Origin of the sequence: Croceitalea dokdonensis DOKDO 023, from assembly GCF_001306415.1 — a bacterium.
GTDB classification, from domain to species: domain Bacteria; phylum Bacteroidota; class Bacteroidia; order Flavobacteriales; family Flavobacteriaceae; genus Croceitalea; species Croceitalea dokdonensis.
This window is the reverse complement of record NZ_LDJX01000007.1, coordinates 173015-221607: the sequence shown is the minus strand read 5'-3', so window position 1 is coordinate 221607 and position 48593 is coordinate 173015. Positions and strand designations below refer to the sequence as shown.

The following is a 48593-nucleotide window of genomic DNA, read 5'->3' as shown; positions in this document are numbered from 1 at the left end:
ATGATGCTTCTCTTGCCCATTGGCTGGCCAAGGACGACTACCTGAACAAGCGTAATTTAGATAAAATAGGGACACATTCCCTACTGCGGTTCTATGTCTATAAATCACTTTTGAAAAACTGGTCACCAGAGCAAATTTCAGGCAGAATCAAAATCGATTATCCCAACGACCCAGTGATGACCATATCCCACGAGGCCATTTACTCCCACATCTATTCCCATCCACAGGCCAGCCTTAACAAAAAGCTCATAAAGCTGCTGCCCTACCAAAAATCCAGGCGTAGAAAACCCAGACCCAGGCGTAAGAAAGGTTCCAAGATCAAAGACCAAATAAATATATCACAAAGACCCGAACATATTGAAAACAGACAGGAAATCGGACATTGGGAAGGTGACCTGGTCATAGGCAAGGGCCAAAAATCCGCCATTGGAACCATCGTGGAGCGAAAGTCCAGATATACCCTTATCATCGGCCTTGAAAACAGAAAGACCAAATCCGTGACCAGAGCCTTTGCCAAAGAACTGAACCGTTTTGACAGTCAACTGAAAAAGACAATGACCTACGACAACGGTACCGAAATGGCCGACCACAAATGGCTGTCGGAATCAACCAAAATGGACATCTATTTTGCCAATCCCTACGCGTCTTGGGAACGTGGCACCAACGAAAACACCAATGGGCTCATCAGACGTTTCCTGCCCAAGAAGACCGACTTTGGGAACATGAACGAAAAACAGCTCAAAACCATTGAACAAAAACTGAACAACAGGCCAAGAAAGGTGTTGGGGTACAGAACACCATTGGAGGTCATTGCCCAAAACACCACATAATTTTTTCTTTCCGAAAAGCCTTCAAAAAAACTAGGCTCTTTGGAAAGAAAAAATTAAATTGAACCATAATCAATTAGCAACGTTTGTTGCGTTAAGGCCTTGAATGCACCATCATACGAATTAGTCCTCGACCAAAAAAAGTCAAAATATGACGTAGGACTTTCTCAAAAATTTTATTGGACTGGTATCGCTGGAATTGGAATTCTTCTAATTGTCATTAAAATATTTGAAAGCTATGACATAAACATTGGGGATACCGAATTGTTCAATTATGTGATGATTGGACTTTTTATCTCTGTAGGAATTGGTTGGTTATATGGTCTATTTGCATACAACGGCGAAAATAGAATAATACGTGGATTTATAACATTTGATGAAAATGAAATCACAATAAATCACTCAAAAAAGTTTCAAGTTGCTGATATGACAAATATTGAATTTAATGTCTACGACTTTAAGGGTCGAGGAATAAATTTTCATTCAGATGGCGATGCCAATAGAAGTTATGGAGGAAATAATTTCATCTCATTTGATTATCAAGACAAAAGACATAAATTTCAATTTGTAGCGGACTCCAAAAAGCATAAAGATTTGCTAACTAAAGAGTTAATGGACAAAATACGGAGCAATGCGCGAAAAAAATACTAATGCCAACAAAGCCTAAACGTAATGCGGACTTTTGGGCAAAATCGAAAGGTCTGTGTATATTTATGAAGTCGCTAAATCTTATGGATTTAGCTTTGAAACAAAAAAGAAAAAGCAAAACAATAAGCTTTAGCTTCGTGCGTAGACGGAAACGAAAGGTTTCCTTGCCTCCGCACTACGCTTAGCCGAGTCGTTGTAGCACATATGAGAGAAACATTTTCCATAATATTAATACTTTTATTTTTTAAAATAAGTCTCGGTCAAGAAATGACTCATTTTACTAAAGAGAATTCGGAATTAACCGATGATAAAATTTGGGGGATTGCTGTTGACGATGACGGTAATAAATGGATTGGGACTGGCGAATCTGGCTTAATTAAATTTGACGGAACAAATTGGACTACGTACGACAAAAGCAATTCAGAAGTTAAAGGTAGTTTCATTTCACCAATCTTTGTTGACTCGAACAATAACGTTTGGGTTTCGTATTCAAAACCAAATGGTTTAGTCAAATTTGATGGCCAAACTTGGAAAAGCTTTTCGAGTTATGAAACAAAATTATCTGACAACTCTGTAATAGCTATTACAGAAGACGAAAATGGAATTCTATATTTTGGAGGCACAAGCGGATTAACTTCATTTGATGGTGAAAATTGGAAAAAGATTTATCTGCCAAAAAAGTTGACTATCAGAGCAATCGCTGTTAAAAATTCCGAATTAATCTATATTGGTCATAACAACGGGCTTTTAATTTTTAAAGACAACGATTGGGAGTCGTTAAATGATGAAAACTCGGAATTACAAAATTATGTTCGGTCATTAAAATTTGATGTTAACGGCGATTTAATAATTGGTTACGGTGGAAACAAAACGGGAGGATTGTCAATATTGAGTAATGACAAATGGACTCATATGAATAAGGAAAACTCTGAATTATCTGATAATTTGGTTAGAGATATCGAAATTGATAATTTCGGTCTTTTGTGGCTTGCAACTAACAATGGTTTGAATATAGTTACGAACGATAATATTATTCCTTTTTATTTCAGAGAGCGTGGTAATGCAATTTTAGATATTGCAATTGAAGACAAGGTTTATTGGATTGCGACGCACTTCGGACTATTCAAAATCTTAAGGTAATACGTGCTACAACAAAACCTATAAACAATACGGGCTTCGGGCTTAAACGAAAGGTTTGTGTATTTTTATGATGTCCGCAAAATCTTTGGGATTTTGCTTTAAACAAGGAAAAGAAAAAACAAAACAAAAAGATTTTGCTATGTGCGTGGCGGAAAGCAAACGCTAGTTTACTCCCGTACTGTTCATAGCTAAACCGTTAACGGTGATAAGCACCAAATAAAACAGAGCTTCTTCGCGGCCTTCCCTTTTTTGCTTTTTTACGTGTTAGTTGGACAAGCGGTGCGCAAGGGGCACGTTTATCAGAAAAGCAAAAAATCCACGGTACTTGTTTGTTAGGCCGGTCAGGTTCGCTTGGTTCGGGCCTGGACGGTAGGGCAGCTTTCGGGGCCTTCCCTTTTGCCGCCTGTACGGAATCGGTGCGCAATCCGTTCGCAGGTCGACCTTTGGGCCGTCACTCCCTATCTTGGCAGGTTTAAGGGCGTTTATCCTGGGCCCGTCCGCAATGGCCTGTCGCCGGGTGGAAAATGCGGCAAAAACCACGGGAGACAAATCTGTGGCACGTCCGTTGGGCAATGGGCAGGGCGTGCTTACCACCGCTAACAAAACCTAAATGTAATGCGGGCAAGGGTGTTCTTTCCAAAGGTTTGCGTATTTTTAGTTGGTGGCAAAAGCGTTGTGCTTTTGTCCGAGAAAAAATAAGACAAAAAACAAGGCTTTTGCCAAGGGACCTTGCGCCATGGGAACCGCTTGCCCAACACCGCACTACCTTTAGCTCGGGCGTTGTACACAATATAACCCAACAGAATGAACAGAAAAATAATCACACTTTTACTTTTAGCAATATTCACAAATTTTGGATATTCTCAATCAGACAAAATCAATATCAAAACCGAACATTTGACAGAGGCGAATTATCTGAAAATGGATGATTTTTATTTAACTCATTACTTATACATTGATTTGTTTTTAAGAGAAAACTTATTTCCTGAAGCAAGTCCTGAAGATGTTTCATCAGTTCTAAAAGCATTGAAAAAATATGTTTCTGTAGAAAATAAATTAGACATCGAAATTGAAAAACCAGGGAAAAGAAATTACTTGATTCGATTTACCATATTAAAGAAAGATGACGGAACTGAACTTTTGATTGCTTTCACAAATTGGACTGTAAAGAAAAAAGCTTTTGAAAAAGAAATCAAAATGGAAAATGATTCTTACACCAGATGGTATTTTCTAAATGGAAACAAAATGACTTACCGAAAAGATATGTCTGACCAAAACGATTACTCAACTATGAATAAATCTGACTTGGCTAATGCTTACTTATTCGATGAACTATCTGAAAACGATTCCGAGATAGGAAGTACAATAAAGGAATACCTAAACCAAGGTGATATAACTATTTCAGATAAAATCATGGCGAATTTGATTCTTTTAAAATATCAAATATTTAAAAAGGAGAATGATAATGTGACCAAACAAGCTGAATACTTGGCTGAATTATTTGAACAAAATAAATCTGAAACAAATTTAAGAGGTTTGCAAGCAGCATTTAATGCGACAAAATTTCAAATAGAATTAAGTAAATAAATACTGTGTACAACAATGGCTATAAGTAATTGCTTGTTCTCGCCTACTTCTGAAAATCCTCGCGGATTTTCAGTTCGGTGCGTACTTGCAAAGTTAAGTACTAACCCACGCAACTACTCATAGCCGGAGCCGTTACCATACATTTTGAAAAATTTAATTACTCATACCCTATTTTCGCTTCTGTTTATTGTTCCAATCATTATGAGCGGACAAAAGTTGCTTGAAAATCAAATTCTAGGAACTTGGGAGCATGAAAAGCCTAAAAAGGACCCTGAACTTTTGCTAAATACAAATGGGATAGCGGACTCAACTGTTACAGAAATAAGTTTTTATCTCTTTCAAAAAGATGGGGTTTTAGATATCAAAGAATCTTACGGACAATTCAAGACAAACTATTCGATTACGGACTCAACCCTAAATTTGGGAACACGGAATTATAAAATACTTGAATTGAGTGAAAATAGAATGACTATCGAAGAATTTGGGGATTTAGTAATTTTCAAGAAGACACTAAATTTCAAACGAACAGAAACTCAAATTCAACCAATTCCAGGAGAAGAAAAAATATCTGAATTTTTCAAAAATGGCAAACCCAAAGTTTTGGGCCTCAAGGAAAATGGATTGAAAAATGGTATTTGGACTGAATGGTTTGAAAATGGCCAAATTAAGAGCATTTCGTATTACAACAATGAAGCACCATTAATGACAATGGAATTTGATAAAAATGGAGTTTTGCTTTCAAAACAATGGTACGACCTAAATTCAAATTCCTATCGAACTGAATAAAAAAAACGTATGGTAACAAAGTGTATAATTAATTGCGGTCGGATTCCTTAAACGGAATCCTTTGCAATCAATTATCTTTATTCACAGGCGGACATTTTCCGTTGGAAAAGTCCGCAACTAATCATACACGAACCGTTCAGGCCGATTGCCAGAGGACATATCGCTCCGCCATGAAATCGGACACCCGAGAGAACAGTCCCCCTTTACAATGGTGCGGTGCATTCCGTCAAAACACGAAACACAACCAAAAGGATTTCACGCTCCCACGATATTCAATCGGCCTGAACGGCCCCTGAGTAAAACGCCCCAAATACACAAAGCCAGGGAAAGGGGAAACACCATATGAAGAGCCCAACCGGCATGAACACGGTATAAAGCGAACGGGGCGTTTTAAAAGCTCAACGCGTGGCGGCTAAATCCCGAAATTCAAGTATATTTATAAACAACACAACCGGCCGACAAGAAGCGGACAAGAGCCAAAACGCCCCGCCCGCTTTATACAGGGGCCGTTACCACACGTTTGCAAAAAAATAAATAACCAACATAATGAAAGACTTTATCAACTTAAAAAATCTCAAAATGGCATCCGGATTCGCAACTGGATTTCTTCTTTATGATTACTTTGTTCATGGCGAACTAAATTGGATTGCGGCTATAGTAACGGCAATTATATTGGCAGCATTAATGCCTCTTTTTTATAAAAATAAAAAGTAGCGAATAGAATACGTAATCTGAACGCAAATGGACTTGACTCAAACGCAACTGTTATCTTGATGGACTTTTTAGCTAGTTTGTGCAGATGGACTTCACTCGAACTTAATCGTTGCGCAGTTGGAATTTATAGCTAGTTTGCGAAAGCAGAATTCACTCAAACGGAACTGTTGGGGATGGACTTCCAACTCGGGCAGAATACAAAAAAAAGCAAGCGGAAACTGCATACTCGGACGGAAAAAACGTGTGGTAACAAAGCCTAAACGTAATGCGGATTTTAGGGCGAAACCGAAAGGTCTGTGTATATTTATAATGTAGCTAAATCTTTGGGATTTAGCTTTGGACAAAAAAAAGCAAAACCAAAAGCTTCAGCTTCGTGCGCAGACGGAAACGAAAAGTTTCCTTGCCTCCGCACTACGCTTAGCCCAACCGTTGTAAACAATATGAAAAACTGTATTTATTTAATCTTAATTATTACTTGCTTTAACTGCAAAGCACAGGAAAAAAAGTGTCTGGATTATAAAACAGGAAACTTTAATTATGTCTTAGAAAACAGACCGGAATTGATAATAAGGACGGACTCAACACAAATTGAAATAAACCCTATAACTAAAGTAGAGGCTTATTCATCGATTGAATGGAAATCTGATTGTGAATATGTAATGACTTATACTAAAATCCTAAATTATCCCGAAGATGCCAGTCATATGATCGGACAAGCCATAAACGTAGAAATAATAAGTACGGACTCGAAAGGCTATAAAGTTCACGCAACAAGTCCTAGGATTGATAATATTTTGGAATTTGTAAAAGCGGAAAAATAATACTGTTTACAACAAAACCTATAAACAATACGGGCTTAGTTTTTAAACGCTAAGGTCTGCGTATATTTATAATGTCGCGAAATCTTTGGGATTTCGCTTTGACACAAAAAAAGAAACAAAACCAAAAGATTTCGCTACGGGCATGGCGGAAAGCAAACGCTAGTTTGCCTCCGTACTGTTCATAGCTAAACCGTTACCAACTATTTTTTTGAAAATTAAGTCAAAAATCAAACCAACGACAATGAAGAATATTTTTCTGCTAATTTTATTTACTAGCACTTTTACCTTTTCACAGAACAATTTAATAAGTATTGACACAGTCATAAATGTCGACAATACAACCAAAGACGTGCTCTACGATAGGGTGCACAACTTTCTTACGACGGGAGTTAAAAACCAGAAACAAAAGGAGTATTTATTTAAAGAAGAAAACAAGGAAAAAGGCGTAATTAAAGTAGCTGGAGAATTTCCTAACGAAACAAAAGTTTTCTCTGGTTCGAACTTAGTTGGCCAAAATGTTTCTTACGAATATGAAGTGTACTTCAAGGACAACAAAATTAGACTAATAATTGAAAGTTATAATCATCCCTATTTTGGAACAGCGATAGATGAATTGCCATATCCTGAAGGTAGCAAACCAAGTATGACAAGTAAAAAATGGTACGCAAAGGTTTACAAAGAATTTATCGGCAATGTTTATTCTGTTCAGAAAAATATCATTTCCAATACTCATCTTGCAGTTGTAGTAAAAGATAAATCAGAAGAGGAGTGGTAAAATAAAAACTCTAGACTTTTAACTCTTACGGAGTAAAAGCGCAGATGGATTTCTTACTCAAACGCAACTGTTGTGTTAATGGACTTTTCACTCGCTCGGAGTAAAAGGACTTACTCAGACGAAGAAAAACAGTTGGTAACAATGCCTAAACGTAATGCGGACTTTAGGGTTTAATCGAAAGGTCTGTGTATATTTATGAAGTCGCTAAATCTTATGGATTTAGCTTTGGAAAAGAAAAAATAAAACTAAACAATAAGCTTTAGCGTAGTGCGCAGACGGAAACGAAAGGTTTCCTTGTCTCCGCACTACGCTTAGCCGAACCGTTGTAACACATTACCGACCGACCGAAAAATGGACTATAAATGGGAGAAATAATAGCGGAAATCTTTGTGAAATGGATTCTTGGTGGAATCTGGGTCGGACTGAATATGATTTATGATTGGATTAAAGGATTGATTTTCGGAATCCCGAAAAATCAGGTTGAACGGAAACGAATAGAGAAAAAATGGCTCTATAAAAAAGTTAGCCCGAAAGCAAAACTTAAAATCGGAATAGAAACTGGAACTATCGGAACTGTTATGGAGATTATTGACAGCAAAACTGCTTTCGTGGAATTTTATGACCAAAAAGGAGAATTCATTGAAATTGGTGGTGAATTAGCATTTAAGGTGGAATTGAAAAATATAAAACTGAAAAAATAACGTGTTACAACAATGTATAACCGCAATTACGGCGGATTCGACTACGTCCGAATCCACTCGGAATTGCTAAAGTCTGTGCTAAACCGAAAATTAACGCATATTAACCCGTAACTGACGGTTATACTAACCGTTATCTTTAATGCTGACCAAAATATAAAAGTTTCTATATAATTCAACTTTTTTATTTATATTTGTCTTATAAATGGGCACATAAACAGAATGGAAAAAAGGTTTGAAGTCGTTTTTCTTGAGCAGGCTATTGACTTTATGTCAAAGGTCGACAAGAAAGCAAAAGCAAAGATTTACTATAATCTGGACAAGGCAAAACTTGGACTTGACCCAAAATTGTTCAAGAAACTGACGGACGACATTTGGGAATTCAGGACAAAATACGCAGGACTTCAATACCGACTTTTCGCATTCTGGGATAGGACGGGCAAAACCGAAACGCTTGTGATTTTAACGCACGGAATGGTTAAAAAAACGGACAAGGTTCCAAAAGCTGAAATCGAGAAAGCAAAACAGATTCGAACGGAATATTTCGAGCAATAAAAACAAAGGTTATGGCAACAAAAAAGAAAAAGATGAAAATGATGACCCTTGACCAAATGAAGGACAAGGACATCGGGAAAATTGGAACAGCGGATAGGGACAAGTATGAATTCGATTTGCGAATGGAGGTCTTGGGCGAAATGATTAAGTCCGTGCGAAAAGAACGGAAATTGACCCAAGAACAACTTGGTGAATTGATTGGAGTTCAAAAGTCACAGATTTCTAAACTGGAGCGAAGCGCAAAAAACGTAACGATTGAAACTATTTTAAAAGTGTTTAACGCACTAAAGGCGAATATAAAGTTCAGTGTACAAATGAATGACTCGGAATTCAAGGTTGCGTAAAAAGCACTAAAGATAACAATGGCTATAGCAAATAGGGCGGTAAGTGCTGAAACGATTAGCTTGGGCGTGTTTGCGAAGTCCGCCAAATCTTTTGATTTGGCTTTTAGAATAGATAAAATAAAAACAAAATGCAAAAGCTTTGGCTACGGGTTTGGCGGAAAGATAAGTGCTTATCATCTGCCCTACTTGCCATAGCCGTGACCGTTAGCCATAATTTAAGAAATGACGACAGAATATAAAACTGAAATAGTAAAAACTAAAGAATTCAATAAAATCTTTATGATTGTATTCGGAATTCTATATTTGATTTCGACATTCTATATCTTTCTTTATGACAAAGAAAATCTAAACGTTTATTTTAAATATTTAGCACTTGCAATTTACACATCAGGAATTTATTTTCTGTTTGGTCAATCTTTTATCAAACCGAAAAAAATCGGAAATATTAAAATTTCAACAGAAAAAATTGAATTTGACATAAATGGTTTGAATAACAGTATTCCGCTGAATGAACTCGAAAATGTATATCTTAAATATATGGATTACGGAAGTTGGACAACTCACTCTGTATTTGGAAACAAAAACTATTTGAAATTAACAGAAAAATCTGGAAAAAAATATGATTTTGAAATTCTAATAAGAAACAGAAATTCTAAAAATGACTTAAAAAGAATTTTAAATAGTGAAGAATATTATGAGAAGTTTGATTTTATGAAAGGTGGAAATTCTAGAACTGAATTTTAAAAAACTATGGCTAACACCGTGTATAATTAATTGCTTTGGCAAGTGCTTATTTGGAAAATTCCTTCGGAATTTTCTCGCGTTCGTTTTTGTTTACTAAATTAGTTGCATAAACACGCAACTAACCATACACAAAACCGTTACCAGCAATATGAAAAAAACTCTGCGAGTTCAATAACTTAACGCAACAAATCCAATTTTTAGATTTGTTGTATGAAGACAAAAAAGCACAAACGGTTGTCACTTGAGGAGCGTGTCATTATCCAGACACTTTTGGAAGAGAAAAAGACCAAATCCTTTATAGCAAAAAAGCTCGGTCGTTCACGTTCCACCATCACCAGGGAGGTCAACAAATGGGTAAGCTTACCTTAATTTGTAATGTTACGTTCTAGATATCATTCGTTGGCATCAATAATAATATCCGCGATTGAACCAAATGGCCAACTTAAACTGCGCCGGTCAAAAATGGCGAGGCCATCATTGGAAACACCACTATTACCATTATCCCACCATACACTAGCAAAACCACGCTCGGCAGCTTTTTCCGCATAAAAGGCGGCATGCTCCAACCTGTCTTCTATGTTGTTTTGGTTGCCAGAACTCCATTCTCCCAATACAACTGCAATCCCATTATCAGTAAATTCAGTTTTGATTCGGTCCATTTCTGCTTCCAATTGCGCCTTATCATCATCTGAACCCCAGGTCGTATCCGTTCCTCCAAGGGTAAATGGAAATGGAAAATACGAATGAAGTGAGACCATGGTGTTCTCATCATTGTTAGGAATGACCAAAGCATCCATGGCAACTGGCAAGGTGCTAGCGGCATAGGTTGATATCATTATTTTTCGTGTACTGTTATTCCCTCCCGTGGCCCGTATGGCATCCAAGCTTACTTGATGGTATTGATTCACTACATCCCTGCCTTCGGCAGTACCACCTGTCCACTCTTGAGGGGTGTTTTCATGGCGGGATTCGTTCAATGTTTCAAAAATGACATAATCGCTATAGTTTTTAAATCTATTGGCAATTTGCGTCCATAATTTTGAAAGCCTATCCTTTACAGCATCTGCTTGGGAGGTGGTTGGGATTATCCATGGGTCATCATGGTGCACGTTCAAAATGATATACATATTGTTGGCCCTTCCGTAGTTAACCACTTCCTCAACCCGGTCCAACCATTCGCTTTCAACGATATAATCTGGTGCAGGACCTTGGTGAAAACGCCAGGTTACGGGAACGCGCAACGTTTTAAAACCTCGGTTGGCAACTTCATCAATCATTGCTTGGGTGGTAGCAGGATTTCCCCAGAGTGTTTCGTCTGGACCTTCTACATCCAAACTGTTCCCCAAGTTCCAACCCGTTTTCATGTCGGCAACAATTTCGGTCGGGGACAGACCTCGCATTACCCCATTGTCAACGTCACTCGCCGAACCGTTATTTGAACCCTGGTTATCATTACTGCCAGCGTTGGTATCATCAGTAGGTTCCTCTGAAATTTCATCTCTTGGAACTACACTGACCTGAACCTCATCAGAACTGCAGGATAAAAGGAACAATGCTAAAAAAATGATAGGCATACCATACTTCATAAGTACAACTTTTTAACAAAGATAACTTTAGAATAAACAGTTTAAAATAGGAAATGATCTAAAAGGTAAAACAAATGTTGCATGGAGCACCGATTAAATACCCAGTGCTTTTCAACATCAATTAAATATCCATTTCACCTAATCTGTCCTATGTAATTGAAAATCTCCCTTTATCAGAGGGGCATCTGTGCTAAAATCTAAATAACCGCTGCCACTTTTTCCATTTTTAAATTCAAATTGATAAGAGCCTATGTTCAGATTACTTCCTCCACCAATGTAAATGTCCCTGAGCTTTGTATTTCCTTGAAAAGTGATAATGGCGAAATGGCCTTGAAATTCAATATCGTGTTCTTTTAACGAAAGTGTGCCATTTTCAAAAGGTATCAATAGATACTGTACCAAAATTTCATTACCAATCTTACTTGTCACTTTTACTCCTTGAAACATGCTATTTTGTTCCAACTTTTCTACTGATAGTACCGAGCCATTATTTGGTGATACTGCGTAGGGTTCATAAATGGCCACAAAGGGTTTTGTCTTTGCTTCGCCTTTTTGGCGTACGACCAGTGTCGGAGTTGGCAGCGTATCATAAGGCTCGGGCGCCTCAAAGGTTTTAGGGGCCATAACCTTGGTATAGCTCCTGCCGTCAAAACCTGGCATAAAAACCTTCATGTACCGATTTTTATTTGCGAACCGTTCTGCCTTAAAAAGAATTTCAACATCCTTGGAATAGGTTTTTGAAGTTTCAACCTCCTTAAAAAAATGCCAACCGGGATTACGGTATTTTCTATTTCTAACCCACTCCGCATTGGCATTGGCCATAAATCGATTAGGTTCTGGGTGTAAATCCAGGTCTCCATTTAAAAAATTAACCGAATCCCCCAAATTATGGTATAGGTAGTCGTGGAATTCGTTTGGCAGTTTGGATTTAGAACGAAAAATATCCAAATAATAGCCTGTAGTAGGTGATGTTCTCACCAATGCCAGTGTACGTTCTTGTTCCGCTTCGGCCTTGGTACCGCCACCATCATAAAAGGTTGTTGTGGAAAACGAATGATTTTCTGATAATGCAGCCTGTTTGGGCATGGGCTCCATGACCTTTAAGGCAACGGTATCCATACCCAAGTTTACCCATTCACCTTCACCTTGTGAGGCTCCGTTAACGATTACTGTATTGTGCGCAGCAAAAATTCTGGAATAATTTTCATGGATGTCCTTGGCATATTTACCCCTGCCATTGTCCACACCCAGAACCATACCTTCCCCGTATAGCTCAATGTTCATTCCTGACGCATGCCCGTGAACCATAGAGGCACCGCCAACAACGCCCATGAGTCCGTCTTCCGCCCTTTTTGTGGTACTTAAATTACGTTGCAGAAAAATACCAGCGTGCGGCTGTTCATCCGTTCTGGGCAAATCAAGAAAAGTTTCCCTTTCCTCAAAATCATCATGGAACCACATCAATGCTTCCAAGCCGTTTCTTTGATATTCTCCCTTTGCCATGGCACTCCCCAATAAGGTGCTGAACTGCTGTTCCAATTTGGGTATGCTGTCCATCTTTCCAAGTCTATAGGCCAATTCGTAGGCACGGTAGGGTGTGTGATACTTTCTATGCCCATCTCCCCAGAGGGTAAGTTCTCCGTTGGGATTTACCAAATAATCCAACCGTTGGATGGCCCATGGAATATTGGGATAGGTCCTCCCCAGCTGTAAAGCCGGGTCATACTTGGTCAATAAGAACATGAGCTTAGTGGAACGTTCGGCCACATCATTGGTGTATTGAGAGGATTCTGGCCAAATATCACCCTCATTTTTATAATATTTCGCCACCTTGGCCAATGCATCTTGATTAGGGGTATTCTTTGTCAAATAATACTCCAAATACATGTTTCGCTCATCCACATCTTCCAAGGCCAGTGCATTATAGACCAGACAATTGGATTCAAGAACGGGGTGATTGGAATTGATCATACCATTATCCACAACCAATTGTGCATAGGTTCTAAAAACCTCTTGTGCCTTTTCCATGGGAAAATCAACATCAGACTTACGTGCGGTGTCATAAGGTTTTCCGCCCTCAGCGATAAAAGGGGCAATAAAATCATATACAATTGGATACTTTTCACCAATAAGCCTAGCTTCCCTTAAAATATCATCAGGACAAAGCCAACCGCCACGAGGCCTCCAATCCGAGGGCTCCAATTGCACAATACCCATTACGGCCGTATACAGGATATCAGTGGCGTATTGGGCATAGGCTTCATCCTTGGTTATATAATACAGAAACCCTGCCTCTTTGGCGGATTGTAAGTAGTCTGATAATTTATAAAGGTTTGCCATCTCTTCGTCAGTGGCATTATCCAAATTTTCATGTTTGCCCTTTTCACCCGTGGTCGTGTAGGTAAATGGGGGCAATTTGCCTTCAATTTCCTTAGCCCAGTCCAAGGGTATTCCTCTTAGAAAAGTGTTTTTTGAATCTTCGTATAATTGAACTTGGGCATCCACATTTTGCTTTATTTCATCATAGGTGGTTTTGGCCCATGCCTTTTCTTCTATTTTATCCAAAATCTTTGGGCGTTCTTCAGCTTTTACCCAAATAAAAGGTCGCGCTCCATGTTCTGCATTACAGCCTAAAAACAACAAGTATAGGAATGCAACTAGAATTGATTTTGTGTATTGCATGACTATGATTTTATGGATTGAACCAGCACAATCCAGTCTTTGTTGGATTCGTTAGGTGGGGTACCCAAATTCACCATACCATCTGCCTTTACTTTATATAAGGAACCCTTTAAAAGGTCACCGCCATTTCTGGGGTCATACCATTGAATGGAGTACGATGCTCCGGAACTTCCTATATCCAAGGAAGTAGTTTCAGTTTCCATTGGAAGATACACCACATATACGTTGTTCTCCTTAGCAAAGCAAAACCCTTTATTTTCTCCCAAAAGTTCGTTCGCGGGTGTCATTTCCCAAAACGGGATTTGTTTAAAAAAGTGAAGCGCATGCCTGTTTTGGTCCCAAAATAAATCCCTACTTCTAAAATCCTCACAGGTTAAATCAGAGTTGGGACTGGCATAGCCAAAGTACCATTCTACCCCAAAAGCCCCGGCCATTAGGGAACCCCAAAGTGCGTTGCCCCGGGCCTCATTATGTTCGGCATCCTCATCATCTGGCAAGAGGGCAATATTGGCCTTACCGGGTTCATCCACGGAAAGCGCCCATTTTTTACCGGTAGCATTCGATTTTTCTCGCCATTTTAATACCCTAGGATTCACATCCACAAAATCAGGGGCGCTCAATTGCAACGATGCTCCCGTAAGTGGAGACTGGTCACCAATAAAATCTTCGTAACGGTCATCTTTATTGGGAAAGGTGTGCATCACTAAATGATGATGATAAGGGTCCAATTTTGATACATAACGCGCAACTTTAAGCACCTCTTCCTTGGGTTGGTTATTTTCTTCCCCTAAATTCCAGTTCATGGATAAATGGTGACCAAAGCGGGCTATCAATTCCCGGTAGTATAATTTACCCTCGGTTCCAAAGACCCCTTTATCCATTAAGTGGTCCGTTTCCGTTTCGTTGGTTTTCAAATGCAGGAACATGCCTTTGGTCTCGGCATACTCAAAAATTCGTTCCCATTGGTCCAATTTAGACACATCCAATCGCGTCTTATGGAAAAAGTTTTCCCAAGCCTCAATGTTCTCTTTGTCACTGGCATAGGACTCATATTCTTTAACCGGTCTTTTTAAGAGGTAAGGAAAAATATTCCTATCATCCCCATCTATATTAAAGGTCAGAAACGAGAATACGTTCAATTCTTCTGAGGCTAGATAGTTAATGGCTCCCAGTAAATTTTTTCCTTTATGCCCTTTCCAAACAAAAGGTTGTGCATCTTTGGTAAAATCTTGGGCATGGGGTTGCCATTCTTTACGCAGGTCCAAAGCGTTGGTTGCCGCATCAAAATCTGCATATCCCAATAAATTCTCGGGAGCGTCTACGCCCAGTTTAATAAAATAGTTTTTGGTTTCCTCAAATTGTAAATAGGATTCCCCTATATAGTTTAGGCGTCCTTTAGCTCGGTTATCGATACCCGTTTTATCAGTATCGCCTATTTGAAAAGTGCCTTTGTACCCGTCCATAAAGCCTGCGGATTCCGCATCATCAAATTTATGGGAAACCGCAACGTTCTTCCCTTTTTTAAAGGATACGGAATAAGCCCAATCACCAATGGTATCAGGAGTAAATCTAACTTGCCAAATGTTTCCAGAAGAGGCACTGGTTTCTGCAGCATTGCCATCAGCGGCGTAAAACCCCGGTACTACATATTTTTTATTTCCATTGACAAAGGTCACATCCAATCTGTATTCCAAAAACGGATTGATGGAGTCGAGTTCATTGGTCAACGGGCCTTCAAAATTTAAGGTGATACGATGCCACTTCTTTAGTTCTCCGTCAATGGTGGGAGCTACTTGCTTTTGACATGACAGTGCAGATAGGGCAAGAACAATGACGCACAATCCCATGATAGCTGTATTCATTCTGTTCATTGCCCTATGTTTTTTGTGTCCTCTCCTGAACTAGAAAGAATTGATTTTTAATTGAATGGTATGTTTTCCCGGGTCTAACCTAATATATTCAAAAGCGGATGGCACTTTTTTGCCGTTATGGATAAAGTCTTTTCCATTTAAATCATTCAATGAGAACTCGGCCACCATATTCCCTGGAATTTCAATTTCGTAGGTCTGTAAACGTGGTCCATTATAGGTATACGCACCTTTAATAGTACCCCTTACGGTTGGCACTTCAATGCTGCTATTTCTTAAACTGCTCATTTGCGGTTTAATGGTAGCAATACCAAATCCAGGTGTTTTGGGCTTTATTCCCCACAGCCCTCTAGGAATAACATTTGCCGGTGCTGCTCCCCAGGCATGGTTCCAATCCAAATTCACTTTATACTCATAATCCCAAGCCTCTAAACTAATGGTGGAGCCTACACGAATCATGTTGTACCAACTTCTTTTGGCTTGACTTGTCAGTAGTTCCAGTGCATAATCTGCTTCACCTGCATTGTACAGTCCATCCATTAAGAATTGTGCGCCATAGACACTACAAGCCATTCCTCTAGATTTTACATAATTGACAACCGATTCATAGTGCTCCTCAGGAACCAGACCAAACGCCAAAGGCATCATATTGGCATGTAAGGAAGCGTGGTCAGTGCCAATGCCATCGATATAAACGCCGCGTTCTTTATCGAACATTTGTTCGTTCACCGCTTTTTTGGCTTTGGCGGCCCTTAGCTCAAAATCTAAAACCTCATCTGTCTTTCCCAAAACTTTGGCAAACTCGGCCATGATTTTCATGTTTTCATAGAAGAAAGCATTGATGACCGTGCTATAGGGCTTAAACACAAAACCATCACGTTCTCCCTTTGTTTTGCTTCCAGCAAAATTCTTTGGAGGCCAATCCACGATATCGGTCAACGGCTTTTTATACCCGTCAGGAAAACCTAGTTTACGCATAAATTCTGCATCTACCTTGGTTGAGGTTATTAATCCATCTTCATTGGATAATTCAAAAAGTGTTTTATGTTTTAACGGCTCGTAATAGCGTTCTATCAATTCGGTATTGCCCGTGTACATATAATCGGCATAAATTAATAACGCCACATGCTGCTGCCATTCGGTTGGCCAAGTGGGATTCTTCATAAAGTACTCAATGGTACGTCTTGCCATGGCAAATTCCCTATCCGTTGTGTAGTGGCTCAACTGATTGAGGTAGGCATCCGCCTCATACGGAATACGTTCTCTGTCCCCATCTACATATAAGCCATTAAAGGTTGTTGCTTTAATGGAATATTTGCATAACTCCCAAACTTGGTTCAGGATGTCGTTATTACTTTCAAAACTACTAGCCTCTTCGTCCCAAAAGGTATGGAAGGCCAGTTGTTCAAAATCTTCAGCTGAAATTGGTTCTTGCGCCCCTTCTACTTCGGCATATCTAAAAGGAACCAATGGAGGAAAACCATCTGGAAGTGGTACGGCTTGGTTGGGCCTGGTATTGCGTTCATTCTTCTGTACCTGGATTTGATACTTGGTCTGCCCCGGTTTTACATCAACCTGTAGCTCTTGATACCGGATATTACTTTTTGCTGGTGGCGTTCTATTGACATTGCCCCTGTCATCCAACATTTCACCCACCCTGATGGTTAAGGTGTGGGGTGTTTTGGCTTCGTAGAAGAAATCCATTGTCGCAAAAGCAGCTTTTTCAAAGTCTATAAAATAAAAATCACCACGTTTTTCAAATACCTTTGGTTTTACCGTGGTAGTTATGAATTTATTTTCGGTGGATATAATATAACTATCACTAATGCCCGTGGTAAATTTTTGTGGTTGGGAATAGTCTACCAATCGATTTTCTTCATCCCAAATGCGCACTTTCCAATAATAGGTTGTATTGCCCTCTAGGGGAGTTCCGCCATACTCCACATCTGTAGATTGGTTGGACCCCACCCGTTTGCTGTCCCAAACATCGCCATTATTGGTTTCTATTTTTGATTGACTTGAGGAGACCAGTATTTGATACCCTGATTGGAATTTTGAAGTCAAGGGTACTGTCCACCCAAACTCCGGTTGTAAGTCATAGATTTCAACTTCAGTTTCGGGCGAACGAATCAATTCTACGGTTAGGTCCGTCGGAGCCGCTCGGTAGGCATCGCTATTTTGGATAATCAGTCTATCCGTAGTTTTTCTGAATTTACCCAGTTTCTGCGCGTACGCTGGGTCATTGGCAAGATTGTTAATTTCTTCGGGATCTTTCTTTAAATCGTAAAGCTCCTCTATGGTCTTGTCATTAACATACCTGAAATACTTCCAATCCTTAGTGCGTACACCTTCACTGGGCGGAATGTTTTCAAAATCCCATATATGCTCAATAAGCACGGTATCACGTTTAAAGTCTTTTGTTTCATTGCTGGCAACAGGCATTAAACTTTTACCTTGCCACGATTCAGGAGCTTTGATGCCCGCCAAATCAAGGATGGTAGCAGGAACATCAATATTAAGCGCCAGTGCATCGCTGTCTTTTTGTTTTTTCTGACGGGGATCAAAAACAAGAAGTGGCACACGAACCGAGTTATCATACATCAGCCATTTACCGGCCAACTGGCGTTCACCCAAAAAGTAACCGTTATCCCCCATAAGGATGATGACGGTATTATCTGCCAATCCTTTTTCTTCCAGCGTGGACCTGATTTTTGCAATTTCCCGGTCTATTCCTGAAAGCATCCTGTAGTAGCCTTTTACACTATGCTGATACTTTTCTGGCGTGTCATAACGCCATGTCCAGCGAAGGCGATTAAAACCATCCCGTACCATTTTTGGCTGTGCCTCAAAGTATTTGTCCTCACCGAGCTCAGGTCCGGGCATGCTAACGTTTTGAAGCAGAGCATCGGACTCTTGCTGCCAAAAGTATTGGTCCTCGGCAGGGTCATGTGCGTGTGGGGCACTGAAACTTAGGGAGAGACAAAAAGGTTGGTCACCATCGGCCTTTGCTATGAAATCCAATGCCTTTTGGCCTGTATATCTGGTAAGGTGTACGGTATCTTTCCCTAGGGTCTTATAATAATATCCACGTTTATCCTTAAACCTGTTATTGCGGTCATAGGATTCGTATTCATCAAACTGCTTGTCCAAATCATTGTACCGAACACCGTACTTGCCATAAAAGGCGGTTTTATAGCCATTTTCTTTTAATATTCTTGGGTACGAGTTGGTCATATATTCCTCACGGACATTCCCTGTCTGGAAATTGAAATTATGGGTGCGCTCATATAATCCGGTCAATATACTGGCCCTACTTGCCGCACAAATCGGGGTGGTCACCATGGCATTTTTAAAATAGGTGCCTTCTTTGGCCAATTTGTCCATCTCCGGAGTTGTTATCAACTTGTTGCCTGCATACCCTATGGCATCAAAGCGTTGGTCATCGGTCAAAATGAATATGATGTTGGGTTTTTGGGAGTCTTGCATCGTCTTTTGTGCCTGAACCATGTTCAGAAAAAAACTGAAAAAGACAAATGATGCTACTATTGATTTCTTCAAAATGGAGTTGTTTATCAAGTTTGGATATTGTGCTCAAGTTAAGGCAATTCACCTTTTGCCAGTAAATCAAACTTAGTTTTCGAACGTAGCAAATCCATCCTGTTCTGTCCTGAGCAACCGCTTGGTCTTTACCAAGAATCCGTTCTGAACGGCGAAACAGGCAATTTTGAAATACCATATAGATTTCCTTGAAAACAATCTACGAAACCATAGCGTACCGCAATAGGTTTTACAACTTTTGTACTGGATACGGTCACAAAACCCTCTTTTGAAACTTGGGCTTTCGCCTGATAAAATACTTTATCGGCACCTGCTATTTCAAATCCCATCAAAGACTTACCGAAGCTAGTCACCTGTGCATCGGTTCCATTTAATGGAAATTTGAAATAAAGTTCCATTTTTTCGCCATGTGTTTTTTGAGAACCCAAAACAGGACTGGCATACGTAACGTCTTTATACCCATATTGGTGGTGCAACGCCCAAAAACTTAAACGTTCTGCAATGGGTTCCTTTTTTGGAGGATGAATATCGGAACAGTGTCCTACATCCGAAGTGACGACCAAACCTGTATGAGGAATCTCTTGGGATGCCAATAGTTGTGCCTCTCGAATCAAGGCTGCTTTAATAGCTTCTGTATTCCGATATTTTTCATAAGCATACGGGGCTATTTGTACCATATAAAAAGGAAGTTCATGATTCTGCCATTGCGAACGCCAAGCTTTCACTAAATAGTGCAAGTACCTTTTGTAGGGTTCTGGATTGGTTCTATTTGTTTCGCCCTGATACCATAAAACGCCGCGAATGGTCAAATCTTGAAAAGGATGTACCATTCCATTATAAATCAAAGTGGGCAACTTTCGTTTGTTAGCCTCTTCAGGAAGGGCATCGGGTAAACTGATGTTGTCATCTTGCTCAGCTACCTTCTTTGGCAACCACGCCTCAATTCTAGTACCGCCCCAAGCGGCTTCAATGATGCCTATGGGCACATTCAGTTTTTGAAACAACTTTTTACCAAATAGATACCCAATGGCACTAAAATTGGAAACCGATGTACTGTCTGCTTCAGCCCATCTGCCCATTACATTATTATTGGGTTTCAGACTGCCCGCACGTTCTGTATTGAACAATCGTATGTGGGGATTTGTTGCTTGCTTCAAGAAGGCGGACGCATTTTCCACTGGAGAATTTCCCAATCCCTTCATGGGCATTTCCATATTCGACTGCCCCGAACAAAACCATACTTCACCAATTAAAACATTCTTTAAGGCAATGGAAGTGCTTCCCTTGATTACTATATCGTGAACAGTAAATGAAGCCTTTGGCGTAGGAAGTAGCACTTTCCATTTACCTGTTTCATTGGTTTCTGTGTGCACCTTTTCTCCCCAGCTAGTGCTGATATTCAGTTTTGTGTTTGGCATGTCCCATCCCCAAATGGGAACGGAATCCTGCTGCTGCAAAACCATATCTTCAGAAAAAAAACTGGGCAACCGTACTTGGGCAACTGAAGAATACATACCAAAAAAGAACACGAACCAAACAAAACCAACTAGGGTATGTCTATTTTTAGCATAGCGATTACAGGTATTTTCTTTCATATCACTTCAGCATAGTACAGGGTAGTCCTTAGGTCTAATCCTGCTATTATTGTATCAGTTAGTAATTTACAACAAAATAGACCATGCCACCCACCAACTCCAATTTTCAAAATTATTTTAAGTTGCTCTTTGTATTACTGTTATGTTTTAGCTGCAAAGAGAATCAAAAAGAACAAACAGCAAAGACGGAAGCGGTTTTAGAGCTACCTGAAAAACCAAACATCCTTTGGTTGGTCACAGAAGACATGGGTGCCTATTTGCCCATGTTTGGCGATTCTACCATAGCCACACCCAATCTGTCTAAATTGGCTCAAGAGGGTGTTGTTTACCCCAACTTATTCTCCACCTCCGGGGTTTGCGCGCCAAGTAGGGCAGCGATTGCCACTGGTATGTACCCATCGAGCATCGGCGCCAACCATATGCGTACAACTTCGTATACGGAGGTTACGGGCTTGCCTAAATATGGTGCCGTACCCCCACCTGAGGTGAAAATGATTAGCGAACTTTTACGAAGCGAAGGGTATTATTGCACCAACAACTATAAAACCGATTATCAGTTTAAGGCTCCCATGACCGCCTGGGATGAGAGTAGCCCCTATGCCCATTGGAGAAATCGAGAAAAAGACCAACCGTTCTTCTCTGTGGTGAACTTTACCGAGACCCACGAATCTGGGTTATTTGAACCCTATGGCTTTAGGGAAATTGAAACCAGACACTACCATTCGGGCAATCGGGATTATAAGTGGGAAAACTTTGGTGGCTCTCATGCCAAAAACAGAATGGTGGAGCAAGAAACACCTATTCACCTGCCAAAAGACACCAAATTTGATATTCCCCCATATTTGCCTGACACTCTAAAAGTTCGTCGCGATATGTGGAAACTATACAACAATATTGCAGAAATGGACAGGCAGTTAGGTGCCGTTCTAAATCAATTGGAAGAGGACGGGCTTTTGGAAAACACCATTATTTTCTTTTACGGAGATCACGGCGGGCCGCTGCCCAGGCAGAAGCGGTTAATTTATGATTCAGGATTGAACACCCCAATGATCGTACGTTTTCCCAATAAATGGAAGGCGGGCACCGTGGATAATCAGTTGGTCAGTTTTGTTGATTTTGCGCCGACACTAATTTCCCTAACGGGAACAAACCCGCCAGACTATCTGCAAGGACAAGCATTTTTGGGGGAATTTAAGTCTAAGGAAGAGCGGAAATACGTTCATGCGGCCGCAGACCGTTTTGATGGCTATACCGATGCCATACGTGCCGTGCGTGACAAACGGTTTAAGTACATTAGAAATTACCGTCCGGAACAAGGTTATTATTTACCCATTGATTACCGAGAGAAAATACCCACCATGCAAGAATTGCTTCGATTGCGGGATGCTGGAGAGCTGGATAGCATACAATTACAATGGTTTAGGAAAACCAAAGACCCCGAAGAATTATTTGATTGTGTAAACGACCCCCACGAACTTCATAATTTGGCCAATGATCCAACATATGCCGCGAAGCTCCAGGAACTTCAAACCGAAATGGACCGTTGGATAGCTGAAATTGGTGACCAACCCAACTTACCGGAAGAGGAGCTGCTCAACCAATTGTGGAAAGGTGCCAAATCACAGCCAATAACAGTAACACCGAACATCAGTATCCAAGGAAACAAAGTAAGTGTCAACTGTTCTACAGCGGGTGCGTCTATTGGCTATAAAATTATTAATGAGGGTAACGAACCTGAAAGTTGGAAAGTCTATGATGGTCCCTTTAGCTTGCCGAAAGAAGGCCAAATTCAAGTAATGGCCCACAGAATAGGGTTTAAACCTAGTGAAACCGTTACGCTAGACTTTTAACCTTTTACCAAAAGGGTAGTGGTTTTTAAATCCTCAGCCCTTGAGGAAGAACCCACAGATATGGTAAACGTACCGGGTTCCACTACTTTTTTAAGGTCGGTGTTCAAAATAGAAAGTTCATCAAAACCCAAATCAAATGAGACCATCTTGGTTTCGCCAGGTTCTAGCGTAATCCGTTCAAAGCCTTTGAGCAATTTCATATACCTACCAACAGAAGCAAAATCATCGCGTACGTAGAGCTGTACCACCTCATCGCCAGTAACTTGGCCTGAGTTGGTCACATCTATGGAAACGGTGGTTTTGCCGTCAACAGCAATATCACTTTGCGCTAATCTTGGTGCACTGAAAGAGAAGGTGGTATAGCTCAATCCATATCCAAAAGGGAAAAGTGGCGATTTGTCACTGTCTTTGTACAACCCTTTTCCAGAGCCAATAAAATCGGGGCGTTCCAAATAGGTCACTGGTAGTTGGCCTACGGAACGCGGAAAGGAAACCGTTAACTTTCCACCAGGATTCACATCGCCAAATAGCGCATCGGCAATGGCATCACCGGAGTGCATTCCCAAATACCAAGTTTCCAATATGGAAGGGATGTTTTCCGCAATATAGTTGATGGTCAATGGTCTACCGTTGATCAATACCACAATAACAGGTTTACCAGTTTTATGAATGGCTTCTACCAACTCGTTCTGCACGCCGTACAAATCCAAATTGGAACGGTCTACGCCTTCACCGCCGGTTTTTCGCGAGCCTCCAACTACTAAAACGACGGCATCGGATTTTTTGGCTGCTGCAATAGCTTCTGAAAAACCCTCTTTGGAATTGCTCAACAAATCACAGCCTTTGGCATAGTTGATTTTGATGTCATCGCCGACTTTGTTTTGAATCCCCTCCAATGCAGATACATAATAAGGGGGCAGTCCAGAGTAACCGCCCAATAGAGAGTAGGTGCCTTTCTCAGGCCTTTCTTCGGTTGCATTGGGGCCAATAACCGCCAAGGAAGAAATCTTGGACTTATCCAAAGGCAGTAGCTTGTTTTCATTTTTTAATAGGATGATGGCCTTCTGGGCAATTTCATAGGCGAAATCTTGATGTTCTTTTTTACCAACATCAACAGTCTTGGGGTCAATCTCTTTTGGTTCTGTATCAAATAAACCTAATTTATATTTTGCGGTTAGAATACGTGATGTTGCTTTATCAATATACTTTACCAATTCAGGGTTTTTTGTCAGCGTATCCAATAATACGCTTGAATGATATGATGATAAATCAACACTCTTGCCAATGACCAGGTCCATATCAACACCAGCTTTAAGTCCTAATATAGCAGACTCAGTTCTTGATTCGGAAATAAAGTGCATTGTTTCCAAACGTGCAACATCATTATTATCGGAAACTATAAAACCGTCGAAACCTAGTTCATCTCGTAAAATATCCTTTAGCAACCACGTATTCATATGGTTAGGCACACCATTGTAATCTTGATGGCCGGGCATAACGGAACCTACTTTTGCTTCCTTTATTGCCGCTTCAAAAGGTGGCAGATAAACTTCTCGTAAACGACGCTCGGACATATCACTAAAACCACCGTTGATACCGCGGCGGTTTTCTGGATAGCCAATAAAATGCTTGGCCGTGGCCATAACATGATTCTCATCATATTGCTCATCACCAGTGCCTTGTAAACCCTCGATAAATGCAACCCCCATTCTAGACACAAGATAAGGGTCTTCGCCGTAAGACTCTTCAACCCTGCCATATCTTGGGTCTCCGGAAATCACATCCAAATTAGGGGAATAACAGTGTGTAACTCCTAAGGCACGTGCTTCTAGTGCTGTTTGGGAAGCCATTTTTTTAATTAGCTCAGGCTCCCAAGTAGAACCAGCGGCGATAGCCTGTGGGTAAACCGTTGTATTGCCATAGTAATCCAATACTAGCCACATCCCATGTAATGCTTCTGCATACTTCATATACGGAATGCCCAAACGCTCATTGGCCGGAGCGTCCTGGGTCATTTCTGCAATTTTTTCCTCAAGGGTCATTTTAGACACCAAATCCGCAACTTTTGCCTGTATTTCCTCATCCTGATCATCAATTGCTTCGGTTGTTTTTGTTTTGCATCCACCTAGTATAATGGCAGTGAGGCAAAAAAGGAGAAATCTATGTTTCATTGTTTTATTTTTCATCGGTAGGTTCTTCAAAATCCCGAATCCCGGGAACTATTTTAATTTTCACTTCTTCTTTATCTTTTGGCCACCTTAAAACCATGAGTTTTTGTGTTACGGGGTTCCATACCAGATTTTGCGGGTCAAAGTCTTTCGGGCATTTGTAAACCTCAAGCCCCGCATTTTTAATGGGATTTTGAAAAAGAACCACATCGTCATCAATCACTATTGAAAATCCATCTGGATAATGCCTATTGGCTCCGATAAAAAGAGTTGAGGTACCCTTGCCATTATCTGGTTTAATTGTGACATCCAACGTTCTCGTAGCATGGTTGAACAAAAAGGATTGAATATCTCCGGCAATGGTTTGCGGATATGGCCTTGCGATTATATCGGTAATGTATTTTCGCTCTACCGTGCCCGCCGCTTGTTTATCACTAAAAATAGCCCAAGTTGAAGGGCCACCGGGCAAGAAATTCTGCATGCTACGATTACCCAAAAACCATGCTTTAATGGTACCTACGCCCATTTGGTCAAACACTTCCGCGGTACGTATATAAAGCTCGCGATACGCCAATTGACCAAGTTTCCCCGATATCGTGGTATCTGTAACCGCAAAGGTGGGAAAACCCCATTCCCCTATTAAAATTGGGGCATTCAACAAATCGGACTCTTTATCAAAACGGTCCATGACCGGCTTGATAAAGTCAATTTTATCCTGATAAATATGTGGAGCAAATACAAGGTTTTCTCGATGTATCGGTGTCTTGACCTCAGCATATTGATTGTTGTCAATACCCTCGCCCTTATTCATAAAAATGGACTGTACCAATACTTTTTTACTAGGGTTGATGTTATGACAGGCATCTATAATTTTTTGATACAGCGGAATAAGGTAATCTGCGGTAAGATTGTCATAGGAAATGTCCATGGTCAATTTCCGGGGTTCGTTCACAATGTCGTAACCGAGGACCGTAGGTTCTGCTGCGTAGCGTTTCCAGATAACTTGCCAAGCCTCTATATAGGTCTGGTGTTCATTTTGTTGGTTTTGCCAAAAATCTTCCCAAACAAAACTATCTACCCCATAAACCGTCATCTTAAAAACGGTTTTCATACCAGCATTTTTGCCGAGGGCAACCAAAGTATCCAGCTTTTTAAGATACCCCGCTTCCAATTGTCCGCCGGGGAAATTGCTTAGCTTACCAAGCTCCAATCTAATGACCTGGGCATTGGCTCCCAAGCGTACCATTCTCAGGTAATCATCTGCATCAAAAAAGACCTCTCCTTTATGGTCATTCGTGTTGACGACAAAACCCCGGGGAATAACATGGCGGCCCTGTATGTCCCTCAGGCCGTGTTTTATCTGGGACAAACCCATGGAACACATCAAAAGGAATATCATGGTTGATAGGACTGTCGGTATATTAAAATCCTTCATAGGCTCAAGATAAAAGGAGCGGAATTAAAAGGTATCCTGTGGTATCTAGTGGCTACACCTATTTTTACCTGCCTCATAGAAGTGTACCATGCCCATAAAAAAATGGGGCAAACCTAAGTTCACCCCATTCAAACTAAACTAAAAACCGATGTTCCATTTTTCCTAACGTAAAGTGGAACCGTCGTCCTTACTTATCTATACCCATTATTGGTTGGATCGGACTCCAACAAATTTGGATTTTGCTCCAGCTCCTGCAACGGAATGGGCAGTTTTACGTGCCATGGCCTGATATTGATATTCGGTTCCCAGAAACGATATTCCAAGTTCTGTACCACATCCAATAAAATACCCCATCTGATCAAATCATATCTGCGGTGTGCCTCGGCGGCCAATTCCCATTTACGTTCGTCATAAATAGCTTCTCGGAAACCTTGTTGGTCCAGGCCTGTCAAATCCCATTCTGCCTGTGTGGCATAAGCGCGTTGACGTATTGGGTTTAAGTACTGGAAAGCGCCATTGGGGCCGTTCAATTCATTCTCACACTCAGCTGCCATTAGGTAGACATCCCCCATACGGAAGACCATTCTATTGTCCTCATGGTTAAAACGTGGTGACGTGGCTAGGTCTAAATTCCAGAATTTTGCCATGTAAGGAAAATTGAGTTCGAACCCTAAGTAGTTATCTACAATGTTAAGGGGTCTTCTTAAATCGTTTAATGGAAATTTCTCTGCAAAATCTTTTGCGGCGACTTGCAGTCCTGTACCATTAAAAGCCTCGCCCCGTGCCCTTAAAGCATCACCTAGAGCACCTCTTTCGTCTGAATTGGCAGGTTCATCCCTTAAACGTGGATTGAACATACTAGGTCTCCAGCTGTTGTTTCCAGCAAAGGACCTACCGGGAAAAGCTGGGTCAAAAATGCCCTCAATATCCCGTGCAAAGTCCAAGGACCAAATGATTTCGGCATTGTATTCATTAGCTGGATCAAAAACCTCCGCATAGGTAGGTAATAATACATGGGGAGATTCATTAATGATTTCCAAGCACTTGTTTAACCCTGCTTGCCAGTTTTGTTGTTTCATATAGATTTTGGCCTCAATAATTGCCGCGGCCCATCTAGAAGCCCTACCCCTTTGGTCATCTGGATATTCCGATGGCAAAATGGACTGTGCAAACTGCAAATCCTCCAAAACCCCTGCGATGATTGTAGCCTCTGGCGTTCTTCCCAGAACACGCACCTCATCAAGGGTTAATGCCTCTGTATAATATGGTGCATCCCCCCATAGATTGGTTATGTGCCAGTAACTTAACGCCCTTAAAAATCTTGATTCCGCAATAACTTCCGTCCTAACATTTTCCGTGATATCTTCATTATCCGTTACCCGGTCAATAATAAAATTGGAGTTAAATATAACCCTATAGAGGTCCTTCCACGTATCGGAAACACTCATTTTTTGAACTGAAACATCCGCTATGGCCTCATTTAAGGAATAATTACCAATAGGCTCCACAAAGTTGGCAGGACGATTGGGTTCTATAATATCGGCACCATTATCATAAAAATGATCAAGGCCTACCTGACCATAGATGGAATTGTTCTTTAAAATGGCGTAAGTACCCTGGATTGCTTGTCGCGCATCATTGTCAGATGCAAAAAAGGTCTCCGGAGCAATTAGTGCCCTTGGGTCCTCTTCCAAGAAATCTTCACAACCAAGAAACGCGAAAAGTACTAGGGTGAATAAGAATATTTTCGTTGTTTTCATATCTATTTTTTTAAAAAGTTACGTTTAGCCCAAGGGTGATAATTCTAGGGTTGGGATATTGCCCGTCCAAGAATCCTAGTGCAATATTACCAAATTGGTTATTCCCTTCGTTAAAGTTATTGGCCTCAGGCTCAATTAACCTAGTCTTGGAAAACAACAACAAGTTAGCACCGGATACATATACCGTAGCGTTTTTTACTCCCTTAAATATATCGTTGGCCGGAAAGTTATAGGCCAATCGTACCGTTTTGAGTCTAATATGCGAACCATCTTCCACATACTCTGAATTAATTGGTGTATTTGTAACGGAGTCTGAACCTGCCCTAGGCACGTTGGAATTTGGGTTATCGGGTGTCCACCTATCTCTTAAGTCTCCAAACTTCACGGTTTCGGCACGATTAAAATAGTGGTTTCGCATTCTTAGATTAAATACCTCATTACCTGTGGTACCTTGAAAAAAGAAAGTAAAATCAAAATTCTTGTATGAAAATGAGTTTTCGAGACCAAAAATCAAATCGGGAAAAGGACTTCCAAGCACCACGTTGTCCTCTGTTGACGCAATACCATCACCATTTAAATCTTGGAAACGAGGTCCACCAACTACCTGTGGGTCCGTTCTGCCCGATGCATCAATTTCTTCTTGGCTTTTCCAGGTACCCAAGTAATTTAATCCGGTGAAGACCGGAACTGACTCACCAACGATCAATCGTGTATTACCGGAACCTATAATAGGATCCACCACAAGGTCTATAAATGGTTGGCCCCCTAAATCCAAAATTTCATTTTTATTCCGTGCCAAGGTCAACGTAGAATTCCAGGTAAAGTCGCTGTTAGAGATATTGGTAGAATTGATCAATAGTTCCCACCCTCTATTCGCAAGTGAACCAACATTTTGCAACTGACTCGTAAAACCAGTTTGTCTAGGTATGGTCACGTCCAATAAAAGATCGTTGGTCTCTTTTTGGTAATAGTTGAACTCCGTAAAGATTCTACCCCCAAACAAGGATGCCTCTATGGCTATATCCAAAGAGGAGGTGGTTTCCCATTGTAGGTTTGGGTTTGCAGGTCTACCTAAAGTTAGGCCTGGCACTTCTGCGCCGTTAAGTGTTGTATTTGCCTCTGTTAACAGTCCTAATGTCCTGTAAGGTCCTATAGCTTGGTTACCGGAGCGCCCCCAACTGGCCCTTAACTTTAAATCAGAGAAAACACTCTGGTCTTGCATAAAATCCTCTTCGCTGATTTTCCATGCTCCTGCTACCGATGGATAGAATTCATACTTGTTTCCAGGAGCAAAAACAGAACTACCATCACTTCTTCCCACTAAGGTTAACAGGTACTTATTTTTGTAGTCATAGTTGATCCTTCCGAAAAAGGAAGCAATCTGGAAGGCATTAAAATCACTACTTACAACGGACCTAATGGGGTCTGAATTGCCTAGATTGTTAAATCCTGTTGCGTCACTGGTAATTCCAAAAGCCTCTGCCTCCGTGATTTCATTGGTAATCTTCTGGAAGGAAGCACCCGCAAGCACTGTTAAGCCATGATTTTCATCAATGTCCGTTTGGTACTGTATGGTGTTTTCATTGTTGATGTTGACACCGGCAACGGTCCTTACGCTTGCATTTCCGCCATCAGTGATACCAACAGCAAGATTTCCGGGCAACTGACTGGAATTAAACCTATTGCGCTTGGTATTATTAAATTCTGGGCTAAAGGTAGACCGAATCGTCCAACCTGGGGCGGGACGGTATTCCAAATACGCGGTAGCCAATAGATTGTTGGTAAAGGTCTCGTTGGTGTTCAGCTCAAAATTCGCCAGAGGATTGTTAAATGGCGCACCGACCACGTCATTAAAGCCGTTAAAGGTACCATCATCATTGAATGCAGGCTGTGTTCTTAGCGTACCAAAAAAATTGCCCGCAAAACTGGTAAGCCCATTATTGTTTTTAATTCTAGAGTAATTGATACGGAAACCTGCCTTTAAGTTATCATTAAGGTCGATATCTAAATTAGAACGAAAAATGAATTTTTCTATTCCTGTGCTCTTTACGATACCCTCTTGGTTAAAATAATTAAAAGAATTGTAATAGTTCACATTTTCGGCGGAGCCCGCAATGGATATATCCACATTGTGAATTGGCGCTGCTCCGGTAGTTAAACCCACCCAATCATTGTCCGGATAGGTAGATGGGTCATCTGGGAAAGGAATTGCCACCCCTCTAAAGGTATTATGTTCATTAGTAAAGGCAATTTGTTCTTCCCGGGTTAAAATATCAGGGAGTTCTGGTAGCATTTGCATACTGGTAAACGTATTTACGCTCACTTGAGGTTTACCCGGTCTACCACGTCCACTTTTGGTAGTGACCAAAACAACCCCATTAGCTCCCCTTGAACCATAGATGGCAATGGAGGAGGCATCTTTTAATATTTCCAAGGATTGAATATCGTTGGGGTTAATGTTGTTTAAATTGAAATTGGTGCCTACTACAATACCATCAATGACAAAAAGCGGTTCATTGCTACCCGTGATGGAGTTACCACCCCTTACCCTAATTGCGGTTCCCGCACCTGGGGCACCACTGGATTGTGTAACCTGGACACCAGCGGCCCTACCTTGTAGCACCTGGTCCACCCTAGATGTTGGAATCTGGGTAATCTCTTCTGAACTTACAGATGCTACAGAGCCCGTTAAATCCGATTTCCTCTGGGTACCATAACCTATGACCACCACCTCGTCCAGTTTATTACCGGCTTCTAAAATGACATTGATCTGGGTTTGGCTACCTACGGTGATTTCCTGTTGGGTATACCCGATATAGGTAACCAACAAAACATCTTCAGGTGCCGCTTCAATACTGAAATTACCATCAAAATCTGTTGACACCCCCCTCGTGGTGCCTTTGACCACAACAGAAGCGCCCGGCAAAGGCCCATCAGCATCAGAAACCGTTCCTGATACCGTTTGTTGGGCAGAGGCTACCAAACTGCCCATGGCCATAAGCCATACCAGCAGGAATTTGCTCAGGCCCATTTTTTTTGAAGTTCGAATTGTTTTTTTCATAAGGTCGTTATTTTAGTTCTTGTAGAGGAAAAGTATAGGGAAGCCCTAAAGATGCCATCCTGTGCTGTACTGTCCTGTTTTAATCAAAAAAGCGAGATTTCCGTTGATTACAGGGCATTCATAAAGTTTTTCATATCCTAAAATTTTAACATTTAATACGGTAATTTCGTAAATTATAATGCCCGAGATTTTGAAGTTCCTATTTTTCCAAATTCCGATACCCCTATGTACACCATTTCAGTTGAGAATTATTGGGCATATTCCAATGGGACACCCCTCATGTGAATTAGGCAATCACAGGACCTGGTATTAGCATTTTACTGAATTGGCAATAATGCCAAGCCATTTAAGGAAAAAGGGCTGCCTAAACAGCATATCTTGGGCTTAAACCATCTGGTCATCACTGTCATTTGTGTCATACATCACATCGGAACCCATAAACCCATTGCAATAGGTTTATCCGAGAACTTGCGAACCAAGTTGTGTAAGATGAGGTAATGAAATCTTAGCTACGGTATTTGTAGGCAATAGCCTTGTGCAACGGCCATAAACAAGTCAACATAACACAAAATCAGTAATCAGTTCCCCACTGGCTCTGTTACCGGTACATCAGCTTTGGTTGTCCGTGATTTTTGCTCTACGAAATAGGGTTGGAAGGTGTATTGGGAATCAACATCCCATTTGGCGTTAGTACTGGGAAGGTTTTCACTTAACGAAAGCAGTACCTCTTTATAAGAGTTATCAGCAGCCAGGTTATGGAACTCATTTGGGTCCGTCTTATGGTCATACAATTCCTCACCGCCATCTTCATACCTGATATATCTATACCTTTTGGTTTTTACCGTATGGTTGTTCATCCCAAATGTAGTTATGGCCACGGAAGCATGTTCAAGCTTTTTACCCTGTATCAACGGAACCAGACTGCTCCCTTCATTACTATCGTTAGTAGGCAAACCACATATCTCTAATAAAGTAGGGTATATGGACAACAGTTCTACAGGCTCCTCTACTATACGCCCATTAGGGAGCTTTGGCCCGGCAAATACCAAGGGAACTTTGGTAGCCGTATTCCAAAGTGCATGTTTGGCAAAAGTTCCTTTTTCACCAAGGCGATACCCGTGATCGGACCATAGTACAATGACGGTATTATCTGCATAATCACTATTGTTCAGTTGGTCCAATAACCTCCCTATTTCATAATCCACAAAACTGATACAGGCCAAATAAGCCTGAATAATCTTAGGCCATTCCCCGCTTGAAATTGCCCATTCCGTTGAAGGCATCATGGGTAAATCATTTATTTTATGTGCAACTGGGGGAACATCCTTTAAATCGTCTTTTAAATAAGGCATTGTTTTGATGCTGTCCAATGGATATAAATCAAACCATTTTTGGGGCACATAGAGGGGAACATGCACCCTCAAAAAGCCAACGCCCATAAAGAAGGGTTGATCATAGGTTCTGTTCAACCGTTCTATGGCCCAATTCACGGATTGATGGTCTGGCATCAGCGAATCTGCCTCGGGAAAAGCGCCCCAGTCTGTGCTTGTCTTTCCATAGTTTTTTCTATCCGATGTACCAAAACCGTCCCACACAAAGCGCTCTTTTGGCAAGGGACCAAACCCTTTTACCCGGCCACCGGATTCATCAAAAAGACCATCGGGCGCATGATGATGAAACAATTTGCCAATACCCATGGTATGGTAGCCATTCTTTTTAAAATACTCAGGTAATAGCACTACATTTTTTTTGTCCGTAGGGTGGTTGGAGCCTATCTTTTCGTCGGGAATCATGCCATAAATACCTGTAGTTGAAGGTCTTAACCCAGTCATAAGTGAGGCTCTGGACGGACCACAAAGAGGCGCTTGGCAATGGGCGTCATTAAACTGTACCCCCATGGCTGCCAATTTATCAAGATTTGGGGTTATGGCAGGACCGCCATAACTGCCTAACATTGTATTTAAATCGTCCACGGCAATAAACAGCACGTTGGGAGTTTTTATCGCAGCAGCGTCAGAGGTTGTTTTGTTTTTACACCCCATGGCCAAGAGCAAAAGACATATGGCCGAAATAATCTTTTTACAATTCACGTTATAACTATTTTTCTTTCCAGTCTTCCTGTATCATTTGTTTTAGCCTTGCCACAATTTCTGGCCGTTCCTCCGCTAAATTTTGCTGTTCCGTAGGATCTTTAAAAATATGGTATAGTTTTACGGTTTCGTCTGGTTGGTTTTCTGCGTCCGGTAAGATGAGTTTGTAAGGGTTGGTCATCGCCATACGGTAAAACAGGCTTCCTTCAAGGGTGTTAAAATCATGGGCATAGATTTCACCAAAAATAGCCTCCCTATTATTTAGGGCCTCTTTATCAAGAATATCAATACCGTCCATCCCCGCTGGAATATCCATATCCAACAAATTCAAGACCGTAGGCACCATGTCCAAACTGCTGGTGAGGTTTACGGTATCCCTGAACGGCATTATTTTGCCCTTCCATTTGTACATGATAGGGGTCCGAAGGCCATAATCATAAGGGGAACGTTTAGAATTTTTATTATAGGTGGCATTATCCAGATTCTGTACCCATCCATTATCGCATACGTAGACAAACAAAGTGTTTTCCGTCTCCCCCTTCTCCTCAATATAATCCATGAGTTGACCACAAGTTTGATCAAACCACTCGCACATGGCCCAATATTTGGCCACATATTCCGTAGGTGCCTTTGGAAGGTATTTTTGCAAAAGACTATCTGGTGGGGTATGCGGGGAATGTGGTAAAAATGGTGCATACCACATAAAAAAGGGCTTCTTTTTCTCCAGGGCCAAATCTATATAATTGTAAAGGGTGTCCATTCCTTGACGGCCAATTTCAAGACCGTAGTCCCCGTGTCTTCCACCCCTTTCTGGGTCGCCATGGGTCATCCCATAATCAAAACCACCATTTTTATAATTGCCCAACCACCATTTACCGGTTTGAAAAGATAGGTATCCCTTTTCCTTTAGCAGTTTTGGCAAGGTCTGCAAAGTGTTAAAATGCTTAATCACCGTATCATAATTCTTGGGGCGCCAAGAAGAACGCCATGAGGGTTTTACACTTTTATCATCACCGGGCAAAACCCGATCGTTGCCCAAGACCATATGCCTTCTAGGGTATACCCCTGTAATGATGGATGCCAAAGAAGGGGAACAAAGTGATGTTGGCACGTACCCCCTGTCAAAGGTTAAGCCCTCACTGGCCAATTTATCCAAGTTGGGCGTTTTAATGACTTCATGCCCCATAAAACCATAATCTGTCCAAGCTTGATCATCAGACAGAATAAAAACAATATTGGGTAATTTTTGCTGCGTTTTAACGGACTCCTTTTCCTTGGGAGACTCCTTGCAGGCACAAAAGTTCAACAAAAAGATAAGGATTGCGCAGCCGATGGTGTAAGTTCTCATAATAGGCAGTTTTAATCTAGGTTTGCTTGGATGGAGTAGGTACCAGCCGAAACCTGAAACGTGAGTGTATTTTCTGTTTTGTCCGTTGAACTTACTATATTAAGCTGTTCCATGCCCTGGCCATTGACCAATACACTTTCCTTCTCCCGAGTGGGAATGGAAATAACCCCAGTAGTGTTTGAGGGAACCTCAGCCTCTAAATAAAAAGTATCTCCGTTGATGTGCCAAGAGGATCTAACAACACCATAAGGCGAATCATAAGTGGCCCCCGCAGAGGTGAGACCACCACCGGGCAATGGGGCAATACGAATTTTTTTATATCCCGGTTCCAGCGGTTGAATTCCCGCAATACGCTCATACATCCATTCCCCAACGGCTCCGTAAGCATAATGATTAAGGCTGTTCATGGATTCTGGGTTATAGCCTTCTAACCTGCTATAACTATTCCAACGTTCCCACATGGTGGTAGCACCTTGGTTAATGCTGTAGAACCAAGAGGGATAGGTTTCCTTCATCAATATCCCATACATCAAATCGGTTTCGCCCATGGCATCCAAGACCCGAGGTAACAGCGGTGTGCCCAAAAATCCCGTTCTCAAATGATTGTCCGCTTCGCTAATGGTAGTTATCAAATGTCCTTTTGCTTTTTCCTCAATGGCATCGGACAGCAACTCAAAGTCCAGTGCCAACAAATAGCCCGTTTGGGTGGCTGTGCCATTTTTGATTTTTCCCTCCGCATCAAAAAACTCATTTTCAAAAGCTTTGGCAACCTCCTTATAAAGATTGTGGTAGCTGGTAGCTTCTTGTGTCTTACCCAATACCTCTGCTGCTTTTGAGGTGAGGTTGGCGGCATGTGCAAAGAATGCCGTACCAATTAAGTTTTTGGAGGTATCCCCCCTTTTTCTGCTGTCTTCTGATTGAAAAGGCTGTAACCAGTCCCCAAAGGAGTTCATATCCGAAATGAGTTCCGCTGTTTGTGTTTCATGATAGGCCACCCAATTTTTCATCATCTGATAATTTTCTGACAATACGGTGGTATCACCCGTCCTCCGGTACAAATCCCAAGGAATAATAACGGCCGCATCTCCCCATCCAGAACTTGCCCTGTCATTTTTTAACACATCGGGAGCTACAAAAGGCACCCCGCCATTTTTGAATTGTGACTCCCTGAGCGTTTGCAGCCAACTGGCCCAAAAAGAGTACACCTTGGCATTGAACATGGAAGTGGGGGCAAATACCTGGGCATCACCCGTCCAACCCAAACGTTCATCCCTTTGGGGACAATCTGTAGGAATATCAAAAAAATTGCCGCGCAACCCCCAAACTATATTGTTTTGGAGTTGATTGAGCTTGTCATGGGAGGAAGTAAAGGTTCCGTTAGCATCAAAATCAGAATACTGCACAAGGCCGCTTACCCAATCTTTGTCGGGTGTTTTGGTAGCATCAAACCCACTGAGTTCTACGTACTGAAAACCGTGGAAGGTAAACGTAGGGTTCCAATCTATAAGCCCATCCTTTGATGCAATATAATAATCCGTTGATTTTGCAGACCGATAGTTGTCCGTGTAGAACGTACCATCTGGATCCAGCATTTCTGAGAACCTAATCTTTAAGGTATCCCCTTTCTTCATGGGCACTCTAAGTTTGGGAACCCCTACCATATTCTGCTCCAAATTAAAAATAACGGCCTTACCTTCCTTGGGTTTAATGATACTTTGGGTAGGCAACACTAATTTATTCCTAACGGCATGATGTCTTTTAGGAACGATTGCTATTTTGGGTGAGATAGGCATGGTTTCCACTTTGGACCAATTATCAGCATTGAATTTTGGCGAGGCCCATCCCGGTAGTTCCATATTGGCGTCATAAATTTCACCATCATAGATTTCCGAAAAACGGATGGGACCCTTTGTTGTCCCGGTCCAAGTACCATCCGAAACAATTTGTTCTACGCTCCCGTCCGCATATAGCACCTTTAATTGCGCCAACAGTTTTGGAGAGCCGTTGGATCCCCAAATCATTTTGTTCCATAACATTCTACCAAAATGCCAGCCAGAGGCAAGTTGAAATCCTAGGGTGTTTTCCCCTTCCTGTACAAGATCGGTAACATCATAGGTCATGGATTCTATTCGCTTATCGTATGGGGTCCATCCAGGTGCCATAACATCATCGCTAATAGCTTTTCCGTTTATTTTTCCTGTAAAAACCCCTTTAGCGGTAACATAAAGTTTGGCTTCAGCAACTTGGGTTTTCAACTCAAAATCCTTTCTCAGCAGCTGTGGGGTATGGATACTAATATTGTTGCGGCCTTTTATACTGTCCTTTTTGGTATCTAGCCCTATCCATTGTGCACCCCAATCGGAATTTCGCAACAAGCCCAATTCCATAAATGCCGTATCGCTCCATTGGGAAGCGGAACCATTACCATCCCAAAATTGCACCTGCCAAAATACTTTATCCCTGGAGGATAATGGCTTGGCTCCATACGGAACGTATAGTGACCTATCGGAGACTACCTTGCCTGAGTCCCAGAGGTCTGGGGAATTTGGCAAAAGTTCTGGTTTGGAGGCAACCACAATTCTATAGGCACTTTGAACCTTAATTTTTTGGGGCAGCTTCCATGAAAATACCGGCGTATCATCATAAAAGCCAATGGGGTCTTTAAAGCCCTCGTTTAAGCTTAAATCCAAAGGTTTTTCTAGGCTACCGGCATCGGTGCAGCCCCCCAACAGCAATATACTTCCTAAAATGGCAAGCTGCAGTACCATAAATATCCTGTGGTGTCCTGCACCATTATTTTTTTTCATATTCACTTTTTAAGTTAGGATACATTAGAATCCTTCCATGGTAAATATCTCAAGTTTATTAAAGTTTTACCCATACGGCATCCTGTTGTATGGGGCTTGATTTTATTTCGCATAAAAGAGTGGCGGCAATTCATGGCCATTCTTGGGCACACTGCCCAGCCCAATCTTGCCAAACTCCTTATTTTATGATTTCCATTGGATGGTTTAAACCATTTATATTTTATCTTGTCTAAGGATTGTATGGTCAAAGACCGATTTTTAAATGGAAACAAAACACGTACAACATCTGTTTCATAGGGCAGGTTTTGGAATACTACCGAGCAAGTTACTGTCCCTTTCTAAAATGAGTAGAAAAAATGTTGTAACGGGCTTAGTTCCCAAAACCAAGAAATTCCAAAAATTACAGCTGGAACTAAGCGGTATGGAAGCTATGGTGAAAGACGCCACCAAGGGCAGGCTATCCAAACCCCAACGTAAGGAACTACAGAGGCTGAGCCGGGAAAAACTCAAAGAATACAATGCTGCTTGGATACATCGGTTAGTACATACACAGGAACCGTTTCGGGAAAAAATGACGCTTTTTTGGGCCAATATTTTTGTGTGCAGGGACAATCATATCTTTCATGCGCAACAGTTTAACAATATCTTGAGGGAACATGCCCTGGGTCATTTGGGCGATTTTTTAAAGGCCGTGGCCAAAGCGCCCTCCATGAGTAAATATTTAAACAATAGGCAAAATATAAAGGAAAAGCCCAATGAAAACTTTGCACGGGAGCTCTTAGAGCTGTTTACTTTAGGCGAGGGCAACTATTCCGAACAAGATATCAAAGAAGCGGCAAGGGCTTTTTCAGGTTGGTCCTTTAGGCCAAATGGCGATTTTTACCTCAGGCAAAAAAAACATGACTATGGCAGTAAAACCTTTTTGGGAGAACGCGGGAATTTTGATGGGGATGACATCATTAATATTATCTTGAAACAACCGCAATGTGCCCGATATATCTGCAAGAAAGTGTACCGGTATTTTGTACATCCAGAAATCAATGAAGACCATCTAAAAGAAATGGAAGGAGTATTTTATGGGAGTTATGATATAGCTAAACTGATGCAACATGTTTTTATGTCCGATTGGTTTTATGAAAAGGAACAACATGGCTCCAAGATTAAATCCCCCATTGAACTTTTGGTTGGCATACAAAAAATTGTCCCTATCCATTTTATGAAGAAAAAGCAACAACTTTACCTACAACGTATCATGGGACAGGTCTTACTGTATCCACCCAATGTTGCCGGATGGAAGCAAAACCGGAATTGGATAGATGGTAACACCCTGTTATTTAGGATGAAGTTGGCATCTGTGCTGCTCAATGATGCCGTGATACAAGTGAGTGAAAAAGGTGAATTTGAGGATTCTTTTGAAGCCTACTATGCCAATACCCGCAAACGAGGAAAAAAATTGAATATAGAACGGGACTGGAGCATATTCTCACAAGAGTATGTGTCATTGGATAGGCAAAGCTTAAGGAGTTACCTGATACAAGCCCAAATTGACAAAGACACCCTATTGTTCTTGGACACCCTAACACAATTGGAGAATAAAGAATACATGGTACAGTTAATGTCCATACCAGAATATCAACTCTGTTAGCATTGGGCTTATGAAAAGAAGAAAATTCATTCAACAAAGTAGTTTGGCCAGTGGTGCCCTTTTTGTACCACATTTCCTAAAGGCGGTTGAAAAAGATGGTACAGCGCTAACGGGCACTTCGGAAAAACGGCTAGTTATCATACAACTATCCGGGGGCAATGATGGACTAAATACCATTATACCCTACACCAATGATATATACTACCGTAGCCGACCTAAAATAGCGATACCATCAACAGACGTCCTAAAGGTAACGGACAACTTGGGCTTCCATACCAGCCTAAAACCCTTAATGGGATTGTACGACAAGGGATACCTTACCATTTTAAATAACGTAGGCTATCCAAATCCGGATCGGTCCCACTTTAGGTCCACGGATATTTGGCACACAGCAAGCAAGAGCAATGAATATTTGACCACAGGTTGGATCGGCCGCTATCTAGAAGAATATGGTAAAAAGGCCTTTACAGCCATTGAAGTGGATGACAGTTTGAGCCTTATGTTAAAGGGCGAACATACCAACGGTATTGCCACTAAAAATGCAAAATTGCTGTTTAACAACGTTAATACCCCTTACTTTAAAAAAATACTCAATAAACAAACGGACCAACATTTAAGCGAACATAACCTGGGGTATCTCTACAAGACCATGATTGAAGCGCGGTCTTCTGCCAAATACATTTATGAAACCTCTAGGACTACCCAGTCAAAAAAGGATTACCCAGACAATCCATTTGGCAAACAACTAAAAACCACTGCGGAATTCATCAATTCCGGTCTGGCCACTAAGGTATATTACGTTTCTATGGGAGGTTTTGACACACATGCCAACCAATTGGGCGCGCAATCCAGATTACTGGAAATTTACGGTAAGGCAATGGCTATCTTTTTGGATGATCTGGAACAAAATGGTTCGCTTGATGACACCATTATTATGACCTTTTCTGAATTTGGGAGGCGAGTTGGTGAAAATGCATCCAAGGGAACAGATCATGGCACGGCCAATCAAGTTTTTATCATGGGCAGCCAATTAAAAAAGGCGGGGTTCTACAATCAAGGTCCAGACCTTCTAACACTGGACAATAATCAAGATTTAACCTACACCGTTGATTTTCGTTCCATTTATGCCACTTTATTGGAGCGTTGGTTGGGCGTGCCACAAGAAAACATATTACGGTCTTCCTTTACAACGCTAGACTTTATTTAACACAGGATGATATGGGAGGGCACCGTCCTTTCCCCGCCCTATCTTTATTGATATTACCAAGGGAAGCCCACATGGATTTCTGTTCTCAACGCGCATGGCACTAAGCACATACCTTGGCATAACAGCATGGTATAAAGCACTTAACCTTAAAAAATCACAACTTTTAAGCAAGGTTAAATTCAGACAGGGTAGGGTACGCCATCAACGGCTATGCCAAGCCATCCCGTTATGTATAAATCCATGAAGGATGTAAAGTAATAAAGATGGATAAAAACCTACGCACAAATGTGTACTTTTAGCTACTTTAAAAGGGTGTTTTTGTTCGCCATCAAACATAACAACTGTAGGAGTCCACTTTACATTTGGGCCATTATTTCAAAACGCACCCGTTGGATATCACATAATTAAGACTTCAAGACTAACGCTCATTTATGAAAAACTTATTACCACGCTTTTTAGAATACGTTAAGGTAGACACACAGAGTGATGAACGCTTTAACACCACACCAAGTACTAAAAAACAATGGGATTTGGCCAAAAAATTGGTCCAGCACTTGCATATTATCGGCATGCAGGAAGTCTCCATTGACGAGAACGCCTACATCATGGCAACACTTCCCAGCAACGTGGACAAAGAGGTACCCACCATTGGTTTTATTTCACATTTTGATACCACCCCAGATTTTACGGGTAGAAATGTAAAACCACAAGTGGTTAAAAATTACGATGGAGGCAGCATTGTGCTTAATAAAGAAAAAAACATTACCCTGTCCCCGGATTATTTTAAAGAATTGACCAACTACGAGGGACAGACCCTAATTACTACAGATGGGACTACCCTTTTAGGGGCTGATGACAAAGCGGGTATTGCAGAAATTATGACCGCCATGGAATATTTGATACAGCACCCAGATATAAAACATGGCACCATAAGAGTAGCTTTCACCCCAGATGAAGAAATTGGGCGAGGTGCCCATAAGTTCAATGTAGAAAAATTTGGTGCCCAATGGGCGTATACCGTGGATGGGAGCCAACTTGGCGAACTAGAGTACGAAAATTTCAATGCGGCAACGGCCACCATCACCTTTAAGGGCAAAAGCGTACACCCTGGATTCGCGAAACACAAATTGGTCAATGCCATTGGTCTGGCAAATGAATTTTTAAACCTCTTGCCCAACAATGAAAAACCAGAACATACTGAGGATAGGGAGGGTTTTTTTCATGTTCACCACATCACCGGAGAAATTGAACATGCAGAAATTGCACTGATTATCAGGGACCATGATTTAGAACACTTTAATGCAAGAAAAGCCTTGCTTACGGCCATTTCTGAAAAAATCAACAAACAATTTCCGGAAAGTGTACAAGTAATCATAAAAGACCAATATTATAATATGAAGGAAAAAATCCTTCCGAACTTTCATATTGTGGAGATTGCCGAAGAGGCCATGAAACAGTTGGGCATTACACCCATCATTAAAGCAATCCGAGGTGGGACAGATGGGTCCCAATTGAGCTTCATGGGGTTGCCCTGTCCCAATATCTTTGCCGGCGGCCATAACTTTCATGGCAAATATGAATATATACCTCTGGAAAGTATGGAACAAGCAACACTTACCATCGTAAAAATATGTGAGTTAACAGCGCAACGATTTTAACATTATAGTAGCATTGCTAATTAGCGTATACTATTTATTTTTTGCTGATGCACTTGTTTTTGCTAAATTCCATGAGCATCTAAAACAATCCTAAGGCCTTATTCCCATGAGTACGCTAGAAAAGGTTACCTCCTATTATGAAAAGGAACACCCCTTTAAGGAAGGGATTACCATCCTAAGAAAATTAGCAAAAGAGACTGACCTTAAAGAAGACTACAAATGGCAGTTCCCAACCTATACACTGCACGGAAAAAACGTTTTCTCCATTTGCAGGTTCAAGAAACATTTTGGTGTCTGGTTTTTTAAAGGGGTGCTTCTCAATGATAGGGACAACGTTTTGGTGAACGCACAAAAAGGCAAGACCAAGGAGATGAGGCATTGGAAATTTAAATCTAACCAAGAAATTAACACAGCTTTGGTTAGGGAATATTTTATGGAGGCTATCCTTAACCAACAACAGGGCAAAACAACGGTAGCAAAAATCCCTGAAGCCATAGTCGTTCCCCAACTGCTTGCAGCTGCACTGCGGCAGGACCCCTCCTTGCAAAAGGCATTTTACCAATTAACGACCTCTAAACAAAGAGCGTATGCGCTTTATATCCATGATGCTAAGCGGGAAAACACCAAACTCAACCGGCTCCAAAAAATAATTCCCATGATAAAAAAGGGTTTAGGGCTCAGCGATAAGTACCGTTAAAACTATCTTGGCAGCTTCCATCCGTTGTGATAGGTAGGTGCCAATAATTGATTGGCTTTGGCATTATCAAACTTCCCCGCTTCTGCATCCCAATAAATTCTGGTACCCGTTTTAAAGGCCACATTGCCCATATGGCAAACCAAGGCAGTGTTATAACCCACCTCTATGGGTGCATTTAAGATAGCGGAGTTCCTTGTCTTTACGCCCTGGATAAAATTAGCGGTGTGCAAATCTAATCCGTTGCCTTCATTATACTGCATGGGAACGGCCTTAATTTTAGGGCCTAGGTTTTTATCCCACCCCTGTCTTTCATTTTCTGGAATAACCTCCCAACCTCCCCTATTTAAGACCAAGGTTCCGTTATTCCCAATGAACGCAATTCCGTGATCCCGTCCATAATTACCGCCATCTATACCGGTAGCATGTTCCCATAAAATGGAATAATTATCATATTCGTACACAGCTTGTAAAGTATCTGGTGCTTCCTGTGCATCATTGGGGTAGGCAAACTTACCGCCAATGGCCATAACAGACTTTGGTGTTTTGGCTTTCATCCCGTAGAGGGCATAATCCATTAAGTGCACGCCCCAATCTGTCATGAGTCCGCCTGCATAATCCCAAAACCATCTAAAATTAAAATGAAAGCGATTGGGGTTAAATTCCCGTTTTGGCGCCGGACCCAACCACATTCCATAGTCTACTCCTTTGGGTACTGGGGCATTTGGCACAACGGGTATGGAACGCATCCAACCTTGATAGGCCCATGCTTTCACCAACCTAACTTGACCTAATTTTCCAGAGTGGACGTAGTTGATGGCATCCACAAAATGTGGCTGGCTACGTTGCCACTGGCCTACCTGCACCATACGATCGCTATTGGTAACCGCCGCCAACATGGCTTTACTTTCCAGAATGGAATTGGCTATGGGCTTTTCACAATAGACATCTTTAGCGGCGGCAACGGCATCTACCAATTGTAAACAATGCCAATGGTCTGGAGTACCTATAATCACCACATCAACATCCTTGTCTTCTAGCAACTCCCGATAATCTTTGTACCATTTGGGTTTCTTTATCTGAGCCTCACCTAAATCTGCCGTTCTTTTGAGCAAAACGTTTTCATCTACATCACATAAGGCCACCACAGTGACTTCACTCATCTTTAAGAATGAAGTCAGATTGCTAAAACCCATCCCCTTGCAACCAATAAGACCTATTTGAATTTTATCGTTTGGACTCACATTTTTGCGCAAACTGGCCAATAGCTCCATAGGAAATAAGCTGGAAGCCACTACCCCTGCGGACGAAAGTGCGGTTCTTCTAATAAATTTTCTCCTGCTCTCCATGATACAAATTGTTAGGATGTTTCCGTCAAGATATGGAAAATGACAAACAAAAAAAAGCACCTTAAAAAGGTGCTTTACAAACTTATTTAGGCAATTTGCTATTTTTTTGCAGGAACAGGATTTAATTTTCTGCTCATCTCCATGGAAATGGCGCTTCTATCAAACTTTAATCTGCCCGCCATGGTTTCAATAATACAAGAATGGTCTTTATCATTTAGGTCTACAACCTTCCCGTGTAGCCCGCTTTTGGTGATGACCTTATCCCCTTTTTTGAGAGCCTCCGCAAATTTCTTTTCGTCCTTTTGACGTTTCATCTGTGGACGAATCATAAAAAAATAGGCCACAACAAAAATCAGTAATAAGGGAGCAAACTGTCCAAATCCTTCCATAGAAACTCTTAACTCTTAACCGGTCCTGCTGGAGCAGCACCTTTAGGGTTTACAAATGCTTTTATACGCAGTAGCTCAGAACCTTTGGCAGTATTGGCAGTGACCGTAATGGTTTTGGTCACTTGGTTTTGGCCTTGACCATTAAACTTAACGAGCATCTCCCCAGATTCCCCAGGTGCAATAGGCTTATTTTTTGGATACTGTGGTACCGTACATCCACAGCTACTTTTAGCATCGGTGATAATTAAAGGGGCATCACCGGAGTTGGTAAACGTAAATATGGTCTCTTGGGGGGTACCTTGTTCAATGGAGCCAAAATCATGCTCTTGCTTATCAAAAGACATAACTGGTACCTTCTTGGCCACCTCATCCCGCGCAGAAGCGTTCTCTACGTTATCCGCTACCACTTTGGCGGTAGCCTTATCCTTGCATGAAACTGAAATAAACAAAAGTGCCGACGCACTAAGTGCTGCTAACGTTCTTTTCATTTTTATTAATTTTTTAGTTGTGCAAAAATAACGATTTCAAACTTAATTTAGTATTAAAGAAGCCCTCTTCCCATTTTATTCATTTTTCCATCCTTTTTGTACTCCCGCACCAACTTATCCAAAATGCCGTTGATGAAAATGCTACTTTTTGGGGTGGAATACTCTTTGGCAATCTCCAAATACTCGTTAATGGTGACTTTTTCTGGGATACTATTAAAGTACAATAACTCACAAATGGCCATTTTCATAAGGATGGCGTCAATATCCGCAATCCTGTCCTTATCCCAATTTGGGGTTTTACCTTCAATTTCTTTGACCAACATCCCATCGTTAAGTAAGGTCTTAACCAAAAGATCGTTGGCAAATACCATATCTTGCTTGTCCTTGAGCAAACTGGGAAGGAAAAATTGGTTATCAGCCTTTTCCGTTGCCTTGTTTAATCTTTTAACCAGAAAGGTATTGACTATGGGGATATCGTCTACCCATGTGAGCTTATCATCTTCAAAATACTCATAGATTTTTTCATTGGGAGCTATTACGGATTTGTACAAGTCTATGATCAATGTCTTATCCGCATCATAGGTGTTATGGACCGATCTCATGTACTTGGCGTAGATTTTACTGCCCACAATTTCTTTGTAAATAATCTTGATGTATTCCTCGTTTAGGTACCAGTTCTTGATTTTCTTATGGTCTAAAATATCCTTTAAGTCCTGATTTTGGCTCAGTTGAACCAGCAGCCTATTGTTTACAAACTTATCCGGATCGGGAAATTTTTCATCTGGGGCAAGATATTTTTTGGTGGCGTGGTTGGCGTGTTTCTGGGCTAGCTGGTGTACTTCGGTCAGTAAGTTCAACATTAAAATGTACAGCGTGTACATATTGTCTATGCTGTATTTCAAAAACTTTTCCTGTTTTTGAAGCGAATCATCCTTGGAGTGCACAAGTGCGTAGATGCACTGCATTACCTTAACCCTGATATGCCTTCTTGTGAGCATGTTTAAAGAACTTTAATGGCTATTAGAACAGTTGGCAAAAGTAAGCTTATTTTTAGATAGACCCATAGTTTGGTTTTAACTAATATACCTTAAGGGATGGGTTAAGATTATGAAGCCTTATCTTTGCACCTTCCTAAACCGGGCGGCAGTACATGAAAGAACTAAGGCATATTAATAAATACTTTAAAAAGTACTGGTTTAAACTGTTCATAGGTATCTTAATCACCATTTTAGCCAGGGTGTTCTCCTTGGTCATGCCTTCCTATGTCAGTAAATCCATTAACACTATTGAAGCTCATTTTAAGGGTTCCCTATCTGGTGAAATGGCAAAAAATCAACTTTTAGAATACATTTTAATCATTATTGGTGCCGCTTTGCTCTCAGGGTTGTTTACTTTTTTAATGAGGCAAACCATCATCAACGTTTCCCGTTACATTGAGTATGATTTAAAGAATGAGGTATTTGACCATTATCAATTTTTAAACCTGGGGTTTTACAAAAAAAACCGCATCGGTGATTTAATGAACCGCATTAGTGAGGATATCACACAGGTGAGAATGTACGGAGGGCCGGCCATCATGTACGGAATGCAAACCCTAACGCTTTTTGTTTGCTTGGTTCCCCTGATGTTCATCAAAGCACCAACCATTGCTTTTTACACTTTGGTCCCTTTGCCCATTTTATCCGTATTGATTTATCAGATCAGTAAAATTATCCACAAACGGAGCACCCGGGTACAAGAATACCTATCTACACTTTCCACCTTTACTCAGGAGTCGTTTTCCGGAATCTCCGTGATAAAGGCCTACAATTTGGAGGATAAGGTGAACAGTGACGTTATGGCCTTGGCACAAGAGGGAAAGGAAACAAGTATGGATCTTGCAAAGGTAAATGCTTGGTTTTTCCCATTAATGCTGCTGTTGATAGGCATCAGCAATGTTTTTGTGATATATATTGGCGGCCAGCAATACATCAATGGCGAGGTAAGTCTAGGGGTCATAGCAGAATTTATTCTGTACGTAAATATGCTAACTTGGCCAGTAGCTGTGGTAGGCTGGCTTACCAGCATCGTACAACGGGCAGAAGCTTCCCAGGGAAGAATAAATGAGTTTTTAAAACAACGACCAACCATTGTCAACGAGGTGATGGAAATTACACCGGTCAGAGGAAAAATTGAATTCAAAAATGTTTCTTTTACCTATGAGGATACCAATATTGAGGCACTGCACAATGTTTCCTTTACCGTTGAGGCAGGCCAAACGGTTGCCATCTTAGGTAAAACGGGCTCTGGCAAATCAACGATTTTAGATTTGGTCGCAAGGCTTTATGATGTAAGTTCGGGTGAAATACGAATTGATGATACTCCCATAAAAGAATTGAACCTTAACAGTTTGCGCTCTGCTATTGGAGCCGTTCCACAGGACGCATTTTTGTTTTCTGACACCATAGCCAATAACATCCGTTTTGGCAAAGAGGATGCCAAGCAAGCAGAAATTGAAGCTACGGCCAAAGAGGCAGTGGTCCACGAAAACATCGTGGGATTTACAAATGGGTACCACACCGTCCTAGGGGAACGTGGAATCACCCTAAGTGGTGGGCAAAAACAGCGCGTTTCCATCGCCAGGGCTTTGATCAAGAACCCCAATATTTATTTGTTTGATGACTGTCTTTCCGCCGTGGACACGGAAACCGAAGAGGAAATACTACAGAACCTTAAAAAAGCATCTGCGGAAAAAACAACCTTGATCGTTAGCCATCGTGTCTCTTCGGGAAAAAATGCGGACAAGATCTTGATATTGGACCAAGGCACCATTTTACAAGAGGGAACCCACGAGGAGCTTAACACAATGGATGGGTACTATAAACAACTCTACTTAGACCAGCTAAGCACCAAAGACTAACAAAAACTTGTTGAATTAGGTTTTTTTTTCATTTTTGATAAGATTGATAAGCAAACCGTTAAAAGATACAATAACAAATGGGCGATAAAGATTTGATGGACCAAGAGGAGATTTTCTCCAAAGTCCTAAGGGCAGGAAGAAGAACTTATTTTTTTGATGTCAGAAGTACAAAGGCAGGAGATTATTATTTAACGATTACAGAGAGCAAAAAGTTTACCAATGACGATGGCTCCTTCCATTACAAAAAACACAAAATTTACCTCTACAAAGAAGACTTCCAAGCTTTTAGGGACAATATGGAAGAAATGATGGATTACATCATTGGGGAAAAGGGGAGCGAAGTAATTTCAGAAAGGCACCAAAAAGATTTTAAAAAAGAAGACGATACCAGCCATACGGACAATCCCGAGGTTTCCACAGGAAGCTTTACCGATGTTGATTTTGACGATATTTAAACAAACGTTAAAATAATCAGAACAAATGGCCTGTTTCCACGGGCCGTTTCTATTTTTAGGGGAACTAACAGCAAACTCCTAAAAATGAAATATACACCTGTACTGCTATGCAGCCTTTTGCTCATGCTTGTTGGCAAAGCCCAAGAAGCGCCAATCAGCCTAGAGTATTACCTACCAAGCAACGTAAACTATGACCCTGATATTCCCAAACCGGCCGAAGTTATCGGGCATGAAGTGGGAGAATGGCACGTGACGCATGATAAACTGATGTTTTATATGCAAACACTGGCCAAGGAGAGTGAGCGCATTACCCTAGAAAACCGTGGTAGCACCTTTGAGGGTAGGCCCATTCTGTTGCTAAC

The 48593-nt window shown here is 41.2% G+C and carries 36 protein-coding genes and 1 pseudogene (1 of these 37 cut by a window edge); 21 read left to right on the top strand and 16 right to left on the bottom strand.

Annotated elements, in window-relative coordinates:
- The 13 genes and pseudogenes from I595_RS15060 to I595_RS17235 all read left to right on the top strand — a co-directional run.
- On the top strand, positions 1–830 hold an 830-nt coding region (locus I595_RS15060; protein WP_054560266.1), incomplete at its 5' end, for an IS30 family transposase.
- A 99-nt stretch (positions 831–929) separates the two neighbouring features.
- Positions 930–1478 carry a hypothetical protein gene (locus tag I595_RS15055; RefSeq protein WP_054560265.1) on the top strand — a complete coding sequence of 183 codons (549 nt, stop codon included), beginning with the start codon at positions 930–932 and terminating at the stop codon, positions 1476–1478.
- A gap of 201 nt (positions 1479–1679) precedes the next feature.
- The gene (locus I595_RS15050) at positions 1680–2615 is read left to right on the top strand and encodes a two-component regulator propeller domain-containing protein (protein ID WP_157449763.1); all 936 of its coding nucleotides are present in this window, start codon (positions 1680–1682) and stop codon (positions 2613–2615) included.
- Positions 2616–3419: 804 nt separating this feature from the next.
- A complete protein-coding gene (locus I595_RS15035; RefSeq protein ID WP_054560261.1) occupies positions 3420–4202 on the top strand; it encodes a hypothetical protein in 783 nt (260 codons plus the stop codon).
- Positions 4203–4403: 201 nt separating this feature from the next.
- A complete protein-coding gene (locus I595_RS15030; RefSeq protein WP_054560260.1) occupies positions 4404–4988 on the top strand; it encodes a toxin-antitoxin system YwqK family antitoxin in 585 nt (194 codons plus the stop codon).
- Positions 4989–5534: 546 nt separating this feature from the next.
- On the top strand, positions 5535–5702 hold the full coding sequence (locus I595_RS17455; RefSeq protein ID WP_157449762.1) for a hypothetical protein: 168 nt from the start codon (positions 5535–5537) through the stop codon (positions 5700–5702).
- A gap of 296 nt (positions 5703–5998) precedes the next feature.
- Positions 5999–6523 carry a hypothetical protein gene (locus I595_RS15025; protein ID WP_054560259.1) on the top strand — a complete coding sequence of 175 codons (525 nt, stop codon included), beginning with the start codon at positions 5999–6001 and terminating at the stop codon, positions 6521–6523.
- A gap of 241 nt (positions 6524–6764) precedes the next feature.
- The gene (locus I595_RS15020; protein ID WP_054560258.1) at positions 6765–7298 is read left to right on the top strand and encodes a DUF4468 domain-containing protein; all 534 of its coding nucleotides are present in this window, start codon (positions 6765–6767) and stop codon (positions 7296–7298) included.
- Between the two features lie 362 nt (positions 7299–7660).
- The gene (locus I595_RS15015) at positions 7661–7999 is read left to right on the top strand and encodes a hypothetical protein (protein WP_054560257.1); all 339 of its coding nucleotides are present in this window, start codon (positions 7661–7663) and stop codon (positions 7997–7999) included.
- Between the two features lie 219 nt (positions 8000–8218).
- Positions 8219–8551, top strand: coding sequence for a type II toxin-antitoxin system RelE/ParE family toxin (locus tag I595_RS15010; protein ID WP_054559467.1), 333 nt, complete (start codon positions 8219–8221; stop codon positions 8549–8551).
- An 11-nt stretch (positions 8552–8562) separates the two neighbouring features.
- Positions 8563–8895 carry a helix-turn-helix domain-containing protein gene (locus I595_RS15005; protein ID WP_054559466.1) on the top strand — a complete coding sequence of 111 codons (333 nt, stop codon included), beginning with the start codon at positions 8563–8565 and terminating at the stop codon, positions 8893–8895.
- Between the two features lie 222 nt (positions 8896–9117).
- Positions 9118–9639, top strand: coding sequence for a hypothetical protein (locus I595_RS15000; RefSeq protein ID WP_054560256.1), 522 nt, complete (start codon positions 9118–9120; stop codon positions 9637–9639).
- 210 nt (positions 9640–9849) lie between these two features.
- Positions 9850–10005: pseudogene (locus I595_RS17235) on the top strand (helix-turn-helix domain-containing protein); the annotation flags it as partial.
- Positions 10006–10031: 26 nt separating this feature from the next.
- Here the strand turns inward: I595_RS17235 and I595_RS14995 are convergent.
- The 5 genes from I595_RS14995 to I595_RS14975 all read right to left on the bottom strand — a co-directional run bounded on the left by I595_RS14995 (position 10032) and on the right by I595_RS14975 (position 20928).
- Positions 10032–11225 (bottom strand): glycoside hydrolase family 5 protein, encoded by a 1194-nt coding sequence (locus tag I595_RS14995; RefSeq protein ID WP_054560255.1) that lies wholly within the window; start codon positions 11223–11225, stop codon positions 10032–10034.
- 138 nt (positions 11226–11363) lie between these two features.
- Positions 11364–13907, bottom strand: coding sequence for an endo-acting ulvan lysase-like protein (locus I595_RS14990; protein WP_083467626.1), 2544 nt, complete (start codon positions 13905–13907; stop codon positions 11364–11366).
- Between the two features lie 2 nt (positions 13908–13909).
- On the bottom strand, positions 13910–15778 hold the full coding sequence (locus tag I595_RS14985) for a DUF5060 domain-containing protein (protein WP_245628305.1): 1869 nt from the start codon (positions 15776–15778) through the stop codon (positions 13910–13912).
- 30 nt (positions 15779–15808) lie between these two features.
- Positions 15809–19333 (bottom strand): sulfatase-like hydrolase/transferase, encoded by a 3525-nt coding sequence (locus tag I595_RS14980; protein ID WP_245628304.1) that lies wholly within the window; start codon positions 19331–19333, stop codon positions 15809–15811.
- Positions 19334–19461: 128 nt separating this feature from the next.
- Positions 19462–20928 carry a sialate O-acetylesterase gene (locus I595_RS14975; RefSeq protein ID WP_083467625.1) on the bottom strand — a complete coding sequence of 489 codons (1467 nt, stop codon included), beginning with the start codon at positions 20926–20928 and terminating at the stop codon, positions 19462–19464.
- Positions 20929–21011: 83 nt separating this feature from the next.
- On the opposite strand from I595_RS14975, the gene I595_RS14970 reads away from it, so the two are divergent.
- The gene (locus I595_RS14970; RefSeq protein WP_054560251.1) at positions 21012–22778 is read left to right on the top strand and encodes a sulfatase family protein; all 1767 of its coding nucleotides are present in this window, start codon (positions 21012–21014) and stop codon (positions 22776–22778) included.
- On the opposite strand, the gene I595_RS14965 is transcribed toward I595_RS14970, so the two are convergent.
- The 7 genes from I595_RS14965 to I595_RS14935 all read right to left on the bottom strand — a co-directional run bounded on the left by I595_RS14965 (position 22775) and on the right by I595_RS14935 (position 37447).
- Positions 22775–24949, bottom strand: coding sequence for a beta-xylosidase (locus I595_RS14965; RefSeq protein ID WP_054560282.1), 2175 nt, complete (start codon positions 24947–24949; stop codon positions 22775–22777). The two genes, I595_RS14970 and I595_RS14965, sit on opposite strands and share 4 nt — an antisense overlap.
- Before the next feature lie 4 nt (positions 24950–24953).
- Positions 24954–26381, bottom strand: coding sequence for a cellulase family glycosylhydrolase (locus I595_RS14960; RefSeq protein ID WP_245628303.1), 1428 nt, complete (start codon positions 26379–26381; stop codon positions 24954–24956).
- Between the two features lie 191 nt (positions 26382–26572).
- On the bottom strand, positions 26573–28141 hold the full coding sequence (locus tag I595_RS14955) for a RagB/SusD family nutrient uptake outer membrane protein (RefSeq protein WP_054560249.1): 1569 nt from the start codon (positions 28139–28141) through the stop codon (positions 26573–26575).
- Between the two features lie 10 nt (positions 28142–28151).
- Positions 28152–31202 (bottom strand): SusC/RagA family TonB-linked outer membrane protein, encoded by a 3051-nt coding sequence (locus I595_RS14950; protein ID WP_245628302.1) that lies wholly within the window; start codon positions 31200–31202, stop codon positions 28152–28154.
- Positions 31203–31780: 578 nt separating this feature from the next.
- Positions 31781–33292, bottom strand: a complete 1512-nt coding sequence (locus I595_RS14945; RefSeq protein ID WP_245628301.1) for a sulfatase — start codon at positions 33290–33292, stop codon at positions 31781–31783.
- Between the two features lie 7 nt (positions 33293–33299).
- Complete coding sequence (locus I595_RS14940; RefSeq protein WP_054560247.1) at positions 33300–34640, bottom strand: sulfatase family protein; 1341 nt, start codon at positions 34638–34640, stop codon at positions 33300–33302.
- 11 nt (positions 34641–34651) lie between these two features.
- On the bottom strand, positions 34652–37447 hold the full coding sequence (locus tag I595_RS14935) for a family 78 glycoside hydrolase catalytic domain (RefSeq protein WP_245628300.1): 2796 nt from the start codon (positions 37445–37447) through the stop codon (positions 34652–34654).
- 262 nt (positions 37448–37709) lie between these two features.
- Here I595_RS14935 and I595_RS14930 point away from each other — a divergent pair, with 262 nt between their 5' ends.
- The 4 genes from I595_RS14930 (at position 37710) to I595_RS14915 (ending at position 42654) form a co-directional block, all read left to right on the top strand.
- Positions 37710–39092 (top strand): DUF1800 domain-containing protein, encoded by a 1383-nt coding sequence (locus tag I595_RS14930; RefSeq protein ID WP_054560246.1) that lies wholly within the window; start codon positions 37710–37712, stop codon positions 39090–39092.
- Between the two features lie 10 nt (positions 39093–39102).
- Positions 39103–40299, top strand: a complete 1197-nt coding sequence (locus tag I595_RS14925; protein ID WP_054560245.1) for a DUF1501 domain-containing protein — start codon at positions 39103–39105, stop codon at positions 40297–40299.
- 431 nt (positions 40300–40730) lie between these two features.
- Positions 40731–41957, top strand: a complete 1227-nt coding sequence (gene pepT, locus I595_RS14920) for a peptidase T (protein WP_054560244.1) — start codon at positions 40731–40733, stop codon at positions 41955–41957.
- A gap of 106 nt (positions 41958–42063) precedes the next feature.
- Entirely contained in the window at positions 42064–42654 is a 591-nt protein-coding gene (locus I595_RS14915) for a YdeI/OmpD-associated family protein (RefSeq protein ID WP_054560243.1), read from the top strand.
- 2 nt (positions 42655–42656) lie between these two features.
- Here I595_RS14915 and I595_RS14910 read toward each other — a convergent pair whose 3' ends face one another.
- From I595_RS14910 to I595_RS14895, 4 genes are all read right to left on the bottom strand, one after another.
- On the bottom strand, positions 42657–44000 hold the full coding sequence (locus I595_RS14910) for a Gfo/Idh/MocA family protein (RefSeq protein ID WP_054560242.1): 1344 nt from the start codon (positions 43998–44000) through the stop codon (positions 42657–42659).
- 98 nt (positions 44001–44098) lie between these two features.
- Positions 44099–44389, bottom strand: coding sequence for a preprotein translocase subunit YajC (gene yajC / locus I595_RS14905; protein ID WP_054560241.1), 291 nt, complete (start codon positions 44387–44389; stop codon positions 44099–44101).
- 8 nt (positions 44390–44397) lie between these two features.
- Complete coding sequence (locus I595_RS14900) at positions 44398–44877, bottom strand: DUF1573 domain-containing protein (protein ID WP_054560240.1); 480 nt, start codon at positions 44875–44877, stop codon at positions 44398–44400.
- Positions 44878–44930: 53 nt separating this feature from the next.
- On the bottom strand, positions 44931–45875 hold the full coding sequence (locus tag I595_RS14895) for a transcription antitermination protein NusB (RefSeq protein WP_054560239.1): 945 nt from the start codon (positions 45873–45875) through the stop codon (positions 44931–44933).
- A 152-nt stretch (positions 45876–46027) separates the two neighbouring features.
- Here I595_RS14895 and I595_RS14890 point away from each other — a divergent pair, with 152 nt between their 5' ends.
- The 3 genes from I595_RS14890 to I595_RS14880 all read left to right on the top strand — a co-directional run.
- Entirely contained in the window at positions 46028–47776 is a 1749-nt protein-coding gene (locus I595_RS14890) for an ABC transporter ATP-binding protein (protein WP_054560238.1), read from the top strand.
- A 77-nt stretch (positions 47777–47853) separates the two neighbouring features.
- Complete coding sequence (locus I595_RS14885) at positions 47854–48231, top strand: PUR family DNA/RNA-binding protein (RefSeq protein ID WP_054560237.1); 378 nt, start codon at positions 47854–47856, stop codon at positions 48229–48231.
- Positions 48232–48315: 84 nt separating this feature from the next.
- A protein-coding gene (locus I595_RS14880) for a M14 family metallopeptidase (protein ID WP_054560236.1) crosses the window boundary here: on the top strand, positions 48316–48593 show its 5' portion. The gene runs 2254 nt beyond the window's last position; the window shows 278 of its 2532 coding nt (coding positions 1–278); it begins with the start codon at positions 48316–48318; the stop codon falls past the right edge of the window.

Bases quoted from the DNA above. Each gene is read 5' to 3' on its own strand.
- I595_RS15030 (WP_054560260.1), top strand. From the start codon at position 4,404: ATGAGCGGACAAAAGTTGCTTGAAAATCAAATTCTAGGAACTTGGGAG.
- I595_RS14960 (WP_245628303.1), bottom strand. From the start codon at position 26,381: ATGAAGGATTTTAATATACCGACAGTCCTATCAACCATGATATTCCTT.
- I595_RS14895 (WP_054560239.1), bottom strand. From the start codon at position 45,875: ATGCTCACAAGAAGGCATATCAGGGTTAAGGTAATGCAGTGCATCTAC.
- I595_RS14970 (WP_054560251.1), top strand. From the start codon at position 21,012: ATGCCACCCACCAACTCCAATTTTCAAAATTATTTTAAGTTGCTCTTT.
- I595_RS15010 (WP_054559467.1), top strand. From the start codon at position 8,219: ATGGAAAAAAGGTTTGAAGTCGTTTTTCTTGAGCAGGCTATTGACTTT.
- I595_RS14965 (WP_054560282.1), bottom strand. From the start codon at position 24,949: ATGAAACATAGATTTCTCCTTTTTTGCCTCACTGCCATTATACTAGGT.
- I595_RS15020 (WP_054560258.1), top strand. From the start codon at position 6,765: ATGAAGAATATTTTTCTGCTAATTTTATTTACTAGCACTTTTACCTTT.
- I595_RS14940 (WP_054560247.1), bottom strand. From the start codon at position 34,640: ATGAGAACTTACACCATCGGCTGCGCAATCCTTATCTTTTTGTTGAAC.
- yajC (WP_054560241.1), bottom strand. From the start codon at position 44,389: ATGGAAGGATTTGGACAGTTTGCTCCCTTATTACTGATTTTTGTTGTG.
- I595_RS14925 (WP_054560245.1), top strand. From the start codon at position 39,103: ATGAAAAGAAGAAAATTCATTCAACAAAGTAGTTTGGCCAGTGGTGCC.
- I595_RS15000 (WP_054560256.1), top strand. From the start codon at position 9,118: ATGACGACAGAATATAAAACTGAAATAGTAAAAACTAAAGAATTCAAT.
- I595_RS14890 (WP_054560238.1), top strand. From the start codon at position 46,028: ATGAAAGAACTAAGGCATATTAATAAATACTTTAAAAAGTACTGGTTT.
- I595_RS14950 (WP_245628302.1), bottom strand. From the start codon at position 31,202: ATGAAAAAAACAATTCGAACTTCAAAAAAAATGGGCCTGAGCAAATTC.
- I595_RS14930 (WP_054560246.1), top strand. From the start codon at position 37,710: ATGGAAACAAAACACGTACAACATCTGTTTCATAGGGCAGGTTTTGGA.
- I595_RS14995 (WP_054560255.1), bottom strand. From the start codon at position 11,225: ATGAAGTATGGTATGCCTATCATTTTTTTAGCATTGTTCCTTTTATCC.
- I595_RS14885 (WP_054560237.1), top strand. From the start codon at position 47,854: ATGGGCGATAAAGATTTGATGGACCAAGAGGAGATTTTCTCCAAAGTC.
- I595_RS14910 (WP_054560242.1), bottom strand. From the start codon at position 44,000: ATGGAGAGCAGGAGAAAATTTATTAGAAGAACCGCACTTTCGTCCGCA.
- I595_RS14985 (WP_245628305.1), bottom strand. From the start codon at position 15,778: ATGAACAGAATGAATACAGCTATCATGGGATTGTGCGTCATTGTTCTT.
- I595_RS14955 (WP_054560249.1), bottom strand. From the start codon at position 28,141: ATGAAAACAACGAAAATATTCTTATTCACCCTAGTACTTTTCGCGTTT.
- pepT (WP_054560244.1), top strand. From the start codon at position 40,731: ATGAAAAACTTATTACCACGCTTTTTAGAATACGTTAAGGTAGACACA.
- I595_RS14915 (WP_054560243.1), top strand. From the start codon at position 42,064: ATGAGTACGCTAGAAAAGGTTACCTCCTATTATGAAAAGGAACACCCC.
- I595_RS15015 (WP_054560257.1), top strand. From the start codon at position 7,661: ATGGGAGAAATAATAGCGGAAATCTTTGTGAAATGGATTCTTGGTGGA.
- I595_RS14935 (WP_245628300.1), bottom strand. From the start codon at position 37,447: ATGAAAAAAAATAATGGTGCAGGACACCACAGGATATTTATGGTACTG.
- I595_RS14900 (WP_054560240.1), bottom strand. From the start codon at position 44,877: ATGAAAAGAACGTTAGCAGCACTTAGTGCGTCGGCACTTTTGTTTATT.
- I595_RS14990 (WP_083467626.1), bottom strand. From the start codon at position 13,907: ATGCAATACACAAAATCAATTCTAGTTGCATTCCTATACTTGTTGTTT.
- I595_RS14975 (WP_083467625.1), bottom strand. From the start codon at position 20,928: ATGAAAGAAAATACCTGTAATCGCTATGCTAAAAATAGACATACCCTA.
- I595_RS15035 (WP_054560261.1), top strand. From the start codon at position 3,420: ATGAACAGAAAAATAATCACACTTTTACTTTTAGCAATATTCACAAAT.
- I595_RS17455 (WP_157449762.1), top strand. From the start codon at position 5,535: ATGAAAGACTTTATCAACTTAAAAAATCTCAAAATGGCATCCGGATTC.
- I595_RS15050 (WP_157449763.1), top strand. From the start codon at position 1,680: ATGAGAGAAACATTTTCCATAATATTAATACTTTTATTTTTTAAAATA.
- I595_RS15005 (WP_054559466.1), top strand. From the start codon at position 8,563: ATGGCAACAAAAAAGAAAAAGATGAAAATGATGACCCTTGACCAAATG.